The organism is Lacrimispora sanguinis, assembly GCF_044987295.1.
In the GTDB taxonomy this organism is placed as follows: Bacteria; Bacillota; Clostridia; order Lachnospirales; family Lachnospiraceae; genus Lacrimispora; species Lacrimispora celerecrescens_B.
Genome location: NZ_CP173277.1, coordinates 2,515,515 through 2,573,185 on the forward strand (window position 1 = coordinate 2,515,515; position 57,671 = coordinate 2,573,185).

Here is a 57,671-nt window from a genome sequence, read left to right on the forward strand (position 1 = left end):
ATAAGACTTTCCTTAAGCGGGTTTCTTATGCTGATATTCCGGCATTATCTGCGGCTTAATAGAATTTCATCAATTAAGCCATATTCCTTTGCCTCCTCAGCTGACATATAACGATCCCGTTCCATATCTTCCTCAATTTTCTTCAACGGCTGACCTGTCAATTCGCTGTATATCCCATTAAGCTTTGCCTTTGTTTTTTCTAGCCAATCACTATGGATTTTAATATCTGTAGCCTGCCCCTGCAGCCCACCGGATATTGATGGCTGGTGAATCAGTATTTCACTGTTTTTAAGGGCAAAGCGCTTTCCCTTCTTCCCTGATGCCAGAAGTAAGGAGGCCGCACTTCCCGATTGACCTATACTAATGGTGGAAACATCACATTTAATGTTATTCATAGTATCCATAATAGCGAACCCATCTGTTACAGATCCCCCGGGGCTGTTGATATATAAGTGAATATCCTTATTCGGATCGGTGGATTCCAGAAAAAGCATCTGTGCTATAATCAGACTTGCTGTATCATTGGTCACTGTGCCGTTAAGCATGACAATACGGTCATTTAGCAGCCTGGAAAATATGTCATACGACCGCTCTCCGCGAGCTGTCTGTTCAATTACCATTGGAATAAGATTGTTCATAGAAACCTCCCAATTATTATGCAGCCATATTCATGGTCGTATTGAAACGGCTGCTTAAATCAATCACATGATTGGAATTGCCGCTATACCTTTTCCGGTATCTTCCCGGCGTCAATCCATAAATCTTTAAAAAAGCTCTTGAAAAGGATTCCTGAGAAGCATATTGATATTCCAGGGCGATATCGATAATCGGCCTGTTTGTCTGGGCTAGCTCACCCGCCGCCTTCTCCATCCGCCTTCTGGTGATGTATCTGGTGACGGATTCTCCTGATACCTTGTGAAAAATCCGATGATAGTGGTATTTTGACAGATAAGCTCTTTTTGCAAGATCATCAAGATCTATCTTACCATTTAAGTTTTCCTCGATATATTTAAGCGAATCCCCTACTTTTGAACGATAATCCATATACCTGCTCCTTTCCAAAAATATATTATCATTATATCCTCTTTCGGAAATTATTTCTTGATAATTTTTGCTTAAATCCGGGATTGCCTTTTCACCATATCGCGGGATTGTTTCTGCCAAGGCCTGATATGGACTGTGGAATTGTGCTGAGGGATATGATATGATAATTTTAACTGAAAACTCATATAAGCCAACAAGGAGAAACGATTAAAATGAACTTTGAAATAACTGACAAAATTAAAGAACAAGATGAGAAAATCATTTACCAGGGCTTATTGGAATATAATTTAGCCAGAATTGAGGACAAGAATCCAAGAGATTTAGGAATCTATCTGCAGGATGAGACAGGAGAAAAAGTTGGAGGACTGATTGGAAATACACACGGTAACTGGTTGTTTGTGAAATATTTATGGGTCAGAGAAGATCAACGAGGGCAAAAAATCGGCAGTGCGCTTTTAAAACAGGCTGAAGAAACAGCAAAGGAACGCGGGTGCAGGTACGCATTTCTGGATACTTTTAGTTTTCAGGCGCCTGCCTTTTATGAAAAGCACGGATACATGAGCGTGTTTACACTAGAAGAATATCCTGTGACAGGAAAACGTTACTATTTTACTAAAACTTTGTAAATATATAATCGGGAAAGGGAGGAAAAATCATTGAAGAACGTTCATAGAATAGAATTTCATACGGGGAGTAAAGAAGAATTATTCCCTGATTTTGCACCAGATTTTCCATATACTGCTTCCTGCTCCCAATTGGATAAATTTATGGGACGTTTTGTTCCATGGCATTGGCACAAGAACGTGGAGCTGTTTTATATGGAAAGCGGAAAAATGGAGTACTGCACACCAAAAGGAAGAACAATATTCCCCGCAGGTTCTGGCGGCATGGTCAATTCCAATGTGCTTCACATGGCAAGGCCTCAGGCAGAATCAGAAAAAAATATCCAGTTCCTTCACATTTTTGATCCTTCCTTCATAGCCGGTCAACATGGAAGCCGGATCGAGCAAAAATACGTTACGCCGATTACCGCCGCCCCACAGGCTGAAATCATTGCCTTATATCCTGAGGATCCGGTACAGGCGAAAATTTTAAATACCATTCGTGAATCTTTTCACCTGTCCGAACATGATTTTGGATATGAAATTAAATTGAGAGAGGCATTATCAGATATATGGCTCCAACTTTTCTCCATATCTCGTCCCCTGTTGGAAGAAAAAGGACTTTCCAACAAAACGAATGACAAGATAAAAACGATGATGGTATATGTCCATGAGCATTATGCAGATAAAATATCAATTGCAGAGATTGCCGCCGCCGCTTATTCCAGCGAGCGGGAGTGTTTCCGGGTATTCCACGACTGTCTGCACATGACACCAGTGGAATATATCAAAACCTATCGTTTACAAACAGCCTGTCATATGCTTGCAAACAGCAGGGAAGCAATTACGTATATAAGCCACGCCTGCGGATTGGGAAGCAGCAGCTACTTTGGGAAGGTCTTTCGGGAGCATGCCGGCTGCACGCCCTTGGAATACCGCCGCAAATGGCAGGAAAATGATATATAAAGGCAGAAATAATATATTTATTCAAAAAAGATTGCACTATAATGATACCTGTAAAGGTAATAGGGCAATCTTTTTATTATAAAATTATTGCTGTCACCAAATAATCACTGTTTTTCATAATGGAGGGTTTGTAATGATAAAACTGAATATCTTGAATATGGATAACTTTTTACAAACAGTAAATGCGTGCAGTGATGCGGTCAATTTACTGTACCCGGACGGAAGAAAAGAAAATATCAACAAACACTATGGACTCCAGAACGAGCTGCTGCATCAGTACAGGGAAAATAAGAACCTCCTGTGTCTTTCACTGGATATTCCGGCTCCAAAGGATTATATGAGCATTATCTCCTACTATACTGGAGATTGCTGACCAATTGCTTGCAACTAATTCATCATAGAGGGGTCTGACCGCTATTTGGGTCAGGCCCTTTCCCCATTCACCGGCGGGTACATTTCAGTTCCCATTTTTCTGCATTTCCCGGAACCGTTACCTCTCTCATCAGGAAAATGATTGCAATAATATTAGGAAGCGCCATCAATCCATTCCAGATATCAGAAAACTCCCACACTGTCTCAAGCTTTGCCAGACACCCAAGGAACACGGCCCCCAGATAAAGCAGGGTATAGACCTTTCCTCTTAATATACGCTGAAGTATGTAAAGGGATCTGCGTTCTTTTAAACTCTCCGCCAGATATATGGCGGCTTGACGCCCCAGATAGTACCATGCAATGATGGTCGCAAATGCGAAAATCAGCATGGCTCCTGACACCACATATTCTCCAAGTATTCCTAAGCGTTTTGAGAAACAAAAGGCTGTAAGAGCCGCTCCGTCATAGCCTGCCCCGGCAGCATCTCCATCTGTCATGCACAGGATTACAAAGGCGGTCATGGTGCAGATCAAAATAGTATCAAAAAACACCTCAAACATGGCCCACATCCCCTGCTGCTCAGGAGTCGTATCCTCTGCCGCACCGTGAAGAACTGCCATGCTCCCAAGTCCAGCCTCATTGGAAAATACACCCCTGGATACGCCGTATTGCAGGCTTTTACTGATTTGATAGCCTGCGGCTCCTGAAAAAACAGAAACCGGGCGAAAAGCATCCTGAAAAATGCATTGAAAAATATATGGGATCTTATCGTAACAGGACATGATCACAACCATGGAAAACAGCATATAGGCACCGGCCGAGATAGGAATGAGCCGTTCGGAAACAAAGGCGATTCTAGCAATTCCTCCCAGTACCACCAATAATACAGTTCCAGTCAGCAAGATCCCAATGGGAATCGGGGGTATGCCAAAGGAAAATTCAAGAGTTTCCGCAATGGAATTGGACTGCACCATGCTTCCCATTCCAAGAGAAACCATGATGCAAAGAAAGCTGTATAACATGCCAAGTCCGGGGAGCTTAAGCCCCCTCTCCAAATAAACCATAGGCCCGCAGATCCATGCACCGTTTCTGTCCCGGTAGCGGTAACGGATCCCCAGCATGGTCTCCGCATAGCCTGTCATCATACCGATTCCGGCAGAGACCCACATCCAGAATATCGCCCCAGGTCCGCCGGCTGTTAATGCGGTAGCCACACCAGCGATATTTCCGGTCCCAATGGTAGCTGCTAAAGCCGTACAGGCCGTCTGGAATTTAGTCACTTCCCCTTTTTCTTCTCCCTCATCCTCCTGTATGCTTCCAATGGTATGCTTCCACCAAAATGGGAATTTTCTAATCTGAAAAAAACCCGACTTCACCGTAAAAAAGATCCCGGTTCCCAGAAACAGAACCAGAAGCCACGGCCCCCACACCATTTCATGTATGCGATGTATCATAGGATCAGCTCCTGAACGCTCTCTTTAACACATATTCGACCCAGCCAGTTAGTATGAAAATTTCCAATGTTTTTTATACAAAATAACTTTCGGTATGGTATAATCTCCATATAAGCAAAGAGCAGTGCGAATTAGGACACAGAAAAATTTTCGTCGTGCCCGCGCACGTAAGAAAATTTTTCTGTGTCCTAATTCATAGGGCGAATGCCCGTGAGCGAACGAATCCACAGGATTCGCGAGCTCCACTGCGGATGCAAACCACCCAAAAAATGCGAGGTGAACAATATGCCTGGTTTTACCACTCACTATCTGCTTGGAGTCAGGGTTTTCAACGACATGCCCAACACTCCTTTAAAACGTATAATCTCAAAATACCGCTGGCTATATCAACTAGGCCTTCAAGGACCAGATATATTTTTTTACAACATCCCCATCCTCCGTCACCGAGATTACCGCAATGTAGGCTCCTATATGCACGAAAACCATGTACATGATTTTTTCGCTACTTGCCTAAACCATTTATCCCAGATCGAGTCCAAGCAGCAGAGAGAACAAGCCATCTCATATATGAGCGGCTACTTCTGCCATTACATCGGGGATTCCATCTGCCACCCTTACGTATACGGAAGAATCGAATATGATGTAAAAAACTCCGGCAACTATCATCATGGGCTTCATGCCATGCTGGAAAATGATATAGATGCATTGCTATTGATGAAATACAAAAAGAAAAAACCATCTCAGTTCAACCAGGCGGCCACAATCTGCTTAAACGGCCAGGAATTGCAGTTTATCTCCGGTTTTTTGTCAATATGCATCAATGAAGCCTATTATCCCTTAAATTACAGGAACAACTTCCGGGTAACATCCCAGATGGTATCCCGCTCCATTCTTGCTATGCGCTTAGGATGCAGGACTCTTGCCGATCCTTCCAGCCGCAAGAAAAACAGCATAGAATTTGTCGAATCTCTTTTTTCACGTACGCACCTAGCCTCCCAGAAGCTGGTTACAGACATACCGCCAGATCCTGTGGTAACCATGAATTTAAACCATGAAACCTGGTGTAATCCCTGGAACCGCCGCCTTGCATCCCAGGCCTCATTTCCAGAGCTCTTTTATCAGTCCATGGCAAAATGCAGTGATGTATTCTATCTGCTGAACGAGGAGCTGATCTCTCCAGTTCCCTTAAAAAGCCTGGATCACAATAAGCTTTTAAAAGAGCTTGGCAATTATTCCTACCACAGTGGACTGTCAGTTGATCCATAACGAACAAAAAAAATACAATAAAAAATGGATGAGAAATTATTTACAAACTAATTCCTCATCCATATTACATTTATATCTATTGGTCTGATTCAGTACTTTCAGTATCCTCCTCTTGATCCTCAGAGGTAGCTTCCGTAATAACTGCGCCTTCCTTTGGAACAATCTTTTCATCAGATCCCTTGGGTATGTCCATATCTACCAGCCAATACTGCTCTTCTTTCATTCTATAATCCGGCATCACAATAACATGCAAATCATAATCCTTGAAAAATCCACCATAAGAGGTATCGCTTGATTTTTCATAGGAAAAATCCTGCATTGCAGCTTCGTCGCCTATATACCGAACTGCTGCATTTGCAAATACAACCGCCTCATCAGGGGTGGTTCCATCCTTTACAATCAATGTCAAATCAATCTTTTTATTCTTCTGATCTACACTGTAATTAACGCTTAACGCCATAGGATATTCTTCATTGTTCACGAACTCTTCGTCCATATCATTTCCGATCTGATCCCAATCCAGAACAATCCCCTGCTGTGTTTCAAAAACAGGTTCTGCCGGCCCTGTGGAATTAAGAATGTGTTTTTCCGTGCATCCAGTCAGCAACAACACTGACATCGCACATATCATTAGAGCTTTGTTTCTCATCATAATCTCCTCCTTATCGAACATCTAACATTATATAGGATGTAATCCTTTTTTTGTAGTGGTTTTAGTAAAATGTCAGAAAATCTTCACAAATACGTTAGTGTTTTTTCTGGAATGAAGATCTTCGCATTTAATTCTTGCATTTTCTGGTTATACATGGTATTATGTTCAATATCAATATTAAATTTAAATTTTTGAACACTTTAGGAGGCTACGTGCATGGACCACAATGAGAAAAAGGCTTTATTTAAAAAGCTGGACTGGGTAACAACCCTGATTCCTTTTATGAGCATTATTTTATTATGCCTTGTTTTCACCATATATCCCGGCAGATCTGCGGATACCCTGGCTGCTATCCGGTCATTTTTAGGAGACGAACTGGGCAGCTACTACCTTATCATCGGACTTTTTACCTTCCTGTGCTCCTTGTATATCGCTTTTTCCAAATACGGTACTATCAAGCTTGGGAACTTAGAAAAGCCTCAATATTCAAATTTTAAATGGGGTACCATGATGTTTACAGCCGGCCTGGCTGCCGATATCCTCTTCTATTCCCTTTGTGAATGGATCCTCTACGCAGGGGAACCCCATATTGCGGATCTGGGAGCCATGCAGGACTGGGCCTCCACCTACCCGCTGTTTCACTGGGGGCCTATCCCCTGGAGCTTTTATATGATATTAGCTGCAGCATTCGGTTTCATGCTCCATGTAAAAAAACGGACAAAGCAAAAATACTCGGAAGCCTGCCGCCCTCTTTTGGGAAAGCATGTAGATGGCATTTGGGGAAAACTCATTGACTTAATCGCCGTATTCGCCTTACTGGCCGGTACTGCAACCACATTTTCCCTGGCGACACCCCTTCTTTCCATGGCGGTCAGCAGGGTAACCGGTCTTCCGGAATCCAGATTACTGACTATTGCAATCCTGGTTATTATATGTATTGTTTACACCATTACGGTTTTTTTCGGCATGAAGGGCATAGCAAAGCTGGCTGCTTCCTGTACATACCTGTTCTTCGCCCTGCTTCTCTATGTACTGATCGGCGGAAAGGAAGCCAGATATACCATTGAAACAGGAATCACAGCAGTCGGGAACCTGACCCAGAACTTTATCAGCCTGTCTACCTGGACCGATGCCCTGCGGACCTCCTCCTTCCCTCAGAACTGGACTATCTTTTATTGGGCTTACTGGATGGTATGGTGTGTGGCTACTCCTTTCTTTATTGGAACCATAAGTAAGGGGCGCACCATAAAGCAGACCATCCTCGGAGGATATGTTTTTGGAATCTCCGGAACCTTTACTTCTTTTATTATATTGGGGAATTACAGCCTTGCCCTACAGACAAAGGGAGTGCTGGATGTGATGGGTATTTATTCATCCACAGGAGACTTGTACCAGACGATCATGGCAATCCTTGAGACCTTGCCGTTTGCAAAGCTGGGCCTGATCCTTTTGGCTGTTACCATGATAGCTTTTTACGCTACCAGCTTTGATGCCCTGGCCCTGGTCGCTTCTACCTACTCTTATAAAGAGCTCCCTGAGGACGCCGAGCCGGATAAACACGTGAAGCTGTTTTGGTCCGTGCTTTTAATGATGTTTCCCATTGCTCTTATATTTTCCGAGAATTCCATGGCCAATCTGCAAACGGTTTCCATTATTGCAGCATTTCCTATCGGAATTATCATACTCCTGATTATTTTCAGCTTCTTTAAAGACGCGAAGGAATATTTAGATCAACAAAAAACAAAGGATCAATAAAGGCAAGAAAATCCGCATTGAAATGGCTATTAAATAGCCGTTTCAATGCGGATCTTTTATATACAACATCTTCTTATTACAATGTCCTAATGATATATTTTAATTTCCATGCTGGAATGAGAGGGCACCCGTTGCTCCTTAGGCGGAAGCTTCTTATAATCACCGTATATCCAGGTAAGAACCTCATGCCAGCCTTTAGGTGCCATCAGTTTGGTATCTTCGAATTCCAGATCCACCGTTTCTTCACACCATTCCTTCTTAAGCGTTACATAAAGATAATCCGGCTGGTAGTTGCTGTAATACCTAAGGCTGCTCTTCCCCTTCTGATCTTTGACCGCTGCCATATGCTGCAGCTTATTCAAGGTTTTCATTGGAATCAATTTTCCAAAAGAAGCCAGCGTACCAATGACCATTTTATTGACCAGGCTGTACTTCTTAAAATCCAACCGGTAACGGTGCCCCATGGACATGCCGTAGATTACGGTATGAAGAAGGCGGGTACAGGCAGAAGCTGCCTTGCCTTCCGGAAGCTCATCAATGGTGAATAAGTCCACCCACAGATGATTTAATCTTCCTTCATAAAACCGCATCTCTTCTGAGTCCTCATGAGTCCGGCTGTTTTTATAGATGATCCTGGTTGTAAAATCATAAAAAGCGGTTCCGCCTCTTAAATCTTTTGGTTCAAGAAGCTCCATCTCTTCCGGAAGCTCACGGCGTACTACCTTTAAAAAAGCATCATAATTGGAACGGGTAAATGCCACATCTGCATCATCATCCCAGGGAATGAAGCCTTTGTGCCTCACTGCTCCTAAAAGCGTTCCTGCATCCAGAAGATATTTAATCTTGTATTTCCGGCAGATACGATCAATTTCCTTTAAAATAGCCAGGTTTGCCTGGTGTACCTCCGTTAAATCGTATTCCTTCATGTTTCCTCTTTCCTGCCCGCCCATTACAGGCTCAAAGCCTCCTTAATGGTCTTTGCCATATAGTCGATCATCTCATCCGTCATTCCCGGATATACTCCTACCCAGAAGGTATCCTCCATGATCCGGTCAGTATTGGTCAGCTGCCCAACGATCCGGTAGCCTTCCCCAGACTCCCTCATCTGATCAAAGCATGGATGTTTCGTCAAATTACCGGCAAACAGCATCCTTGTCTGAACGCCTTTGGATTCCACATACTGTACTACCTGATTCCGGCTTACACCTTCCTTGCAGGTTATTAAAAAGCCGAACCAGCTTGGCTTGGAGTCTTGACATGCCTCCGGAAGGATCAGCTTGTCGGAAACCTCTTCCAGACCTTTATGAAGACGGTCGAAATTATGGCGCCGCCTCTCAACAAAGGATGGAAACTTATCTAGCTGGGCACAACCAATTGCCGCCTGCATGTCAGTGGCCTTTAAATTGTAGCCGAAATGGGAGTAAACATATTTATGGTCATAGCCAACGGGAAGCTCTCCGTACTGGCGGTCAAACCGGTGTCCGCACAAATTATCTCGTCCGGAAGGGCATACACAGTCCCTTCCCCAGTCACGGAATGAGCGGATAATTTTGTTCAGCAGAGAATTATTCGTATAAACTGCGCCTCCCTCTCCCATTGTCATATGGTGAGGCGGATAAAAACTGGAAGTTCCTATATCCCCGATGGTCCCGGAGAAACGCTCTTCCCCGTTTATGGTGTAAGTTGTTCCAAGAGCATCGCAATTATCCTCTACAAGCCATAGCTGATGCTTATCACAAAATGCCTTAACGGCAGAAAGGTCAAAGGGATTTCCCAGGGTATGGGCAATCATGACTGCCTTGGTCTTTTCTGAGAGTGCAGCTTCAAGCATGTTCACATCAATGTTATACTGGGGGATGGTTACATCCACAAATACAGGAACCGCCCCAAACTGGATCATCGGGGTCACCGTAGTGGGGAATCCTGCTGCTACTGTGATTATTTCATCACCGCGCTTGATTTGACGCTCTTTTAAAAGCGGCGATGTAAGAGTCATAAATGCCACCAGATTCGCGGATGAGCCGGAATTAACAAGAGAGCAGAACCTTACATTTAAATATTTAGCCAGCTTCTTCTCAAATTCATCGGTATACCGTCCGGACGTAAGCCAAAACTCCAGGGAGCTGTCCACCAGGTTTACCATCTCCTGATGGTCGTATACACGGGAGGCGTAGGAAATACGTTCTCCTTCTTTAAACGGATCTTTCTGATTGTGATAGGTGCTGCAGTATTCCTTTACCAAGGAAAGGATCTCCTCCCGCGCCTCTTTTTCTGTCTTGTTTTCAAACATTCTATTTTTTCCTCTCATGCTCATTTCAATTGAAAAATTCTTTAATCTGCAGATCCATGAATGCAGGCATATCCGCCCCTTCCAAGTAGGCCTTGGTCCATTCCACGGTCTTTTCTACTGCTTCCTTCACCCCATACCTGGGATACCAGCCAAAGACCTTTTTGGTCTTGGAGCAGTCCAGTTTTAAGAAGTTAGCCTCATGAGGGCCTCCTTCAAACTTATCAATCCACTTGATTCCCTGGCCCCAGGCCTCACAGAATAAATCCGCCAGCACTCCGGTGGTCACGCAGTCTCTGTCGTCAGGACCTACATTATAATATCCTTGGAACGTTGAATCCTCGTACTGTTTCATGGCAATGGTCATGTAAATAACCAAAGGTTCCAGTACATGCTGATACGGCCTTGTAGAATGAGGATTTCTTACGATAATATCCTGTCCTGCTGCTGCCGCCCGTATGCAGTCCGGTATAATCCTGTCATTGGCAAAATCTCCTCCTCCGATTACATTTCCTGCACGGGATGTAGAAACTGCCACACGTCCGTCAGAGAAAAAGGATTTTGCATAGCTGTGAGTCACCAGCTCGGAACAGGATTTGCTGTTGGAATATGGATCATAGCCATCTAACGGATCTGTTTCCCGGTATCCGTATTCCCATTCCCTGTTTTCATATACCTTATCCGTTGTAACATTTAAAAAGGATCTGACGGAAGGGGTCAGACGTATGCATTCCAGTACGTTGACCGTCCCCATGACATTAGTCTCATAGGTATAGACCGGATCCTTATAAGAGTCCCGTACAATGGGCTGGGCAGCCAGGTGAAACACGATTTCCGGCTCCTCCCGGGCAAACACCTTTTTTAAATGTTCCAAATCCCGGACATCCCCGATGATAGAATTCACATTGCGGGAAAGTCCTGCTGCTTCAAACAGGTTTGGGTCTGTGAAGGGTGCAAGGGAATATCCCGTTACGGATGCTCCGGCCTTAACAAGGAGATGGCTGAGCCAGGTCCCCTTAAAGCCTGTATGTCCTGTAACCAGGACTTTCTTTCCTTTATAAAAATCACTAAATTCGTTCCATTTGATACTAGCCCAACTTGTCATATCATTTCTCCCAAATCTTCCATGGCGCCTCTCCGGACTGCCACAAATCTTCCAGCTTCTTCATTTCTCTCTGCGTATCCATGCACTGCCAGAAGCCGTTATGATGGAAGCTCATAAGCTGACCCTCTGCCGCCAGGCTCTGCAATGGTTCCTTTTCAAATATGGTGCTGTCATCTTTTAAATAGGAGAAAATCTCCGGATTTAAGACCATGAAGCCTCCATTGATCAAGCTGGTATCCGCCTCGTCCTTTTCTCTGAAGGAACGGACCACATCGCCTTCGTCAATATCCAGAACTCCCTTTAGCTGGGCGATATTAACGGTGGTCATGGTAGCGGTCTTTCCATGATCCTGATGAAATTTTAACAAAGCCTTTAAATCCACATCGCAAACACCGTCTCCATAGGTCATCATAAAGGGCTCATCGCCGATATAGGGCTGGATGCGCTTAATACGTCCGCCGGTCATGGTATTTAACCCCGTATCTACCAGGGTCACCTTCCACGGCTCCGAATAATTGTTATGTACCTCCATCTTATTGTTGGCAAGATCAAAGGTCACATCGGATGTATGAAGAAAATAATCCGCAAAGAATTCCTTTACTACATACTGCTTATATCCAAGGCAAATGACAAAGTCATGAAAGCCATACTGGGAATAGTATTTCATAATATGCCACAAAATAGGCTTCTCCCCGATTTCAATCATTGGCTTTGGTTTTAAATGGCTCTGCTCACTGATTCTGGTGCCAAAGCCTCCTGCTAATAATACTACCTTCATTGGTTCTTCCTCCAAATCTTTATTTTAATCGTACTCTTTATAAGCCTTCCTGTAAAAATGCATCAATACCTTTACCACCGGTCTTGGCCACATCTTTGAAAACATATCGGCTTCCTCTCTGACACGGCTGTTATCCGCAATACAAGCCTTTGTGGTGGCCTCCCCGTGAACTCTGTAATACAAAATCGTCTTTTCCACGCAAATAAAACGCCCCGGCCGCCCGGATAACTGGTAAAGCGTGTCCCAATCCAAAGCAAACCGGTAAGGAGAGGTGAAAAGTGATTCTCCTAATTCTTCCTTATTATATGCGCATGCAGGGCAGCAGATGGAGTTACCAAACAGCAAAGCGCTTTTCTTGACCAAGGACAAATGACTGATAGAATGGAAACGAAGCGGGATCCTTAGAAAACGCTTGATAAATTCCACCATCTCAAAGACAGCCGGCCGGTCCCCCCGGATCACGGTATAACCTCCCGTAAATAATGTCATATCCGGGTATTTCTTATAGTTTTCCAGAAGCCTCTTTACATAATCCTTCTGGTATAGATCATCCTGATGGGCAATGGTAACAAAACGGGATTCTGCCATATCATAGGCAAAATTCCAGTCTTCCCGTATATTACTTTTCCCTTGCCGGATGAACAATGGAATCTGATACTTGTCCGCCATTTTTTCAATAAAAGGGCTGGGTGTTGATGTGCATATGATGATCTCCGACCTGACGCTTTGTTTCAGGAGAGAACGGATGCAGGCTTCAAGATAGGGCGAGTCCTTATATGCGCAGACCGCAAATGCATGTGGTTTCATATTTCTCCTTAAATGAGCTTGTTATTATCTGGCTATGATTATACCATAAATACCTTAAAACATTCCACCATATTCATTATTTTGAAAGAATTCTGAAAATATATGCTTTGCATGTATTAAGAATTATATGTCCCCTCTTCATTGACGAACCGGTTAAATTAGGATAAGCTAAGTATAACGACAAAATACATTACCAGATAAAGGAGATTACTTGCTATGAGCATCCGACTGATCGCCTCCGATATGGACGGCACCCTTTTAAACCCTCAGACCAATATCTCAAAAGCCAATGTAGAAGCAATCCGCAGACTTGAGCGCGCGGGCATAGAATTTTTAATCTGCAGCGGACGGGATTATCAAGAAGCAAAAGCCGTTATGGATGCCTGTGATATCACATGCAGCTACATCTGCTTAAGTGGGGCTGCCGTATATAGTCAGGATGGGGAACTACTGAGCGAGATTCCTCTTACCTCTAAAAACCTTGTAGATATTGATCGGATTCTTACAGAGCAGCAAGCGGATATGGATATTCTATCCTCCCATGGGCGGTATACTACTGCCACAAAAGAGAGAAAGCTAAACGAGCTATACTCTTTCTTAAAGAAGAAATTCACCTCTGCTGCCAGCATTTCTAAAGATCTGGAAGCCGCTGTGCAAAAGCGAATGGAATCCACGACCTTTATTTCTTCTCTTAAAGAGCTGCCTGAGGATAGCGATGTATTTAAAATATGCAGCAACGGAATTCCGGTTCAAAAGGCTTCAGATTTAAAAGAAATCTTCGCAGACTATCCAGATCTGGCTGCGGCCTCCTCTTTCCCCGACAATATTGAGCTGACCAACCAGGCTGCTCAGAAAGGAACGGCTTTAAAAGCTTATGCAGAGCGCAAGGGAATCTCTCTTAAGGATGTGATGGTTCTTGGAGACAGCGACAATGATCTGTCCATGTTCACACCGGAATTCGGTTGGACCGTTGCCATGGAAAATGCCATGACCTGCATCCGGGAGGCGGCGAAATACCATACCAAATCCAATGCAGAGGATGGGGTTGCCTGGGCCATTCGCAGACTTGTGTTTCAGGAAAATATATAAGAACATATAGGAAAAGCCGGAAGAGATCGATGGGTATCTGTCTCTTCCGGCTTTTAAAAGTTAATCGGATATTCGCAATTACACTTCTGTAAAACCAAACATTTTCCAGGGCTTAATGTAATCAAGCAACACCAGTTCATAATCTGGTATATGGCCAATCACATTCTTTCTACCATCATTCGGCATATCTTTTAAAACAACATGCAGCTCTCCCTTATAACGAGAATAACCGTCATTTAGAATTACAACATCCCCCCGTTTTAAATCCCGGGTATTGTCAGGAAGCACTGACTTGTCAGCAAAGACTACTCTTGGCCAGGTGGAACGTATCATGTATTCGCTGATATCCCCTCTGATCACATGCTGCTGGTCAAAGTAAAGAATCTCCCGCTCTGTTTCCGTCAGTTCTTTCTCCAGTCGAAGGCCAAACATCAGCTTTCCAGGAGTCACTGATGCACAGGCCTTTAATTCTTCTTCAGAAGCATAGGCATTGGCGATAATCACATCGTCTACCATGCGGGTTGCAAGCAAATGCCGTACCTGGGCATCCACTGGCAGACCACGGTGCATCTCCAGTGTACACAATCCTTCATTCACAGGCCATGGTCCATAAGTATTCTCATTGTTGCTGGATACAAAGGCCGCAACCTTAAGGCCGTGCTTTTTCATTTCCCGGTTGCAGTAATCAAAATGCTCCAAACTGATCCCAGTATATTTCTGAGGATAAAAGTTGTGGCAGGTGATGATCCTTTCCGGCACCGGATGATGATTCATGATATTTGCCACATAGCTTGGATCGGTGCTGGCGTTTAGCTCGATCTTCAGTCCCTCGCTGTTATAGCTCATTGCAGCTTCCTTCATGCCGTCAAAGCCTTCATCCAGCCGGATCCCATCTGCATGCATCTCCTTAAAGGGGGCCAGATTATCATAAGAAGCCCCAAGCATTTCAAAAACAGGAGGCGCCACGTCCAGAATTACTTCCATACCGGATTCATGGGCCGTATCAATCATATCCTTAAATTCATTGATTATCTCAGATATGTCTTTATTCCCCACGCTCAACAAGCAGGTAAAAATCCGTCGAAACCCGTATTTACCGGCCAGACGTATATATTCCTTATCCCGTTCCGGAGTGGAATGCTCCGGATACAAGGAGATACCAAGTCTTCCCATAATTAATTTCCTCTCCACTTTCCTGCCCAGTTATATGGGCATAAAGGTATACCTGCAAGGTATTTCCGTTTATGTGGTTATCTCAATTACTTTTTCAGTCGGGTTGTTAAATTCTCTGATATACACGACCGGGCTGCCGCTTTTGCTTACAATGGTGCTCTCAACCATAATAATCGGAGTATTCAGCTTTACGTGAAGCAGATTAATATATTTTACAGGCACTATAATAGGAAGAAACTTCTGTGTAACCGATCCCTCGTCAATGTATCCTTTCAGATCTAATAGTTTATTTAAGTTGTTGTAATCATTGTCATTAATCAGGCTTTGGATCAAATAAATTTCCTCAACACTTACAGGCTTTCCATTCTTCCGGTTCAGACGAACGATCCGGATCATCCAGTCCTCAGACTCGATTTCCAGACAGGCAGCGATCTTTTCATCGCAAAAGCAGGAACTGAAATAGATTACATTGTAATCATAAGTATCATCCATTGGCTTATTTAAAGTCTCTGCGGACGTGTTTTTTTTCATCAGCCTTTGGTCTGCAACAAAAGTCCCTTTATTTTTATCTCTATATAATACTCCCTCTTCCACCAGTTCATTTATAGCATTGCGCACGGTCATACGGCTGGCATTATACCGACCGGCCAGTTCCCGTTCTGATGCAATAGGGGTATTGACAGACGCGTCCTTAATTTCTTCCATAAGGTCCTGTTTTATTTTCTGATATTTCGGAGCCCCCATTGTATCACCTCTTATCACCTTTAATTCTCTTTTGTCCTCTGTCCCTTAATGAAGCTTTCCATGGATGAAAGCATCCTGGAAACCCTCTTTTTGGATCCTTTTTGATAAAACCAAGAGACAATTTTATAGTTTAAGGAGTAGGAAGTACTCTCCCCTTCAAATCCCTCCCTGTAGTGTACCATAATGTTTCCGTCTTTGCTATCTTCGACCTCATAAAATATGACATTTGTCCCATGGGAGGTGCGGAAGCTTGCCTCATAACAGCTGGGAGAGACAAACTGCTTAATCACCACATCTACATGGTTTTCCTGCCCCATTTTATTTTTCATCTTCTTTTTATAGCGATAACCGGAATAAATCTGGTCAGGATTTACCTTTTTCCCTGTGGCCTGGCTGATATCATAGGCAACCGAGGACGCCAGGGCATTGAAAAATTCCTTTGCCTCTACATTCAGTTTTTGACTTACTTCCATATGTCTCTCCTATTTAGCCGTTTCAAAACCATTGTTTTTAAGCAGCTCCTGATACCAATAGCCTGACTTTTTTATGGTCCGCTTTTGGTTTTCCAAATCCAGCTCCACAAGCCCGTAACGGTTCTTATAAGCATTGAGCCATGACCAGCAATCCACAAAGGTCCAAACATGATATCCGATGCAATTGCTTCCTTCTTCTATCCCTTTATGAAGCCAGGTCAAATGCTCCTTATAGAACTCAATGCGGTAATCATCCTGTATCATGCCTTCTATCTTAAAACGTCCCTCATTTTCCACACCCATGCCATTTTCTGTAACCATCCATTCAATGTTTCCATAGTTGTCTCGGATATTGACAGCAATGTCATATAAACCTCTGGGATAGATTTCCCAGCCCCTGTATGGATTCATCCGTTTGCCAGGCATATCATAGATGTCAAAATAATATTCCGGCATAAATGGCGCTGCCGGGTTGGGAATATTGGCCTTTGCACAGACACGGAACGGATGATAGTAGTTTACTCCCAGAAAATCCACCGTGTTCTGACGGATGACTTCTAAGTCCTCCTTAGAAACCGTCGGAAGCAATCCATGCTTTTCTATGAGAGCAACCAGTTCCGGATCATAAGTTCCCTTAACGGCAGGATCCAGGAAGCTTTTATTCTGGAACAGCTCTGCAATCTTTGCCGCCTTCTCGTCCTCCGGATGGGAACTTCTGGGATAAGCCGGGGTCAGGTTTAATACAATCCCGATCTTTCCTTCCTGCTTCATGCTATGATATTCCTTCACTGCTAAAGCGCTGGCCAGTGCTGTATGATAAGCCACCGAAACCGCCGCTTTGGGATCCACCTTGCAGGGATAGTGATAACCTTGAAGATATCCGCATTCCACATGGACGATAGGCTCATTAAAGGTAAACCAGTGTTTCACCAGATCACCGAATAAATTAAAACAGGTCCAGGCATATTCCTTATAATAATCCACGACCTTTCTGTTTTCCCAGCCTCCCAGCTCCTGCAGCTTAACGGGCATATCAAAATGATACAAGTTTACAAATGGTTCGATCCCGTTTTCCTTTAATTCCAGAAACAGGCTGCGGTAATAATCGGCCGCTTTTTCATTCACCTCCCCGAACCCCTCCGGAAACATACGGGACCAGCTGATGGATGTCCGAAAAGAATTATGGCCTGTCTGCTTCATCAGTTGAATATCCTCTTTATAATTCTGGTAAAAAGCAGAGGTAATGCCTGGGCCAATGGCTCCATGAAATTTATAGCCTTCTTCCTCATACCACAAATCCCAGATATTTTTCCCTCTACCGTCATTTTCCTCGCCTCCCTCACACTGGGTGGCGCTGGTTGCACTTCCAAAGTAAAACCCTTCCGGAAACTCAAGTTTCATATCTTATACCCCCTTATTTCCTTTTCTTTATCAGCATGACTGCACCCAACAGTACAAATACCAGACCAACGGTCATATACATGGCAGAGGTTGGAAGCTGGGGTGATACAGTAATGAACAGGCAGCCTATGGCGATTAAAAATATGGTCCAGCTTTTCATGGCGCGCTCTCCCCTTCTTTCTCTGCTAAACTTAAGAACTGCCAAATCAGTTCTGTCAGGACATCCCCTGTGAACTGGTCTGGCAGCTCCTACTTAATCTATGTTACTATTCGTTTTTCATCTTATTTGCCATCATTACAAATGGTGTCCAGATAGCAAAAGATATAAACAGATTAAACAATGATACAATTGCTGCCATAAAGCTTCCGCCTGTTGCAAGGAAGGCGTAGATGCCTGCTGGCATTACCCAGGGTACCGCTACGAAAACCGGAGGAATCAGGCCAATGGCAGTTGCGCCATATGCGATGGTCGCACATACCGGAGGAACGATCAGCCATGGAATCAAATACACCGGGTTCAATACGATAGGCATACCGAAAATGATCGGTTCATTGATATTAAATACACCCATGGGCCAGGACAGCTTGGCAATGGCCTTTTGGTCATCCCTCTTAGAAAACAGGAAGATTGCGATAATAAGTCCTAAGGTAATTCCGGAACCGCCCATCTGGCAGTAGGCATCAAAGGAACCGCGGGTCCATAAGTATGGAAGATTCGCAGTGCTCTGGCTGGTGGTAAATGCCTCAATGTTCTGGTTTAATGCCGTTAAATAGATACCGTCCATGATAGGAGCCAGTACGTTGTGCCCATGGAGACCAAAGAACCATAACAACTGGATCAGGAATACCATGAAGATTACGCTGAAGAAGCCCTGTGACAAGCTGAGGAGCGGCCTCTGGATATATTTGAGAACCATATCATTAATGGTAGAACCTGTTGCGGTTATACAGATCTGGGTTAAGATACCTGCAGCATAAATGGCGATTACACCTGGAACAATGGCCGCAAATGCCTTGCTTACTGCTGGCGGTACAGAATCCGGAAGGTTGATGGTAACCTTTTTCTGCATCAGCTTTATGTAAATCATGGTACAGATAAAGCCCATAATCAGTGCGGTAAACAGACCACCGGAACCGGTGTATCCGGAACCTAAGTATCCCCAGCCACTGACTCCATTTAATGCAACACCGCCGCCTGCTGTGGCAGTTACATCAAGTCCGAGACCTTTCAGCTGATCAGCAGCCGTCGCTGCAACACCTGGAAGTTCATAGTTGAAGGTAGCGCTTTGGCCCATACAGGTGACTAAGCTTGCAAATGCAATAACTCCGCCTGCAATGGCGTTTACATCATAGGTTTTAGAAAGATTATAGCCCAGGGCAAAAACAAATGCCAGAGCAAGAATTACAATAGAACCAAAGTATACGTTGCCGTTAACACTGATGATTGGAGACATGGCCTGAACAAAACCGGTCATGCCTGCCTGGTTTGGAAGATCCCTTAAAAATACATTAAGTAAAACTGCTATGGAACCAACCATGGTTATTGGCATGATGGCTATGAAGGCATCACGAATGGCAACCAGATGTTTCTGGGAGCCAATTTTAGCTGCGATTGGCATAAATTTTGCTTCCATGAATGAATTAAATGCACCCATACTTTTTCTCCCTCTTTTATCCTCCCCTAAACGATTGAAACGGGGAGTTACTTTTTCATACTTACCCGTTTAATTTCCCCAGCGCCTGATCCAGTACTTTGGCGCCATTCATCGTGCCGTAAGCCATCATATCGATGACAAGCACAGGTTTCTCATTTTTCACTCTCTCGTTCATCTTTTTCTCAAGATAACGAACCTGAGGCCCTAATAAAACAATATCTGCCTTTTTCACTTCCTCAACAGATTCAGAATCTCCCACTGCCCAAATGGTGGCCTCCACGCCTTTTTCTGATGCTGCATCCTGCATTTTCTTTACAAGCATGCTTGTAGACATTCCTGCTGAGCAAACTAATAAAATATGATACATCCTCGCACCCCTTTCTGTGGTCTAGACCACTTCTTCTTACCCATATAATACTATAACATATGCAAAAACACAAGCAAATTCTAAAATAAAAATAAACTTTTTATTTAATAATTAATATTTTCCCTATCAACCAGGTATTTTATCCGTTATAACGCCATAAAAAATGCTGTGAAGCAGACTTTTTCAGTCATTTTCACAGCATTTTTCCTATTCTGGTATTCTGTCAGTCAATCAGATACTCGCAATCCGCGCCCCTACTTGATGAAGTTAAAAAATTGCGGAAGGTGTTTTTTATGGGCTTCCAGCAATTCATCAATGACCGCATTGGCATCGTGATCGCTTGCACAAAGAGGATTCATGTTAAGAGCCGTCACTGCCAGATCCCGGTTTCCGGTGACAGCTGCTTCGCAGACCAGGCGCTCAAAGGTCTTAATGGTTTGTATGGTCCCATTAATCTGAGGCTTTAACTCACCTACGGCAATGGGCTTTGGTCCTCCGCTGGTGATGATACAGGCGACTTCCACGGCACTGTCTGCCGGGAGATTTGAGATCGTCCCATTATTGCGAACGTCTACATACTGGATATCACCCGTATTGTTGTGCAGGGAGCAGATCAGGTTGCAGGCAGCATCACTGTACCTGGCACCCCCTCTCATCTCCAGCTGTTTGGGCTTAACATCCAGGTTCTCATCCTTGTAAAGCTCAAACAGTTCCTCCTCTACCTTTTTCACCACTTCGCCCCGGACCCGGCCTTCCTCGAATTCCTTTAACTCCTCTTCCAGCTGTTCTTTGGTAAAGAAATAATAGTTGTGATAGGGGCAGGGGATGCAGTGAAGTCCCCGGATAAACTCCGGTGAAAACGGCAGGGTGGAAAAGTTCTTCATGGAAATAGCATCCTCAGCGCTGATGTGCTGATAGATTTCCAGGATTTCTTCCAGCCTTGACTGTCCATCCACAAATACATCGGTTGCAAAAATATGGTGATTTAAACCGGAAAGCTCCATCGTCACCCGCTCCGGCTCCACATCTAACAATCTTGCAAAGCCATTCACCATATTAATAGGCACATTGCAAAGGCCGATCACCTTTTTATAATCCGTATATCTTAACACTGCCTCTGTGATCATTCCTGCAGGATTAGTGAAGTTGATCATCCACGCTTCCGGGCAAAGCTCTTTCATGTCCTTTACAATATCCAGAATCACCGGAATGGTCCGGAATGCCTTGAACATGCCGGCCGCCCCGTTTGTCTCCTGACCAATCATGCCGTGGCTTAAAGGAATCCGTTCATCTTTGATTCTGGCCTCTAACAGTCCCACTCTCATCTGTGTTGTCACATAATCCGCATCCTTTAAGGCCTCCCGCCTGTCATAAGACAGAATCACCTTCATGGGAAGTCCCGCTTTTTTAACCATGCGCTGTGCAAGGGCGCCTACGGTCTCCAGCTTCTCCCTTCCTTCTTCAATATCCACCAGCCAAAGCTCTCTTACGGGCAGTTTTTCATAACGTTTGATAAACCCTTCCACCAGCTCCGGTGTATAAGAGGAGCCGCCCCCAATGGTAACGATTTTGATCCCTTCCATAATGTCTCTCCTTTTCCTGGATTGTAATAAGCCTTCTTGCTCCTGAGATTATGTCAGTGTGCAAGAAGGCTGTTATGGGTAAATGCTTATTTACTTTTCAATGGCATCCTTTAAATCCTTGATCATCCGGTAAAGGTTTAAAACCTCCGCTGCCTGATCTTTTGCCATCATAGCCATGGTCAGGTGATCCTGGGCATGTACCAGAATAATATTTACTTCAACAGGATTCCCCTGAGCTTCCTGCTGGATCAAATCAATCTGGGATTGGTGGGCGGACCTCATCTCAAGCTCCGCCTCTTTTAAGTATTTTTCCGCTTCCTCAAAGTTAAATTCTCTGGCAGACTCCATCGCCATCATGGAAAGCGATTTTGAATTTCCTGCGTTCATAATGAGCTGAAATGCTACAGCATAATTCTCATCCATGGTATACTCCTCCCCTATGTCAAATTTTTCTATATACTAGCACAAGCAACTTTTTTTTGCAAGGGAAAGTAAAAAGAGAAGAGCAAATAAATTTTTAAAGTCTGCCGGAAAATGGAAGGCCAATATACCCTTCAATCAGCTTTAATGTCTGTTCTAAGCCTTTTTCATGGGTCCGTTCGGTCCCATGGGAAGCGTGAACTCCCGGGCCGATCAAAGCTCCCCTGATGTCATGTCCGCCACGGATGGCGCTTCCTACATCAGAACCGTAGTGAGGGAATACATCCACCGCAAAATCCAGGTTCCTCTCCTTTGCAACGGCAATGAGACGGTTTGTCATTTCGTAGTCATACGGTCCGGTGGAATCCTGGGCGCAGATGGATACCTTTTTTTCATCCCCAGTTAAATCATCCCCCAAAGCTCCCATGTCCACGGCAATAAACTCCTCTATATCTTCCGGAATCCAGCTTGCGCCATATCCCACTTCTTCGTAATTGCTGATCACTAATTTAAGAGTCCTTTCCGGCTTATGCCCGGACTCCCATAAATCCTTTAATACTCCCATAAGGACTGCCACAGAAGCTTTATCATCCAAATGGCGGGATTTGATAAATCCGCTTCCTGTATGGACGAACATGGGATCGAAGCTGATGTAATCCCCAGGGGATATTTCAAGCTTCTTTACATCATCGATGTTCTCTACCAACTCATCCAGGCGTATCTCCATATTTTTCACCTTTCTCTCCAGAGTTCTGGCATTGTCATAGGTGTGGACGGATGGCTCTTTTGTGAGAATGGTCCCTGTGTAGGTCTTTCCGGTTCTGGTGTGTACTTTGCAGTACATACCTTCGATGGTCTCCATCATGAAACCTCCCACAGGCACAATGGTGAGCATCCCTGTTTTGGTGATGGAACGGACCATAGCTCCCAGAGTGTCCACATGAGCGGATAGGCCTAAAACCTCCTGTTTCTGCCCGGGAACCTTAATGATGAGGCCGCCTTTCTTGTTATAAACAGAGGAAAAGCCAAATTTTGTAGCCTCTTCCTGGATTGCATTCATGACTTCCCTGGTGTAGCCGCTGGGGCTTGGGATATTTACAATTTTTTCTAGCATTGATATTACGTATGACATAGTTTCCATGGTAAATTACCTTCTTCTTTCTTTGTTTTTTGTATTCTTTCGACCATCTTTTTTCTCCCGCAGGCAAGAGGGGCTGTCTTTCCTCTGTCCGTCTCCGCTTAGATCGTGAAAATGAATCGATTCTATATGACTGTAATGTTATATGGAACAAGAAAAATAGGGGTGGACAAGTCGGTTTCAGCGCATTATCATTATATCATAGAAATGAGGAACCGGTTAAAAAGGTTAAAAAATATCAGAATAAAGTAAGTAGGAAGGAAGAAGTCATGCTGTCAGATTATCATGTACACACCTATTTCAGCGATGATTCGGAGTGTTCCATGGAAGAAATAATCCAAAGGGCCATTCTTTTGGGATTTGATGAAATTGCATTTACAGAGCACGTGGATTATGGGGTGAAAACAGATTTAAATTGTAAATATGAAAATTATTTTAAAGAACTGGAAGAAATGAAAGAAAAATACAGGGGGAAATTATCAATAAAAGCCGGGATTGAATTCGGGGTGCAGTCTCACACCATTTCCCTTTTCCAAAAGGATTATGAAGCATATCCCTTTGATTTTATCATTCTGAGCAACCATCAGGTGGATAACAAGGAATTCTGGAATTACCATTACCAGGAGGGAAAAAGCCAGGAAGAATTTCAAATGGCTTATTATGAGGCCATTTATGAGGTTGTTCAAAAATACAAAAATTATTCCGTCCTTGGCCACCTGGACATGATCAAACGATATGATACATATGGAGAATTTCCAGACAGCAAAATTATGGATGTGGTGGACAAAATACTCCGCTGCGTGATTGATGACGGAAAAGGGATTGAGGTTAATACTTCAAGTTTTCGATATGGTTTGAAGGACTTAACGCCATCCAGAGAGATCCTGAAACGGTATCTTCAGTTAGGCGGACGCATCCTTACCATTGGATCGGATTCCCATAAGGCAGAGCATCTGGGGAACCATATTGGGGAAGTAAGGGGAATTTTAAGAAGTCTTGGGTTTAAGCAGTTTTGCACCTTTGAGAGCATGAAGCCTATTTATTGGGATCTATGATATAGTGATATCCTGCCTGGGGTTAACAGCCGATGGCAGGACATCACCGTAGGCATTTTCCAGACCATAAACAGCGGTCTTCTCCTCCGTCACAAAACGGCTGACCTTTCTCGTCAGCTTAGAAAATTCCGATGGCTTATTTTCAAAGGTTATTTCTCCTAATTTCCGATTCCAGCAATCAAGCATGACTGCCGTATGAGTTTCCTTATGCAGGTCGATTCCCACATAAATGATATTTTCTTTTCTCAGATGTCATCCTTCCTTTTTTCCTGTCTCCATCCTGAAATGATAAAACCGCCGGCAACCTTAGCTGATAAGCGTTATTCACCGATTTACACACAAAGGCCACGGTGACCGCAAGGGGGATTAAGCCTATTCACTTCCAAAACCCAGGATTTTACAGGGTAATCCTTTTTCAAGGTTGGTGTATGTTACCTCTGGTTTGTAGTGATTGCAAGTCGTTTTGGATGGGTTTTTCCGATTTGTAAGGTATGATACAAAAGCTGAGGATGGGTTTGTTACATAGTGGTATCGACTTCCAGGATCTGGTACGGTATCCTTTGGCTCAAAGGAGGTGACAAAAATCATGAACGAGCGGGAACTCATAGATCTTGTAATTGTGGAAAGAATTGATATGCTGCTGCATCACAAAGAAGAGGAAAAAGAAAGCGGTGAATCAGAATCGCTATTTTTTGAAGAAGCAGTGTCCATTCTCAAGAAGCTCCCAAAAAAGGAGGAGGATATCCTAAACAAATACATAGAACTTCAAGGGCTTCAGATAGCTGAAAATGAATCCTATCTGTACTCCTGCGGCATCGCAGATGGCATCCGCATGATGAAGTACATTGAAAAGCTGTAAATCAGAAAAAGAACAGCCACTGAATCCTGTCATCAGAGTCAGTGGCTGGCTTTTTCTGGTTTGTTTAAAGAAGTACTCAGAGAGATGCGGAATTATCCCGTCCCCCCCTGTAACCCCCTCCTGCCCAGTTTACCATAGCTGGATTTTTTTGAAAAGAGGGGTTCAGCTTGTGTAAGCAGGATTTTTCCTTACTTTTTTGTGACAATTTTAAATGTCCCTCCTAGTAAATTTCTACCCTAATCACATCTCTTATCAGCAATTCATTCTCCTTAGCCCGTGTACGCTCGTGTTGCCCCAGTGTGCCATTAAAAAGATAGAGGTGGCATAGTTGCCCATATATGGGGTCAAAAGCAAATGTGAGCCGATTTAGGGAAAAGATTGACAACTTTTTGCTGATGTGTTTTTCTCCAAAGAACATCAGGCGTCATTCACAAATCATCTTTAAAGCTCACTTTTCAGGCAAGTTTTAGCCCATACTTACTAGGTCGAAAATAGAACAGGAGAAAGCCGGGTGGTCAAAAGCCCCACCCAGCAGTCCACTTCGTCCAGCAGTGCTGGGCGTTTTAAGCCATTTCACGCTAGGTGGTCAGATTCGAAAACTTGGTACGGTCAAGGTGGTCGGAATGCCATGAATTTGGCAAATATAAAGGCTTTTCTAATAATACCTGAACCGCCACCTATGCCGTCTAACACTTATCTTTGCTGTTTAAAAGCCTCAGTATTAAGTCCATTTTAACTATTACTCAACGAACAAAATACTCAACATATAAACATTTAATCAATATCTAATTCTGATATTATTTTTTTTAATTCATTTATAACATCAAATCGATAATCATTGTCAATATCTACATCTTCAGGGAATGTTATATTATAGATTTCAACAAATGCTTTATCTTTTTGCATATTATATAAATCTTCATCAACAGTAAGGTATTTAAAGTTTTTCTTAAGGAGCTGAACTTCACCTTTAAATGTTGCCGTAACAATTTCTTTTGGGAAAAGGTTACCATCAACGCAAAAGATTAAAACGCCATTACAAAATGCGTCATCTATATTCCATTCTTTTATAGTATCAATAATAATCGAAAATTTATATGGATCTCCTAATATCATAATCACCATCCTTTTTTCGGTGAACCAAATATATTCTTTATATCATTTTGTATACCACTAAACCAGCCACAATCTCTGATTAATTGTTCAACTCCCATTACTAATAACCTTTAAAATTAATTATTTGAAAAAACTAGCAAATCATAATTATCAGCTGTTTCTTGTATAACATATCCAAAAGAAAAATCATCTAATTTTTCTCCATCTTTTAAAGAAATACAAGAAAATAAAGGAGTCCTTTTCAAAACATTAATATATTCTTCCTCATTTAGAGGTCTATACCAAATGGCGCCACCTGCATTCTGAAGTTTTCCATGTTCATCAAGAATCCATGGACTCGTTCCATACATTCTTTCAGATACAAAGTTATAAACTTGGTCATCTACATTATATTTTATTAATTTTGTAATTACCACGTTTTTAATATCTTCCATTGCCTCTTCCGAAATTCCTGTGCAATCACCCTCTTTCATTTTAATAAATAACTCTTCTGCTGTCTTTTTCTTCTCTTGGATTGCTTTCATTGAGCACTTTGCATCTTCTCGTAATATATCCAATACCTCTTGATTAATTTCTTGCTTTAAATGCGGACTATAATAATGAATTACATCATCACAATAATCTTCAAAGTATTCAGCACAATCATTTTTTCCATCTCTAACACCCTCATTAGGTTGATAATATTGAAATAGCAATATTTCCTGACTTTTCAAGTAACCTAGAAGGGTGTTCAGTTTTTGATCAATAGTTAAATTTCCAAAATTAGAAATACGTCTCACACTTACTCCTCTCATTAATCATTAAATCAGTGGTGAACATTTCCTATATCTGTATTAAGGTGTGCGTGATCTGGAACAACTTTTCCATCAACTCTGTAATTCCTATCAAGTCTTCCTATAATATTACCATTTTTAATATCGACTTCCAGCAAACGTTACGGTATTGTATGTTACTAAGAAAGGGGGTGCAATTTTATGACCGAACAGGAATTACTGGACATGTTTATTCAGGAACGTGTTGATATGCTACTTAATAATCTCAGCAAAACCACACCAAGAAAGTCACCAGAAGAAAATAAGCGTATGATTCGAGCAGAACAGATCATTGATCATCTTTCTGATGATGAACGAGAACTGGTACAGAACTACATCGATAATTTCTCGGATTTATTTGCTTCAAACGAACCGTATTTGTATCGGCAAGGCTTTATTGATGGCATCCGGGTAACAAGTTATTTAGCTAAGTTATAATAAGGTCATGCCCGCCAGCTCAAACTGGTGGGCATGACCTATAAACCTAAAATTGATTGCTTATTTCATCCCATATATCCAGTATTGCTTTGTCATTAATTTTAGCCTGATTAAAAAGTTCCTCTGTGGTCATGAAATCTTGTGAATAGCCATCAGATACTCTGGTAAGATAATGCCCCTTTGCATTTTGGCTAATCCAATAATCTTCTCCTTGATATCGAAAAAGAAATTCTTCTCCCCATCCTACTCTTTTGAGTAATTCTTCATACTTCATGTTTATCTTCTCCTATCTACCAGTTGGCAATCCATCTGGTCCATATTTCCAAAAATGTTCATGTGGCCATTCAGGGTGCTCTTTAGGGTTCCCATGGTTTGTATAATCTATATCTCTTACAGCATTTCCGTTTTCATCATACTATCTTCTTGTTTTAACATTCCCATCTTGATCCACAATATCAACACTAGAATTAGGCTCACCTTTGTAACCAGGATTTTTGGTCGTTGTGGAGTGATTGTCTGATGGCTTATTGTCATACTCATTTCCTTTATTTGAGGTTACAGTATCTTTGTCTGAATCAGCATCCCCCTTGCCATTGTGCTGGGGTGTAAACGGCTTGATCAACTCATGCTTTATCGAAAAACTGTAATCCAGAAAAAAAGAGCCACCACTTCATCACAGAATCAGTGGTGGCTTTATTTCTGGTTGATCTGATGCCAGAAGGTTGTAATCACTGGGATTCTTCATCATTAGGACATTTGCAGGTTCTATCACCGATGCACTATAAAAACTAAGCAACACATCTTCTCGTCTTTCAGTTAAACTAGGTTACTCTATTAAATTCCTTGAAATCTTATAGAAATCACATATTCCTTTTTTAGGATCATAATATTCCCAATTCAAGAAATAGTTGATAGCCAATGCAGTTTCTTCCCACGTATTTCTAGCACATCCTAAGAGCAATGTATTAATCTCATTAGTAACATAAGTCATATTTTCTTCCATGGATGCTCCATTCACAATAAAGACTGCCCTTAATAACATAGGACCTATTTCTTTAGATATTTTCTCTAATCGCTTTGGAGTCATCATTCTAAAGGAAAAACAATCTGCACCTTTATCACCTTCAGTGTTTATACACGCTTCTAAATGCATAACAAAATCATTTATATCCTCCGGTTCGTTAGCATCTAAAATGCAATTCAAAATTGGTACAACCATTTAAACCTCCTCATAAAAATATTAATTTTCAATAATACCTACATGATAATTAGTCAATTTATTTCCTATCTTATCAAACATCTCAAAGTTTGCTTCATAAACCCCTTTCATTTTTTTAGTCATAATTCTAAAAGATTTAGTACCATCCTTACTTGTGTATTTGATCATGCCATTTTCCATTGTTGTCTTATAACCCTTTCCGACAAACTTCTGCCCCGCTTCCATCGCCGTATTTACATCTACATTTCTTCCCTCTAACCCATCAATTTTTGCAGAATTGTTTGCCAATTCAGCTAATTCATCTGATGTTGGTGCCTTTTTAGAGTTAGAATCCCCCTTGGCATTGAGGCTGACACCTTATAACTTTTGCACCTTTTTCTTTCTTTTGGAAAAGATGGTAAACCAAGGTCTGTCTGTCTTTTGATTCCATCTTACTACAAAGTGTTTGGGATTAAAAGCCATTATTGCTCTGGCTCTCGGTATTCGGTATGGTTTTTCAGCATTCCATACACGATATTCACCAAGCGTCTGGCAATACAAATCAACGCTTGTTGCTTATTCTTCCCGCTCTCCACTTTTTTCAAGTAATACTCTCGGAATATCTTATTTCTGGGCACTCCGTTTGTCGATATCTGAATCATCTGGATTGCCATGAAGTAAAAGATAGCTTGCAACCGCCGATTTCCCTGCTTCGGACACATATCCTTCCCTTTTCCTGCCGATGAAAAATTGACTGGGGCTATTCCTGCAAACTTCGCCAGCTTGTTGGCAATGGGAAAACGGTTGATATCTCCGATTTCTGACAGCATATTGGCAGCCGTTATTACATCAATTCCAGGCATGGTCATTAAAGTGCAACGGAATTGTGGCAGCATCATTTCAATTGCTTTTTCCACTTCCTCTAGCTGCACACGGTAATGCTCAAGATCATTGACAAGACTTCTGGTAATGGAATCCCTGGTTTCTTGATGCTCTCTTTTGGTTTCTCCGTCTGACTGGATTAAATCCAGTATCTTTTTTGCTCGTTTGATGGAGCAGTTATTGTGACTTATTGGTCTTAACTCATCTGCCAGTTCCTCTGCTAACTTTCCTTGCAAATGCTCCGGTGATGGATATTTATTGAAAAAATACAAAGCCGTTGCTCGGCTGATATCATTGAAAAACTGCTTATAGCTTGGATATGCTGCACATAATTGCTCGTGAAGCTGGTTTTTAAGTCGGCTTTGATGAGTGCAGATATTATCCCTTCGATTCACCAGCTGGCTCAATGTCCAGTATTTATCATCGGGGATTGCATCTGGTAATCTATCCAACATATTAATTAATACCAAGGCAACCGCTTCGGCATCGTAGCTATCACTTTTCTGGTACATTGGTACGCTTTTTCTCTGGGCATAGGACAGGGATGTATTCACATCCTTTACCAGATTCCCTTTTTCAATAAGCCACACAGCTAACGTCCGTCCATAGCCATAGGCATTTTCCAGACCATAAACAGCGGTCTTTTCCTCTGTCACAAAACGGCTGACCTTTCTTGTCAGCTTGGTAAATTCCGATGGCTTGTTATCAAAGGTTATCTCACCTAATTTCCGATTCCAGCAATCCAGCATGACTGCCGTATGGGTTTCCTTGTGAAGGTCGATTCTCACATAAATGATATTTTCTTTTCTCAGATGTCATCCTTCCTTTTCTGCCTGTCTCCATCTTGAAATAATAAAACTGCCGGCAACCTCAGCTGATAAGCGTTATTTACCGATTTACGCACAAAGCTACGATAATCGCAAGGGGGGTTAAGTCTATCCAATCCCAAAACCCAAGACTTTACAGGGTAATCCTTTTTCAAGGTTGGTGTATGTTACCTCTGGTTTGCGAGGATTACAAGTCATTTCCGATTGATTTTTTCGATTTGGTAGGTATGATACAAAAGCTAGAGCTGGGTTTGTTACATAGTTGTATCGACTTCCAAGAGCCATTAGGATATCGTTTGGCACAAAGGAGGTGAGAGCGAATATGAATGAGCAAGAGCTTATAGATCTGGTGATTGTTGAGAGAATTGATATGCTGCTACACCAGAAAGAAGAGGAAAGGGAAAACTGCGAATCAGAATCGCTATTTTTTGAAGAGGCAGAGTCTATTCTCAAGAAACTCCCAAAAAAGGAGTGGGATATCCTAAACAGATACATAGAGCTTCAAGGACTTCAGATGGCTGAAAATGAATCCTATCTGTACTCCTGCGGCATCGCTGACGGAATCCGAATCATGAAATACATTGAAAAGCTATAATGCAGAAAAAAAGAACAGCCACTGCGTCCTATCACGGAATTTCAGTGGCTGGCCTTTTCTGGTTTGTTAGCGAATCACGCAGAGAGATATGGAATTATCCCGTCTCCCCCTGTAACCCCCGTCCTGCCCATTTTACCATGGATGGATTTTTTGAAAAGAGGGGTTCAGCTTGTGTCAGCAGGATTTTTCCTTACTTTTTTATGACAATTTTAAATGTCCCTCTAAGTGAATTTCTACCCTAATCACATCTCCTATCAACAATTCATTCTCCTTAGCCCGTGTACGCTCGTGTTGCCCCAGTGTGCCCTCAAAAAGACAGAGGTGGCATAGTTGCCCATATATGGGGGCAAAAGCAAATGTAAGCCAATTTGGAGAAAGGATTGGTAACTGTTTTGCTGATATATTTTCCGCCAAAGAACATAAGATACCCCATGTGCATCATTTTCAAGATCCATTTTTCAGGAAAATTCCAAGCATATTGACTGGGTCGAAAATAGAGCAGGATAAAGCAAGGGGCTGTGAATTGCCCCTTGCGACCACAGCGGACAGCAGTGACGCCCGCATACTACGAAGAATTTAAGGTTTTATAAAACTGCCTTGCTCCTGCTCCAAAGGTGCTGTAAATAGGTTTTTGTGCTGTTCAAGATGCTGTAGTTGCCAATAATCCTTTTTATTGAGACATCTGTAAGGTGATGTCATAGGTGCACAATTCAACATCCTACGTTAACTGGTTTTATTTACTAGACACTTCACTGATTCTTTTTCGATTGGGGCATAAAATAAATCATAGCTCAGTTTTAGATACACTTTCTTTCATATTCCACATAATAGCATGACTGCCAACGTTTTTAATTACTATTTCTCTATTGTTTGATTGCACTAATGTAATAAATCGTTCACCAAATAATATTCGTCTTCTAGCATTCAAATCTAAACATTCTAATAACTCATGTGCAAAATCTCTGCTATTTTCGTAATACTCATCAAAATTTACAAAGATAATCGCTACACCTCCACCTTCTGGTATTATCAAATCACTCAAAAGACAATCGCTGAAAGCATCTAGATTTTCTCCATAATAATCAGGGAATTCAAGTTTTTCTTTCACTATTCTATGAAATTCTTCTTCTGTTTTAATCATACTAAAATCTAGTATATTGAGCTGATATCCTATCGCTTGAAGCCGTTCCATGTCATGTTTTAAAATGGCTTTAGAATGGTATAGGGCAATAGATCCATTCATCAAAATACGCCAATCTAATTTTGCACAGTTATTTATTCTTTTATCAAAAATTGACATAATAATCACTCCCTGAACCTGCATCCTAAATGGACGCAGGTTCTAAAATAGACGCAATCAGACATTATCTAATCTGTTGCCATGTTTTATAGTGGTCTGGAGTGTACCAAGCACTTCCATCTGATCCTGTTACGACCCTTTCTGTCCCTCTTGACTTACCATATTTATACGGATTAATATCGTACTCTGTGTATGTAGCAGTGTTATCATTAGGGATTGGAGTTTCTCCTGCTTTTGTATTAGGTTTATTTTTGAATTCAATACCTCCATAATAATCTTCAAGATATTCCTCAGGATTTTTATCAATTTTATCTAAAGCATCTTTAGCTTTTTGAGGTACTTTATCCTTAGAACCCCCCTTACCTCCAGTCATTCCCAGTATTGCTACTCCAGCTCCCAATTCTCCTGAAATACCGCCCTCAATCACTGCCTGCGGAACCATCACGGAATAGGTGTTTCCATATTGATCCATTACTAAGACACTTTTGTAATCTCCGCCACTAACAGCTTGTTCTCCTATAGAACTGATAAATGACAGGAGAGTTGTAACCCCCATCATATATCCCACGTCAATCCCAGTTTCATATATCTTACGGAGTTTTTTTAGTTCACTTGCATCTTGAGTTCCTAGCCCATATGTTTTTTCTATTATGTTCTTCCAAATTATATCGATGTCTTCCCAAAATTGTTTATCCGTATAATTATGACGGGAGGTATCTCCGAACAATGCATATATTTTCCCTACCGTCCTTCTATCCAGGAACTTCCAAAAAGATGACATCCCTAATTGCTTTCCTGCGTTAAATATCTGACAATTTTTTGCCATACTGGAATTCTTTGCAAGATTCATTAATCGGGTAAGATTATCTACTGCCTCCTCTTGCATACGGTCTATATCATTCGAAGTCGCATATTTTACACCTACTGCTGCGTATTCACTCCCTATCTTTTGGTTTCCATATGTATCTTCTTCCCTCGGATCATAGGCAGCTGCTGATTTTGGCACCGAATACATTCCGCTTGGGTCTACATAATTAGGCGCACTGCCCTTTACATAATTGTATCGGTTTAAGGACAGTGGATCTGTGATCTGTCCCAGGTATGTATCCTCCGTTAAGAAGTCTCCTCGTTCCACATCATAATAACGTGCTCTTAAATACTGGGTTTCCAGGTTCGGATTGTAACTTTCCGCGTTATAGCTGTATACATTGTTGTTCTGCGGTTTTCCAAAAGCAATGTCTCCGGTCGGGCTGTAGCGGTAAGACTGCCAAATCATTCCCTTACTATCCGTCACTCCGCTAACACTACCCCTTGGATCATAGGTGTAATACCCTGTCCTTCCGGTAAATCTTTCATTAGTCAAGCGTTCGTTTCCATAGGAGTAGGCGGTGTCCATCTCGCCATTGATGTTCAGTTCCATCAGAACCTCTGCATATTCCCGATTCACATCATTGACGTATTCCACCAATTCATAATCCTTAGCTTTTCCGGAGGTCTTAACAAGATCAATCAGCTCCTTTTCTAAATCGCTGACTTCTCCTTCGATGGGGAATAAGATTCCGCTCTGGTTCTGGCTTCCTCCTGTGTTGTTGGTATTACCGCTTCCATTGCCGTTATTATTTCCATTTCCATTATTGGAACCGCCATTACCGTTGTTGCCATTCCCGTTGTTGCCATTTCCATTTCCATTGTTACCATTCCAATTGCCGTTATTGCTATTTCCATTACCGTTGTTGCCATTCCCATTATTACCATTTCCATTCCCGTTGTTGCCATTTCCGTTCCCGTTGTTGCCATTTCCATTCCCAGGATTATCCTTCCCGTTGCCGTTTCCTTTCCCATTATTTTTATCATTCCCGTCATTGCCTTTGTCCTTATCTTTGTTTCCATTTGATAATGCCTGGAGTTTTGGTTCTGTTGTGGGGTCTCCTTCTGTTAAGAAGGCGGCGTTGGTCGTAAATCCGTCATTTCTTCCAGTTACGGCAATCGTTCTGCCAGCTTCACTCGTCTCGCTGCTTCCGCTTCCGGAAGTTACCTTCCCACTGTCCACGGCATCCCCGTCATTGCCTTCGTCCTTATTTTCGTTCCCATATGACGGTGCCTGGAGTATTGGTACTTCCGTGGTGCTTGTTTCTGCTGTGGGTTTTTGTTCTGTTGTGGATTTCCCTCTTGCAGCGGTGGAAGTAAATAAGTTCCTAATTCCAGCTACAACACTCTTAAAGAAGCTAACGATAGAAGTAAATACGCCCTTGATTCCAGCCACGATACTCTTAAAGAAGGTGGCAATGGAAGTAAATATGTCCTTGTTTTCAGATCCGACACTGTTTTTGCCAGCATCACTCGCTTCACTGCTTCCGCTTCCTTTGTTATCTTGATTGTTGTCAGTTTCGTCTTCGGACGTTCCTTTCCCACTGTTCACTGCATTCCCGTCATTGTCTTTATCTGTATTTTTGTTTCCATCTGACGGTATCTGGGACTTTGAATCTGCTGTTGGGTTTGGTTCTGTTGCGGGATTTGGTTCCGCTGCAGGGTATGGTTCTGCTGTGAGTTCTCCTCCTGCAAAGAAGGTAGCAACGGAAGTAAATACGTCTTTGATTCCAGCTACTATATTCTTTCCACTACTTCCGCTGCCTCCACTACTTCCGCTTCCTTTGTTGTCCTTGTTGTTTCCATTTCCGCCTCCGGAATTCCCTTTCCAGTCATCATCCGTATGGAGGTTGTAGTTTAACTGGAAGATCCGGTTTCCATCTCCGTCATAGGCCATGGCGGTCAACAGTCCATCTTTATTATAAACTGCTTTTAAGCGGTTCTCAACTGTGTAATCATATGAGAGCTCTACCTTTCGGTCGCCATCGGGCTTAATTTCTTCCTGCAAGATACGGTTTCCATCACCGTCATAGGTGTATTCCACGTTTTTATAATGCTTGCCGTCATACTCCCTTGCCTTTACCATCTGATTGGAAACATTGTAGGTATACTCTGCACTTTCCTGCACCTTTCCATTACGGCTCTTGCCGTAGAAGGTGCGGTTTCCCATGTCATCGTACTTGTAATCATACACATAGGTTCCCTGGCGGTCTTCGGTTTCGGTGGCTTTGATTAGCTTGCCATCATCATCATACGCAAAGGTCCTCTTTGTCCCAATGATCTGGAAGTTATAAATTCCATCTTTATCGTGCTTGTTCCTGTGCTTGTCTCCATGAGGATAGTTCTCATCATGCCAGTTCTCATGCTTTCCGTCATGCTTGTCATCCCAGGCATAACCATAAAGAGATTCCACTACATCTTCGCCTATGATAAAGCCCCGGTCGTCGTAGGTATAATCATACTGGCTGACGACCCAGCCGCAGGTGTCGCAGATGTTCTTCATGGATACGATCTGGTTTCTTGCATTGTAGGTATTATACGTGCCTACGTCATTTGGACGGTGGATTTCCGTTACCCGGTTGATGGCATCGTACACATAGGTGGTCACGGCTCCGGTACGATCCGTAACCTTGATTAAGTTGTCATTTTTATCATACCCATACCTTACTTTCTTTCCATCCGGGTAGGTAATGGATTCTAACCGGTCGCTTCCGTCATAGGCATAACTGGTCACTTCTCCGGAACCGGTGGTAACCTTTGTAATCCGCCCTAATCCATCGTACTTATAGGAACTTTCTCCGGAGCAGTCCATCATAGAGACTCGCTGGCCTAAGGCGTCGTAAGCATAAATCACACCTTCCTCTACAGCTTTTCCTTCCCCATCTTCATAGGATTTCTCCACCAGTGCATTCAGCTTGTCGTAATCATAAGAAACTTTATTTCCGCCATTGCTGGTGTGGCTGGTGAATCTGCCTCCTATATCGTAAGTCATACGCTCGGTTCTTCCAGCCTGATCCGTTAGGGAAGTCATGTTGCCTTCTAAGTCGTAAGTATAGGTGGTGGTTCGTTTCATGGTATCCGTAGCGCTGGTGACATTTCCCATCACATCGTAAGTATAAGTACTGGTGAGACCGCTTGGCAGAGTTACTTTTATTAAGTTATCCAGGATGTCATAAGCAAACTGAGTCGTCAGACCGTTCGTTGCACGGACACTTAAGACATTGCCATGAGGGTCATAGGCATACCGTTCCGTCAGCCCCATCTTGTCCTTTACTGATGTGACACGGCTTCCGGCATCGTAGGTGAACTGTTCAGACTGGGAAAGCGGATCCTTGGTTCCAGTCAGGCGGTTATCCTTATCATAGGTATTTTCATAGATATAACCTTTTGGATCGATAACGGCAGTCCGGTTGTAATTCTTATCATAGGTAAAGCGGATTGTTCTATCTCCGGGCTTTGTCACGGAAGAAATTTCCCCTACCAGATTATAAACCACTTCTGTTGCTTTTCCTTCCGGGTCCACGCTGGCAGTTAACTGATCCAGCTTATCATACCGGTAATTCCAGGTGTAGCCCAGGGGATTGGCGACTGCGTTTTTATTTCCCCGGACATCGTAGCCAAATACCGTTTCCCCGCCTTTGGCATCCACGGCTTTTGTCATGCGGTGCATGATGTCATAAGTGTAGGTGCTGTTACGGCCTAAAGTATCCGTGTCGGTGATCACGTTATCAGCCACATCATAGGTAAAGCTACGGGATAAGCCTAATGGAGTCTTCACTCCGGTCAACCGGTGGACGGCATCGTAGCTGTAGTGGTACGTTCCTCCGTTCTTTTCCTGTCTGGAAAGCACCTGGCGATTTAAGTCCACCTCATAGGCCGTCTCATTTCCAGCAGGGTCTGTGATTCTGGTTACCTCGTCATGCTTATCATAGGCATAGGCGGTCACTGCCCCCTTGGGAGAAATGACTTTTACCAGATTTCCCATGACATCATACTGGTATTCTGTGATCAGGCCATTGGCATCCTTGGCCTTTGTTAAATTATTGTCAGCATCGTAGCGGTATTCCTGTCTGCTTCCTTCCGGTGTGGTATAGGAAAGGAGTCTTGAGAGGGCATCGTACTCATAGACTGTAGCATTTCCTCTTCCATCGGTAAACGAGGTTAAGCGGTCTATGGCATCATAAACGTAAGCCTGTTTTGCCCCCTCCCCATCTACGGTGTTTGTTAAGTTCCCTTTCCTATCGTACTGGAAGGCGGTGGCCGCTCCTAAGGGATTTACCTTCCCCGTCAGGCGGTTGATGGCGTCGTAGGCATAAGTGTAAACAGCCTCGCCCGGCTCTGTGGTTTTTACCAGATTTCCCACCTTATCATACTCATAGAGGGTCTGTTTTCCTTCCGGATCCGTCACCTTTGTGAGCCGGTCTAAGGCATCGTAGCCGTACCGGGTGGTTGCTAAGTCCGTACCGGTTACGGATACCAGGTGGTTGAATTTGTCATATTCATAAATGGCGCTTCTTCCGATGGTATCGATCTGTTTTATCAGATTTCCGCTTTCATCGTAGGCATAGGTCATGGTGTTTCCGATATTGTCTTTTGCCTCTGTGATCCGGCCCATGGAATCATAGGTGTAGGAGGTGATGACATCTGCCTCATCAATACTCTTTATCATCCGGTCATTTACGTCATAAACCATGACCACACTGTCTCCGTCCGGGTAAAGAATGCGGATCACATTGCCGTTTGCATCATAGGTGTATTCATACTCATGGCCCATGGCGTCAAGCATCTTTGTGGTTTGGCTTAAGGCATCCACCTGGATGGTTGTCTCACCCTTTAAGGCATCTGTTACCTTTTCCACATTGCCCAGGGAATCGTATTCCATGGCGGTGACAAAGCCTGCGGCATTAACCTCTGCAAGCATCTGGCCGATGGCGTCATAATGGTAGCTGGTGGTGTTTCCGTTCTGGTCCGTAGTTGTTAAGGGATTACCGCTTAAGTTATACGCTACCTTCACTGTGCCATTTAAAGCATCTGTGACTTCTTTTAAGCGTCCTACTGCATCATAAGAATACCCTGTAGTATTTGATTCGGCATCGGTTACTTTCTTTTGATTCCCTGCCCCATCGTAAGTGTAGAGAGTGATTCCGCCTAAGGGATCTTCTGCTCTTATGATTCGGTTATTGGGGTCGTATTTAAACCGGTACACCCTGGTCTCATCGTCGGTAATTCTGATGATATTTCCATTTCCGTCATAGGACAGCCTTGTTACCAAACCGTTCTGGGCTGTAGTGGACACCATTCTTCCGGCACGGTCATACGTGTAGGATATGGATGTTCCATCTGGATTAGTGACCTTTTTCAGATTCCCATTGCGGTCATAGCTGTAGTATGTTTCATTGCCAAGGGCATCCTTTTTGAGCACAGGTAAATTTAGAATCTTATGGTATAGAGTTGACCTTGTATTTCCCCGGCGATCCGTGGTTTTTAAAATGTTCCCCTTCCCGTCCAGCTCATAAGCAATATCCTGTCCCAAGGCATCGGTAGTCTTTATCAGCCGGTTCCTGCTGTCGTAGGTGTAATGGTTTTCCCCTCCTTTGGCATCTCTTTCCTTAATCTTATTATAATTTTCATCGTATACATAATCCAGAGTATTTCCCAGAGCGTCGCGGCCAGAAAGGATGTTGTACATCTTATCATAGGTAAAGGTGGTCTCCTCACCCATGGCATCCGTGATGGATAAAACCATTCCTGCGGCATCAAACTCATATTTTGTGGTTCCGCCGTCTTTCTCCGTTTCAGAAATTTTCCAGCCCTTTAAGTTATACTCATAGGACTTGGTATTTCTCAGTGGGTCGGTGACTTCCAGGACGTTATTCATGTCATCATAAGCAAACGTCCAAATGTAGCCCCCGCCGTCAGTCATGGAAGTAACCACGGCTCCATCATAGGCAAACTTATGTGTTCCCCCATTGGCATCTTTCATGGATACCATGCGGTTTAACTCATCATAGTTATAATGAACGGTATTGCCCTCACCATCTGTCATAGACAGCAGGTTTCCTATTTTGTCATATGTGAAGGTGGTACTGTTTACCTCATAATCTGTTGCCGTCAGGGGCAGGTTTAAGTCGTTGTAAGTATAAGAGGCCTGACTTCCATCACCTCTGGTTTCCGTCAGGAGATTGCCGTTCATATCATAAGTATAAGAGGTGGTTGCACCCCGTTCATCTGTCCTTTTCGCAACACGGTTATCCTCTGTATATGTCGTGCTCTCACTGCTTCCATCCGGATATTCGATTCTGGATATCCGCCTCCTGCTGTCCATATAATATTTGGTAACATTGCCCCGGTTATCTGTTGATACCGTACAGCCGTTCTCATACGCTAGGCTGACGGCATTTCCCAAAGCATCTGTCTGGTTGGTAACCCGTCCATCCTTATCGTAGCGGTTCTCTACGATGCGGCTTCCGTTCTCATCATACCATGCAGTCATATGGTGAGCGTCATCATACTCGTACCGGCGTACCCCACCTTCCGGATCTGTTACGGAAATCAGGTTGTGGCTGTCATCATATCCATAGGAGATTGTACCGCCGTTTGGCAGGGTGACTGAGGTGATGCGGTGGTATTCATCTGCTGTCAAGTCAAAGAGCTTCCCAGAAGGTGTCCTTATCTGGCGTACATCATCATTTTCGTCATAGAGCAGGACTGTCCGGTACCCTTTCCTGTCTGTGACATAACGAAGGAGGCCTCTGGCATCAAAGGTCAGCACGGTACCATCTGATTTCTTAAGCTCCCAGGCCGTTGCTTCCGGAACTTTGCTGTCTTCTTCTACTTCTTCGTCCTCTTCTGTCATACCATCCGGATCAACTTCTGAAAAGGCGAAATTGCGGACATACGTTTTGTTACTTGCTTCTGACGGTGATCCCTCTTCCTCATCATCACTTGGAGTATCTGCCGTTTCTAAGTCAATGGAATCTGTTGCCGCAAGAACCATATCATAACCATCGGGCGCCTGATAGCTGCCATTGGATTTCTTTGCAAAGTTAATGGCTCCGCCGTCATCCTTCCGGTACAGGATATCTCCGTTATATCTTACCGTCAGCCTCTGGCCAAAGGGGCTGCTCCAGCCGATTCCAAACTCGGAAAGGAAGTGGGCTGCAATTGAATTATAGCTTCTCTGGAATGCAAAGATTCCGCCCAGCTCTTCAAGTTCTGTGTCCGTCTGCTGCATAAAGAAATCACCGGTATTCATGTTAATGGGTTCGTGACCGAATACGCAATCTTTTCCCATACCGTTTAATAGCATGTCGATCATCATCTGTTCTGCATCTGTAAGTGGCTTTGGTGTATAAGGTGCATTTTGCTTCGGATTACGAATAAACAGGAGATCTCCGGAGAAAGTCAGGCCATTGCTTAAACGGTTGTCCTTCTGGATGATTTTCTCCTCCACCCCGTAATGATCGGCAATCCGGGTTAATAGATCCAGACCCTGCACCTCATAGAGCAGGAATTCATCGCTGGGCTTCTCCCCACTGGTGGCTGTTTCCACACCAGGCACCATTTCTCCGGTTTCTGGATCCTCTTCCAGTACCACGCCTTCTGCCACAGCCATTATTTGATAAATGGTATCAGTTTTTAAAATCAACCCTTTTTCCAGAGCCTTACTCTGCCAGTTCCCTGTCTTTGGCTGGCTGTTAATGGCCTCAGTAAATACTACTTCCTTTGAAAAATCAGGAGATGTATAGGAATCTTCCGCCGTTACTTCATCTTTCGCCACTTCATGATCCATCTCCCGGAGTTCCCACGTTACCTTTGATCCGGCCTGAGAGATACCGTGAGCCAGAACACCCATGGATGTCCTGCCGCCGGATTCGCTTTCCTTAACAGCCGGATTCACTAGTACCGTCAGGGCGTCCACGTCTAATAAAGCCAAATCTCCTAATAGTTCTCCTTCCCAGGAGATGTCGATTCTCGGTCCCATAGCCGCATTATCCCGGTTGTAAAAGCTCTCCGCTGGCATCCGGAGAGGTGCCTGGGCTTCAGACTTAGGCTCGTTAGCCGCCTGAAGCTCTAACCCGGCTTGCAGTCTGCTTCCCGTCATCCATGACCGCATCATGGCTGTTATATCATATTCCAGGGTCTGATCAGGCCCGGGAGAATCCAGAACATCAATCAGTTCCGGAAGGGGTTCTTTTAACTGATTCCATGTGAGTGTGGTTGCATTCCATTCCTTCCCCGGTGCGCGCAGTTCAATCCGGGTATTCCCTACTCCGTTTCCGGTCTGTGTACCGATACGGAACGTTGCTTTGGTACAGACTGCCTGACCCATGACCTGAGTCCAGTCTCCGTTAATGGCAACATAGGTTCTCATATTGCCAAAGCCTTCCCTATATCCAGCATACATTGGTCCCATATTTCCCAGGAACTTTGAGGGCTGGCCGTCAGCCACATTTACCAGCACAAACTCGCTGGGAACCATGTTCACTGCGGAAGGGTCGATACGTACCGGGTAGCTTCGGTCTTCATCCTGAAGCCATTTTTTATCTGCTGTAACGGTGGCACGGTAGCTGCCTTCCACTCCGCTTAGTTTCATCACCAGATCTTCGCTGGTATTCCCATCTGAATCAATCATTAGAGGTGCTTCCAGAATAAATTCCGGGTGCCTTCTATTATCGCTGTAAAGGATGATTGTATTTTTCTCCTGGACCGCATTTAGCCCCCCTGCTTTTATGGAAAAAGAGAATTGATTTCTTTCCGTCTTTTCCAGCAGGATAATATCTTCCTTTAAGGTGTTTCCTACCAGGCTGTACTGGTAATCCACGCCAGGGTACACGTCACTGTAGCGAATGGTGTTGTCTGATACAGCACTCTTCTTAAAGCTTCCCCCTGACGGGATGAGCTCAACCCGGTGTTCCTCCCTTTCGATGGAGACTCCCTGACTTGTGGAGAATTTTTCTGGAAATAATACTCTGCTTCTTCCTGCGCTGTTCCCATAACCAGCAACGGTTTTGGTCCTGGAGCGCAAAAGGGCACTAGAGGGCGTACCTATTGTGTACTCCTCTTCCGCTTCGGTCAGGCTGTTATCTATCTGCCCGATCACCCCGTTCTCAGCCTGGTACAAGCCGGAATACCCCCCTGCAACGGTCACATACTGGTCCTCTCCAGTGCGGTAGGTACGGTACGACTCATTAAACTGTACCAGTTGTCCCTCCGGTTCGTCGATGTACTGATCGTAGTCGTAGTACAATTCTGGCTCTCTGGCCTCGTCCTGCTCTTCTTCCTTGATCCCTTCCGTCCCGGAATTTGATTTGCCGGTTTCTTCTGTACCGCTTTCTTTCCCAACGGTTTCTGACGGACTGGTCTCCTCTGCATCGGTTTCTGACGGGCTGGTCTCCTCTGCATTGGTTTCTGACGGATTGATTTCTTCCTCGTGGCTCTCTTCCACTTCGGGCGTTTCTACCGTGTTGGTTTCGTCAGAAGAATCTGTAGAAGCGGTCTCACCGGTACCGTCTTCCGTCTCCTCCGTTTCTGTCTCCTTCGGGTCAAGCCCCAGTTCTTCCAGTGTCAATGCATCCGGGCTTGTGAAATCCACATACCTGGGCATATTGTTAATGTACTCCGCTCCGTATGAAACAATCGGTGTCATGTTAGGCGCTATCATGCTGATACACAGCAGGTAGCTGATAATCTGTTTCGTTAATCGTTTTCTTTTGTTGATCATACTCATGTTTTCCCCTTCTGAGACTATAATTGTATAAATAGAGCATACATTTATATATCGTCAGAAAAACTGTATCAATTAATTGACTATAGTATTAAATTTCGTTAATCTTATACTATTTATCAAAAAATACTAAAAGGATATCGAATATAAAAAGGGTGCCGACCTGCACACAGGACGACACCCTTTTCATATCCACAATCATTACACCTCAAAAATCAAATCTCCGTAGCTTGGCATTGGCCAAAATTCTTTATCTACGATCATTTCCAGCTTATCAGCAGGATCGCGGAGAGCTTCCATGGCAGGTACTACCTCATTCCGGAAAGCATTTGCCCGTTCTTTGTTCCCTTCGATTGCCGAACATTTCGCATCAGCATCTGATAGAGCGGCAAGGGCTACCTTCATATCGGAAAGATAAGCGCTTACCTCTATGAGAAGCTCTTCCTGAACGCTGGTATCGGCTACCGGACACGCTGCTTTTACTTTTCCCAGGGAATCAGCCAGCAGAGATGCATACTTCACTGCAGAAGGTATGATCTGTTTTCCGGCCATGTCGATCATGGTTCTGGCCTCAATGTTAATGGCTTTGCTGTAAGCCTCATATTCGATCTCAACCCGGGATTCCAGCTCAGCCTTTGTGAATACCTTAAATTCCTCGAACATCTTTACCGAAGCATCTGTGGTAAGAGCAGGGATCGCCTCAACCATTGACTTAAGGTTTGGAAGACCTCTTCTTTCTGCCTCATCCACCCAGGCCTGAGAGTAGCCGTTGCCGTTGAAGATAATCCTTCTATGAGCAGCCAGCTGTTCTTTGATCATATCATGGACTGCCGTATCAAAATCAGCCGCCTTCTCAAGAACATCTGCCGCTTCTTTTAATGCCTCAGCAGCAATGGTATTTAAAACCACATTGGGAGAAGAAATGGAATCAGAGGAACCAACCATTCGGAACTCGAACTTATTGCCGGTAAATGCAAATGGGGAGGTTCTGTTTCTGTCCGTAGCATCCTTGAATAAATCAGGCAAGGTTCTAACTCCTGTTTTCAAGGTGCCGCCCGCCTTAGAACGGGTGGCCTCTCCGGTGCTGCATAGCTGATCTACTACATCCTCCAGCTGTTCACCAATGAATATGGAGATAATGGCCGGCGGTGCTTCATTTGCCCCAAGCCTGTGGTCATTTCCAACATCGGCAGCAGATTCCCGGAGCAGATCCGCATGGCGGTCAACCGCCTTTAAGATACAGGACAGTACCAGCAGGAACTGGATATTCTCATGGGGTGTTTCCCCTGGATTTAACAGGTTGATTCCATCGTCAGTGGTTAAGGACCAGTTGTTATGCTTACCGGAACCATTGACCCCTGCAAACGGTTTTTCATGAAGCAGGCAATTCAATCCATGACGACCAGCCACCTTTTTTAAGGTTTCCATTACTAATTGGTTATGATCAACTGCCACGTTTGCCTGTTCATAGATGGGGGCCAGTTCATGCTGGGCGGGAGCAACTTCATTATGCTGGGTTTTTGCAGGCACACCCAACTTCCATAGTTCTTCATTCACTTCTTTCATAAAAGCCGCGATCCTCTCGCGGATGGAACCAAAGTAATGATCCTCCAGCTCCTGTCCCTTTGGGGGCATTGCTCCAAACAGGGTGCGTCCGGCATAGATTAAATCTTTTCTCTGCAAATACTTTTCATGATCAACCAGGAAATATTCCTGCTCGGCTCCAACGGAAGGAGTAACCCTTTTTGAAGTGGTATTTCCGAATAACCTTAAGATTCTTAAAGCCTGCTCGTCGACGGCTTCCATGGATCTTAAGAGAGGTGTTTTTTTGTCAAGAGCTTCTCCTGTATAAGAACAGAAAGCGGTGGGAATGCAGAGGGTAACACCGATGGCATCTTCTCTTAAAAATGCTGGGGAAGTGCAATCCCAGGCTGTATAGCCTCTTGCTTCAAAAGTCGCCCTTAAGCCTCCGGACGGGAAAGAAGAAGCATCCGGCTCTCCCTTTACCAGTTCCTTCCCGGAAAACTCCATAATTACCTTTCCTTCCGATGTAGGGGCGGAGATGAAGGAATCATGTTTTTCGGCAGTAATTCCGGTAAGAGGCTGAAACCAATGGGTGTAGTGAGTTGCACCTCTTTCAATGGCCCAGTCTTTCATGGCATGTGAAACGACGTCTGCAATCGATGGATCCAGTACTGCGCCATCCTCAATGGTTTTCTTTAACTTTTTGAAAACAGATTTTGGTAAGCGCTCTCTCATTACGGTTTCGTTAAATACATTCCTGCCAAACAGCTCAGCTACGTTTACAACTTCGCTCATAAATTTTCCATCCTCCCATATTTTGATAAGTCAAATTGCCTTTATAGTCTCCTCGCGATCTGAATATGCGCATAAATCAGAAAAGGCGTCCTCCCGGTATAAGGAGAACGCCATCGTTCTTAAATTAAATTAAACCATTTTTCCCAAAAAATCAAGTACTTTTTTGAAAAATATTTTCCTTAAGCTTTACCAACGGAGCCAAATAATTCCATCTTCTCTTTTACAGTTGCTTTAATTGCCTCTGTACCTGGAGAGAGAAGCTTACGAGGATCAAAGCCCTTGCCTTCTAAATCCTTGCCTGCCTCAATGTACTTACGGGTTGCTTCTGCAAAGGTAAGCTGGCACTCTGTATTCACATTGATCTTTGCAACGCCAAGGCTGATGGCCTTCTTGATCTGGTCTTCCGGGATGCCTGTCCCACCGTGAAGAACTAAAGGCATGTCGCCTACTTTCTCCTTGATGGCTGCCAGGGTCTCAAAACTTAAACCAGCCCAGTTTGCCGGATATTTTCCGTGAATGTTACCGATACCTGCTGCCAGCATGGTCACGCCTAAGTCTGCAACCTGCTTGCACTCATCAGGATCTGCACATTCGCCCATACCTACAACGCCATCTTCCTCGCCGCCGATAGAACCAACCTCTGCTTCAATGGAAAGTCCTTTTTCTGCACAGACTTTCACAAGCTCAGTGGTCTTTTCTACGTTCTCAGCGATAGGATAATGGGAACCGTCAAACATAATGGAAGAAAATCCTGCTTCAATGCACTTATAGCATCCGTCATAAGAACCATGATCCAGATGAAGTGCTACAGGAACTGTAATGTTTAATTCTTCGATCATGGCTTTCACCATAGCTGCTACGGTCTTATAGCCTGTCATGTATTTACCAGCGCCTTCGGATACACCCAGGATAACCGGGGATTTCAGTTCTTCGGCTGTCTGTAAAACAGCTTTCGTCCACTCAAGGTTGTTGATGTTGAACTGTCCAACTGCGTACTTTCCGTCTCTTGCTTTTTCAAGCATATCTTTTGCTGAAACTAACATATCACAAACCTCCATTTGTTATTTTTCTCTTGCTCTATATTATTATATACCATCTTAACATATTTGGAAAGAATAATTTTTCCAGATTGTCTTTTTTATAACAAAGTTACATTTTGCTTTTATGATCGCTATGCCTTATAATGGGGACAGGTTCTAAATACATAATAGGAGAATTTTTATGAAACGAAAGATATGGCAAGGCATTTTCCGCCGACAGAACTCTGAAACCACAGAAATGCAGGAACGCCAGGAAGGGATGGATCTATTCTCAGGCAAACAGCTGCGCCAGTTGATTTTCCCCTTAGTTATAGAGCAGATCCTGGCTGTATTTATGGGAATGGCTGATATCATCATGGTAGCCTCCTGCGGCGAGGAAGCCGTATCGGGCATATCCATCGTGGATACCATAAATGTCCTCCTGATTGGATTATTCGGGGCGATGGCTGCGGGAGGTTCCGTAGTGACGGCCCAGTACATTGGACGGAAGGATGATAAAAATGTTGCCAAGGCTTCCGGTCAGCTATTCCTGGCCGTCGGCGGACTTTCCATGGCTATTATGGCAATTACCATTATCTTTAACGGGCCGCTTCTAAGGCTTATATACGGAGACATCGGCCAGGAGGTCATGCACAATGGAAGGATTTATTTCTACATATCCTCTCTCTCCTATCCGTTTCTGGCATTTTATAACAGCAGTGCAGCCCTTTTCAGGACAGCCGGAAACTCCAAGGTATCCATGCAGGTCTCCCTGGGTGCCAACCTCTGCAACATCGCAGGAAATTTCCTGTTAATTTACGTATTTCAAATGGGCGTGGCTGGAGCCGGGCTTTCCACCCTGTTTTCCAGGATCCTGTCCGCAGTGGTGATGCTGGTTCTTCTTAAAAAACAGAGTCATTTCCCTGTTGAATTCCGTCTTCGCGTGGACAAGAGGATGCTGCGTCAGATCCTCTACATCGGCATACCAAACGGCTTAGAAAACAGCATTTTCCAGCTTGGTAAATTATTGCTTTCCAGTCTGACCGCAAGCTTCGGTACCATGGCCATTGCTGCTAATGCGGTAGCAAGCACCATCTGTGGCCTGGAAACCATCCCCGCCAGTGCCATAGGCATTGCCCTGGTAACCGTTGTGGGGCAGTGCGTGGGGGCAGGGGAACTGAAACAGGCCCGCAAATATATGGGAAAGCTTTTAAAAACGGCATACATCTGTCTATGGATTTTAAACCTTTCCATCATACCGTTTTTAAATCCCATATGCAGCCTGTTTCATCTGTCGGGTGAGACCAGCGCCCTTGCGTATAAGCTGATGCTTTACCACAGCATCTGCTGCATGATAATCCATCCCCTGTCCTTCTGTCTGACCAACGGCCTGCGCGCCGCCAATGATGTCCGTTTTACCATGACAGTTTCCATCTGTTCCATGTGGATCTGCCGGATTGTCATGGCCTACGTATTAAGCCTTTATTTCGGCCTTGGACTTATGGGGATCTGGATCGCCATGACCATCGACTGGCTGGTACGCGCCATCTTCTTCTCCACCCGCGTCTTAAGCGGAAAATGGTGCCGGTATGCCAACCGGAACATCCGTTAGCTTAAAAAGCTAACAACTGCTTCCTTCATCTTATCCGCATCGCACACTGTATCATGACGTACAGGTGCGGTGCGGATTTCTTCAACTGCCTGAGGAACCGGGACTCTGGATACCTTTTCCAGATGATCGATGATCCGGAATTCATCCGGCTCCTCCTGTTCTCCTTCAATAGCTTCCAGAACGCTTCCTGCAAACTTATATGGGCTTGCCGTGGAGGCAATGATATTTTTTGTCTGATCCCTTGTCTCAGCCTTGTATTGGTCATATACGCATGCGGCCACACCGGTATGGGGATCGATCAGATATCCGGTATCTTCAAAAACCTTCCTAATGGCTGCCCTGGTTTCCTCTTCTCCTGCAAAACCTCCCATGAAATCTTCCATAAAGTGCTTCATACCGGCGGTTACCGTATAGCTGCCTTTATCACCAAGTTCTTTCATAAGAGCACCATTTGCTTCTGCATCACAACCGGCGCTTAAATAAACCAAGCGCTCTAAGTTGCTGGATATTAAAATATCCATGGACGGAGAACTGGTGAGAATAAAATCCCGGTTCCTGTCATAAGTTCCGGTCTGGAAGAAATCATACAGAACCTTATTTTCATTGGAGGCGCAGATAAGGGTCTTAATGGGAACACCCATCTGCTTTGCCAAATAGGCGGCCAGAATGTTTCCAAAGTTTCCCGTAGGTACGGTAACATTAATTTCTTCTCCGTCAGAAATCTCTTCACAAGAAAGGAGTTTTGCATAGGCATAGACATAATATACCACTTGGGGAACCAATCTACCGATGTTAATGGAGTTTGCTGAAGACAGCTGGAATCCCTTTTCATCAAGCATGCGGGCAAATTCCTTATCTCCAAATATCTTTTTGACCCCTGTTTGAGCATCGTCAAAGTTTCCATGAATGGCGGCCACATGGGTATTTTCCCCTTTCTGAGTAACCATCTGAAGTTCCTGGACGCGGCTCACGCCATCCTTAGGATAAAATACAATGATTTCCGTTCCCTCCACATCGGCAAAACCAGCCATAGCAGCCTTACCTGTATCGCCGGAGGTAGCGGTAAGAATCACAATTTTATTTTTCACCTGATTCTTTTTTGCCGCAACGGTCATCAGATGAGGAAGAATGGAAAGCGCCATATCCTTAAATGCAATGGTGCTTCCATGGTATAATTCCAGATAATAAGCTCCGTCAGCCTTGGCAAGGGGAGCGATTTCCTCTGTATCGAATTTGCTGTCATAAGCCTGCTCAATACAGCTCTTTAACTCCTGGGAACTGTAATCCGTAAGGTACAGTTTCATAACCTCATAGGCTGTTTCCTGGTATGTCATCGCCGACAACTCTTTCATGGATTTGTCAAGCTTTGGGATAAAACTTGGCATAAACAGCCCGCCGTCTGCTGCCAGGCCCTTTAAGATCGCCTGGGAAGCCGTCACACCGGCCTCGCCGCCTCTGGTACTTTGATAGGATATTTCCATGGTATTTTTTTCCTTTCCTGCTCTCTCATAATGTCAATGGATCAAAAACCTTGCCAGCATTGTAGCACAATTTCTTTGACGGTGCAAGAAAAAAGCTCAAAAAAGTTTTCACATAACGGACAGATGTGTCCGTCACAGAGACACAAGGGTTCCATTTTTATGCTCAATATGGTAAGATACAATCATAGATACAGAAAGGAGAGACAGCTTCATTGAGATACGAACACATGCTGACAGGGACCTTTGTAAGCCGCCCCAACCGTTTTATTGCCCACGTCCTGATTTCAAAAGAGGGGCATGGGGAAGTGGAAGTGATCTGTCACGTTAAAAATACAGGACGCTGCCGGGAGTTACTAATCCCCGGCGTCAAGGTGCTGGTGCAGTTTCATCCGGAGTCCGCGGCTCTTGGCAGAAAAACAGAATATTCTTTGATCGGCGTATATAAAGAACGGGAAAGGGGTGGGCCGCTCCTTATCAATATGGATTCCCAGGCCCCCAACCAGGTGGCTTACGAATGGCTGCAATCCATCCGGGAAAATCCTCCCCTGCCTTTTCCTCAGACCGTGGATACGCCTTCCCATCTCACACCGGTCATAAAAGACATCAAACGGGAAGTCACCTACGACCAGTCACGGTTCGATCTGGCTTTTCAGGCGGTGCTGCCGGGAGGACGGGAAAAGAACGGAGAGAAACTGCCTGCATTCATGGAGGTTAAAGGTGTCACCCTGGAAGAAAACGGTCTTGCCATGTTTCCTGATGCGCCGACGATACGGGGTGTAAAACACATGGAGGAGCTAATCAATGCTCACAAGGAGGGATATGAGGCTTACATCCTGTTTGTCATCCAGATGAAAGAGATGGAAGCATTTACGCCAAATAGAAAGACGCATCCGGAATTTGCAGAAGCGTTAAAAAGGGCGAAGGAAGCCGGGGTCCATATTTTAGCATATGACTGTGTCGTTAAGGAGGATTCCCTTTCCTTGGACATGCCCATCCCGGTTTATCTGACGTGATAAGTGAGGAAGCTTCATAGTTCTCCTGATTTAAACAAATTCCGCTGGAAATTTATTTTACAATATAATAAACATGCTGTTGAAACCTTCCAGCGGAAGGGAGGTGCAGCTTTGAAATATTTAACCAACTTGATAATTTCGGTTATGGCGAATGTAATTAGCCATTACATACGCAAATGGCTAGACCGAAATGAAAGCAACAGCTAACCAAAAAGAACCCCTGGAGATGGCCGTCTCCAGGGGTTCGCTCTTTTGGTGCAAACTGTATATTTAACCAACTTTAGCTACTATCATAATATACTTTTTACAGTAAAATGTCAAGTCTAATAGCAATCAATTCGACCATATTCTTGTGTGGAATTTACATATAATCATGAAGCTTTCATTTTATATACGGCATACAGTATCCTTTGTGTATATTTTTCAGTAAAATTATTAATTTAAAACTTCCGCCCTCCGCCTCCCATGGTGCGTCCAGAGGAGGTATGGGTAGTACTCCTGCCGCCGGAGGAAAAACCTCCGCCACCGCCCCCGCCTACATTCCCCTGATTCCGCGGAATGATCATATAGGTCACGGTTTTGTTCACCAGATGGTCAAACTGGTCCGAATACCGGAACTGACTGTTAGCACGATAGGCCATCAGTGAGCTCCTGGCCCAGCCTCTCTCCTTTTTCATGGAATACCGGCTGGTTACTCCTCCACAGGCTGCTGCCGCTGCTATAAGCCCAATGAGAGCAGCCAGCGCTGCCTCATACCACCGGATGCTGCGGTATACACTTATTTTTCCTGTCTCTTTATCATAATTATACTGCCCTCCGGGAATTCCGGCCCTGTAATATTGGGTTACACCGTCCAGAAAGCTATAAGCGCAGGCACTGTAATTCTGAGTGCTAACTTTGTCATAGGCAGAATCTAAAATGGAATTCCAACGTTTATCGGTTAAAAAGCGGTTCATCTTTCCTACAGGAAGGATGTAAAGCTCCCGGTTATCCATGTCTATCAGGAACAATACGCCGCTGTAATCTTTTCCAACTCCATAGGCTCCTCTTATGTAGAAATCCTCCGCATATTGTCCGGCCGACTTTCCACCTGCATGGTCTGTGGTTGTAATCACCACATCCATATTCATTTCTTTTCTCATCGTCTGGATCTGAGTTTCTAATGCTTCTATTTCTTCCTGGGAAAATAACCCCGCTTCATCAAATACCCGCTCTTCCCCTGATACGTCTGCCGTGCTTTTGTATTCGGCATAAGCTTTCATACCACTGGAAGAAACGATCAGAAACAGAAGAATCATGGGCAATAAAACGGTTACCCGGCATATCCGAAGGAATAGTCCCTTTGTTTTCATCATATCAGATACCCCACAATCAGCATGGCAAGAAATACAGGCAGGAATATTTCCACAAACAGAAGCATCAGTTTGTTCCGGTCCACAGGAAGCTTGCCGCATACCTTTCCGGTCTGCCCGTTCACTGTAAAATAATACATCTGGTCCTTTGCCCCGTCGTGGTAGGTAAGGGTCCACACAGGCAAAAGAGCATACTCCCATCTTTCTTCCTCCAGGCGGATGGACTGATTCTGAACTCTTACAGAATCATAGGAGGTAATACTGTTTTTTAAGGACTCCTCGGCAAACTTGCGCACCTCTGACTTTACATCCTCAGAGAACTCCTGCTCTCCCATGTCCCGCCGTTCTGCCACAAAGCCAGAAAGATAGCCCATGGAAAAGGGCTTCATTTTCTCTGTTTCAAAAGGCAGCACGCCCTCCACCAGTTCCCGGTTGGACTTTTTGAGGGCATTGCGGGGCACGAATTTTACAGGCATAGCTCCTTCCCTGCGAACATCATAGGTCTGGGTTTCCGTATAGCGGCGGTCGCCGCTTACCCAGACCCGCAAACGGTCCGCCTTTGCATTTAGGCTTCCCTCCGCAAGACAGCTGTAAAGCATATAAGGAAAATATACGCCGGAAATCTTCTCGATCTGGTCTTCACTGTAAAAAGCCTTTGGGACAAACCGCTTCTTTTTCATCCATTGCTCAAAGATTTCCACGGCCTTCTTCTTTTCCATTGCAAACGGAATTACATAATCCGGATGGAATTCCCCGGAAAGCCTTCCCGATAAGATCACCGGGTTATGGCAATAGTAGCAGAAGGTCGCTGCAGTGGTCCCATCGGTTACGATCTCGGCACCGCAGCTTGGGCAGGTATAAAGTACAGGCTCTCCGCCCTGTTTTTTGGCCTTTGACGCTTTAGGTTCTTCCGGCTTCCCGCTCTCTGTTTCTTTCTGGTTAAACTCTGATAAGCAGTATTCACAGGCATATTTCTGCTTTTTCGGATCAAAGATAAGCGGCCCGCCGCAATTTGGACATTTATAGCTTATGATCTCACTCATGGTCTTGGTTTTCCACACTCCGAACAAAATCTGCCATTGTTTACAGTTTTACATTCACAGGTCCATGTTCCTGCCGGCTTTGGATTTCCGCATTCCGGGCAGAACTTTCCTGTATTCACACTTCCGCAGGTGCAGGTCCATGGGCTTTCAGCTGCCATGGTCTGTTCCATGGAATTTTGCTGCTGGGCCCGGTTCATCTGCATCTGCTGATAATTAGCATTGGAAGCAGCTCCCATAAAGCCGCCGCCAGTATTCATTCCCATGTTCATGCCCATAAATCCTGCCATGGAGCCATTGGCATTGCTTCCTGCCGATTCAAGGCCTCTGGCCACCGCTCCCTGCACATAACCTTCCCTGACACCAGGATCGCTCAGCATGGCACCCTGGTTGCGCATCTGGATCAGCTTCTTTGATTCCTCATCATAGGATATGCTGGCGATTCCGACAGACTGAATCTCAATTCCCCTCTGATCCTTCCACTGGTCGTCAAGGACACCCGCCATATACTGTCCCAGCTCTCTTCCTTTTGAAGCTACGTAAGAGATTCGGATGCCATCTGCGGACATCTGGTTGATGGATGACTGTAGAGCCTCTAAAAATTCAGATAAATACTGGGCGTTGATATCATCTACCTCAACCCTGGAAGCATTCTTCGGTATGGCTTCCCCATAGAACAACAGAGGATCTGTTACCTTGATGGAATACGTTCCGTGGGCACGCAAAAACAATTCCGCATTATAAAACTGGTCAAAATAGTTAATAGGATTGGGGGTACCAAACTTTATCCCTTTAATCTCCTGTAAGTTGATGAAATACACCTTCTGGGAAGTGGGTGTCTGGCCACCGAATCGAATCCGGTCAAAGGATTCCTTTATGGCCTCATCAAACTGACCATTAAAGAGGGAGGGAAGGGAAGAATTTTTCACGGTGAAATAGCCCGGTTCTCCTGTATAATCGATCACCTTTCCGCCATCGACCAAAATCATGAACTGATTAGGGTAAACATGAATGACGGAACCATCAGATACCGTATATTCTGTGCTCTTGGTATTGGACCCTTTTCGGATCTTCACTCCGCTGGTGAATACGGTCTGGTCTCCCATACTGCCTGCTTCTATTACCTCAAGCCACTGGTCTGCCAGTGAGCCTCCTACTGCGGTAGTAAGTGCCTTAACAATTCCCATATCATTTCCTCCTTAACGGTTTTTATTCGAAGAGTGAACTCATCTTCACTCTCTTTCGCTCATTATATCAGGAACCTGCGGTTCCTGATCGTCATTCGCCGTTCGTGCCGATGAGTGAACTCATCTTCACTCTCTTTCGCTCATTATACTATACCATTATTCGGCTGGCTATACAATTTCTCTCATCATCGCAATTTCTTTGGCATACCCAGAAAGGTCATTGGGCGTCTCCAGATAAAATGGAAGGTCCCTTAAAGCCGGGTGAACCGTGATCCGCTTTAAAGCATCAAATCCGATATAGCCTTCTCCGATCTTTGCATGGCGGTCCTTATGGGCCCCCAGAGGATTCTGGCTGTCATTTAAATGGATTGCCTTCAATTTATCCAGCCCGATAATCCGGTCAAACCGGTTTAAAACTCCGTCCAGATCACCAGCAATATCGTAGCCGGCATCCCATACGTGGCACGTATCCAGGCAGATTCCCATATGGTCCTTTTGCTCTACCCGATCCAGAATCTCCCGTAACTCTTCAAATTCCCGTCCTACCTCACTGCCCTTGCCGGACATGGTTTCTAAAAGAACGGTGGTATGAAGCTCCGGTGTCAGAACCTGATTTAACATATCTGAAATATAACGGATTCCATCCTCTGCCCCCTGCCCCACATGGCTTCCTGGGTGGAAATTGTAGCAGTTTCCGGGAGTGTATTCCATCCGTTCTAAATCATCCTTCATGGTATCTCTGGCGAGGGTCCGAAGCCCTTCATCCGCAGAACATGCATTTAAGGTGTAGGGCGCATGTGCCAGAATCTGTTTAATCCCATGCTCCCTGGCAAAGTCCAGATAGCGGTTCACATCCTCAGGGTTCATAGCCTTAGCCTTGGTTCCCCTGGGGTTTCTTGTAAAAAACTGAAAGGTGTTGGCATCAATCTTTACAGCCTCCTTCCCCATGGCAAAATAGCCTTTTGAGGAAGAGAGGTGACATCCGATTGTAAGCATAAAATTCTCCTGTTATTTTATTTTTCTTATCTTTTTCCCTTTTGACGGGCTGATGGCCTTTACGGCGATGAACATGAATATGGCAGCCATGGCCAGCTGGATAAAGATGCTTAAGACCACCCAGTTTTCCATGATAAAGTTATCCGGATGAGGACCGAACCAGCTGTTCAAACTCCTTATCACCTGACTATCCCCTGTCTGTCCATTGATCATAGCATAAAAGGTCGCCACCGGGTTTAGCAGAAGCAGATACAAGCATGCGCCGGAATTGGTCTGGTCAGCCATGCCTCCCACGGACATGACATAAGTGCTTTTTATGTTCATCCGGGCCATGGAAAGGGCAAAGACATTGATCGCATAGGTGCCAGCGCCAATGAGGACCAGCACTCCATAGCTTACTACTGTGGCGATGGTAGACCGCTTAAACAGGGTGGAAAAACAAATTCCCATACTTCCGCAGAGAAGGGCCACGGCCAGATAGCACAAAAGCAGAATAAATACATCGTGAATCATCACGCCCCCATATACAAAGGATACGGACAGAAGGGGAAAGCTGGACATGATCATAAGGAACATGGTTCCAAAGGAAGAGGTAAACTTCCCCCATATAATCTCCCATGGCTTCAAGGTCGTGGTAAGAAGAATGTCAAGGGTTTGCCGTTCCCTCTCTCCGCTGATGCTTCCCGCGGTCAGCGCCGGCATGATGAACATCAGCATCACAAATTCCACTGCAGCCACGAATACATACAAATTGGTAAATGAAGAATACTGGATCTCCGCCGTCAGCTTTACCCTTTCTACAACGGAATACATATTAAGCAGAACTACCAAAGCCAGAATCGTATTAAAAATCGCCAGGATCAGCGCCAGACGGAAGCTTCTGGAGCTGACCGTTGTCTCCCGTTTATAAACCGGATTCAATTTCATGTACAAGCACCGCCTTTTCTTTATCATGATCCGTAATCTGCATAAACAGGGACTCTAAACTTCCCTGCTCCCTGTAGAATCCATGTACCAGCACCTCGGCATCCACCAGCTGCTGCAAAAGAAGCGCCTCATCCTGATTATCTCCGATGAAATTCACCCGGATGTCCTCGTCTTTCACCGCTATGGTCTGGACGCAGGGCTGGCTTTTCAAGATGGTCAGCGCCTTATCCTTATTTCCAAGAACAGAGATGATCAGAGGATTGGTAGCATTGACCCTGCGAAGAATCTCCTCCATGCTGCCGCTTAAGATCATTTTTCCCTGGTCAATAACCCCAATGTCCGTACACAGCTCGGAAAGCTCGGAAAGCACATGGGAACTGATGAATATGGTCTTTCCCTGCTCCTTTAATTCCTTTAGGATCTCCTTAAATTCAAACCTGGTTCTTGGATCCAGCCCTGAGGTCGGTTCATCAAGGACCAGCAAAAGGGGATCGTGGATCAGAGCCCTTGCCAGACAGAGGCGCTGCTTCATTCCTCTTGATAAGCTGTCAACGTAAAAGTTCACCTTATCCTCCAGCCCTACCTGCTCCAAAAGAGTCATATACCGGGTCCTGCCTTTAAGCCCGTCGATCCCGTAGCAGGAAGCAAAAAACTCCATGTATTCATTGACTTTTAAATTATCATATACTCCGAAAAAATCCGGCACATATCCAATCTTCATCTTTAATTCATTTAAGCCCCCGGACACATCCGTGCCGTCGATCATCACCTTGCCGCTGTCGGCGAAAAGTAGCCCTGTCATAATCTTTATGGTGGTGGTCTTTCCTGCTCCGTTAGGTCCTACGAAGCCATAAAGAGATCCCTGGGGGATATGTAGGTCCAGGCCGTTTAAGGCATGGAATTTTCCAAACTTTTTCCGTAAATCCTTAATCTCTAACATCATTTATCCCTTCCTGCCACAGTTAACATTGGCAGAGTGACATACCAGTTATTCTCAGACGTATTATCACATACATATTTTACAGTCAGCGTGTTGCCGGGAGACAGATAAGAGGTTAGCTCCCAGGCTCTATAAACCGACTTATTGGGGTCCATGGCATCGTAATTTCCTGTATCGTGATTATAGAAATAAATATTTCCTTTAAAGAGGGTGGCGTAGTAAAAGCTTTCGCTGTTTAAAAACTCGTCAGAGGGGTTTTCAAAAGTCAGCGTTTCCACCTCCAGATCATTTCCAAGAAAATACTCCAAAGCCACCGGATCCACACCATAAATGGCGTTGGAATCCGCATAATACTGCCCGCTTACCACAGTAGGAGTTTTCATGAGAGCAGACCGTGAAGTCTCACCATTTTTCTTTGTCTTTACATTAATCGTCGATGTAAACATAGACATGCCGTAAGTTTCATAATCTCCCCCGGCAAGAAACTGGCTATCCGACTGGTCCTTGCTGAAAGCCACGATCCTGGCCTCCGGATTATAGAATGAGGAATATTTATCAAGATAAAAGCTTAGAATGTTGGTTCTTGATAAAGCCAGCATGTAAGCCGGATCCTCTATATCTGCTTTGGGATATTGATAGCCTCCCGTTACCCGGGCGGATACCAGAAAGGAATTGTTAATGGGATAATTGATGACAGGAAGCCCGTTAAGATTCATGGTCTCTCCTGGCTGCAGTTCTTCAATAACCACCATTTTCCCGTACATCAGGATCCCCACCTTTTCTACCTGGAAGGGATATTCATTGGTTACAGTACCATATACGTTTCCATCAAACAGAGTAATGTCCCCGATAAGGCCCTTATGTTCTGTGTTGGGGGTCCTTTTCCTTAGGGAGTAATATTTGGGGGTAAAAGCGGCTGCATTCTGGACCGAAACCCTGGTGTCCTTTTCCCCATAGGATATATTCACCTTATAGTCT

51 protein-coding genes (1 of these 51 only partly in view) are annotated in these 57,671 nt (G+C 44.2%); 12 read left to right on the forward strand and 39 right to left on the reverse strand.

All coding sequences use genetic code 11. From position 1 onward, the window contains the following. Positions 1-44: 44 nt before the first annotated feature. Positions 45-638: an ATP-dependent Clp protease proteolytic subunit gene (locus ACHZES_RS11750; protein ID WP_038278297.1), complete on the reverse strand. Its 594-nt coding sequence runs from the start codon at positions 636-638 to the stop codon at positions 45-47. A gap of 16 nt (positions 639-654) precedes the next feature. Beyond that, positions 655-1,044 (reverse strand): helix-turn-helix transcriptional regulator, encoded by a 390-nt coding sequence (locus ACHZES_RS11755; RefSeq protein ID WP_051835031.1) that lies wholly within the window; start codon positions 1,042-1,044, stop codon positions 655-657. 212 nt (positions 1,045-1,256) lie between these two features. On the opposite strand from ACHZES_RS11755, the gene ACHZES_RS11760 reads away from it, so the two are divergent. From ACHZES_RS11760 to ACHZES_RS11770, 3 genes are all read left to right on the forward strand, one after another. After that, positions 1,257-1,670: a GNAT family N-acetyltransferase gene (locus tag ACHZES_RS11760; protein ID WP_038278295.1), complete on the forward strand. Its 414-nt coding sequence runs from the start codon at positions 1,257-1,259 to the stop codon at positions 1,668-1,670. A gap of 30 nt (positions 1,671-1,700) precedes the next feature. Next, entirely contained in the window at positions 1,701-2,612 is a 912-nt protein-coding gene (locus tag ACHZES_RS11765) for a helix-turn-helix domain-containing protein (RefSeq protein WP_395548955.1), read from the forward strand. A 133-nt stretch (positions 2,613-2,745) separates the two neighbouring features. Then, the gene (locus ACHZES_RS11770) at positions 2,746-2,985 is read left to right on the forward strand and encodes a hypothetical protein (protein WP_038278290.1); all 240 of its coding nucleotides are present in this window, start codon (positions 2,746-2,748) and stop codon (positions 2,983-2,985) included. A gap of 67 nt (positions 2,986-3,052) precedes the next feature. On the opposite strand, the gene ACHZES_RS11775 is transcribed toward ACHZES_RS11770, so the two are convergent. Then, entirely contained in the window at positions 3,053-4,438 is a 1,386-nt protein-coding gene (locus ACHZES_RS11775; protein WP_038278288.1) for a sodium:alanine symporter family protein, read from the reverse strand. A 285-nt stretch (positions 4,439-4,723) separates the two neighbouring features. Here ACHZES_RS11775 and ACHZES_RS11780 point away from each other — a divergent pair, with 285 nt between their 5' ends. Continuing rightward, the gene (locus ACHZES_RS11780) at positions 4,724-5,704 is read left to right on the forward strand and encodes a zinc dependent phospholipase C family protein (RefSeq protein WP_038278287.1); all 981 of its coding nucleotides are present in this window, start codon (positions 4,724-4,726) and stop codon (positions 5,702-5,704) included. A gap of 76 nt (positions 5,705-5,780) precedes the next feature. On the opposite strand, the gene ACHZES_RS11785 is transcribed toward ACHZES_RS11780, so the two are convergent. Beyond that, positions 5,781-6,356, reverse strand: coding sequence for a hypothetical protein (locus tag ACHZES_RS11785; protein WP_395548956.1), 576 nt, complete (start codon positions 6,354-6,356; stop codon positions 5,781-5,783). Between the two features lie 216 nt (positions 6,357-6,572). Between ACHZES_RS11785 and ACHZES_RS11790 the strand changes: the two genes are divergently transcribed. Further along, positions 6,573-8,111, forward strand: coding sequence for a BCCT family transporter (locus tag ACHZES_RS11790; RefSeq protein ID WP_395548957.1), 1,539 nt, complete (start codon positions 6,573-6,575; stop codon positions 8,109-8,111). A gap of 86 nt (positions 8,112-8,197) precedes the next feature. Here the strand turns inward: ACHZES_RS11790 and ACHZES_RS11795 are convergent, their stop codons facing one another. The 5 genes from ACHZES_RS11795 to ACHZES_RS11815 are packed head-to-tail and all read right to left on the reverse strand — an operon-like array spanning position 8,198 to position 13,088. Then, positions 8,198-9,037 carry a phosphorylcholine transferase LicD gene (locus ACHZES_RS11795; protein WP_154524949.1) on the reverse strand — a complete coding sequence of 280 codons (840 nt, stop codon included), beginning with the start codon at positions 9,035-9,037 and terminating at the stop codon, positions 8,198-8,200. Between the two features lie 23 nt (positions 9,038-9,060). Continuing rightward, positions 9,061-10,401 (reverse strand): lipopolysaccharide biosynthesis protein RfbH, encoded by a 1,341-nt coding sequence (gene rfbH / locus ACHZES_RS11800; protein ID WP_395548958.1) that lies wholly within the window; start codon positions 10,399-10,401, stop codon positions 9,061-9,063. A 25-nt stretch (positions 10,402-10,426) separates the two neighbouring features. After that, entirely contained in the window at positions 10,427-11,503 is a 1,077-nt protein-coding gene (rfbG, locus tag ACHZES_RS11805) for a CDP-glucose 4,6-dehydratase (RefSeq protein ID WP_395548959.1), read from the reverse strand. A gap of 1 nt (position 11,504) precedes the next feature. Beyond that, positions 11,505-12,281 carry a glucose-1-phosphate cytidylyltransferase gene (gene rfbF / locus ACHZES_RS11810; protein ID WP_089988169.1) on the reverse strand — a complete coding sequence of 259 codons (777 nt, stop codon included), beginning with the start codon at positions 12,279-12,281 and terminating at the stop codon, positions 11,505-11,507. A 24-nt stretch (positions 12,282-12,305) separates the two neighbouring features. Then, the gene (locus tag ACHZES_RS11815) at positions 12,306-13,088 is read right to left on the reverse strand and encodes a glycosyltransferase family A protein (RefSeq protein WP_154524769.1); all 783 of its coding nucleotides are present in this window, start codon (positions 13,086-13,088) and stop codon (positions 12,306-12,308) included. A gap of 216 nt (positions 13,089-13,304) precedes the next feature. Here ACHZES_RS11815 and ACHZES_RS11820 point away from each other — a divergent pair, with 216 nt between their 5' ends. After that, on the forward strand, positions 13,305-14,177 hold the full coding sequence (locus tag ACHZES_RS11820) for a Cof-type HAD-IIB family hydrolase (protein ID WP_154524771.1): 873 nt from the start codon (positions 13,305-13,307) through the stop codon (positions 14,175-14,177). Between the two features lie 78 nt (positions 14,178-14,255). On the opposite strand, the gene ACHZES_RS11825 is transcribed toward ACHZES_RS11820, so the two are convergent. From ACHZES_RS11825 to ACHZES_RS11870, 10 genes are all read right to left on the reverse strand, one after another. Beyond that, on the reverse strand, positions 14,256-15,350 hold the full coding sequence (locus ACHZES_RS11825; protein WP_395548960.1) for a DUF871 domain-containing protein: 1,095 nt from the start codon (positions 15,348-15,350) through the stop codon (positions 14,256-14,258). A 69-nt stretch (positions 15,351-15,419) separates the two neighbouring features. Continuing rightward, positions 15,420-16,055: a GntR family transcriptional regulator gene (locus ACHZES_RS11830; protein ID WP_404820372.1), complete on the reverse strand. Its 636-nt coding sequence runs from the start codon at positions 16,053-16,055 to the stop codon at positions 15,420-15,422. A gap of 59 nt (positions 16,056-16,114) precedes the next feature. Beyond that, the gene (locus tag ACHZES_RS11835; protein ID WP_038278250.1) at positions 16,115-16,567 is read right to left on the reverse strand and encodes a DUF3284 domain-containing protein; all 453 of its coding nucleotides are present in this window, start codon (positions 16,565-16,567) and stop codon (positions 16,115-16,117) included. 9 nt (positions 16,568-16,576) lie between these two features. Further along, positions 16,577-17,968 (reverse strand): glycoside hydrolase family 1 protein, encoded by a 1,392-nt coding sequence (locus tag ACHZES_RS11840; RefSeq protein ID WP_154524777.1) that lies wholly within the window; start codon positions 17,966-17,968, stop codon positions 16,577-16,579. 13 nt (positions 17,969-17,981) lie between these two features. Continuing rightward, complete coding sequence (locus ACHZES_RS11845; RefSeq protein ID WP_154524779.1) at positions 17,982-18,128, reverse strand: glycosyl transferase family 1; 147 nt, start codon at positions 18,126-18,128, stop codon at positions 17,982-17,984. Positions 18,129-18,234: 106 nt separating this feature from the next. Continuing rightward, a complete protein-coding gene (locus tag ACHZES_RS11850; protein ID WP_038278245.1) occupies positions 18,235-19,623 on the reverse strand; it encodes a PTS sugar transporter subunit IIC in 1,389 nt (462 codons plus the stop codon). Positions 19,624-19,684: 61 nt separating this feature from the next. After that, positions 19,685-19,990 (reverse strand): PTS sugar transporter subunit IIB, encoded by a 306-nt coding sequence (locus ACHZES_RS11855; protein WP_038278243.1) that lies wholly within the window; start codon positions 19,988-19,990, stop codon positions 19,685-19,687. Positions 19,991-20,244: 254 nt separating this feature from the next. Continuing rightward, positions 20,245-21,573: a 6-phospho-beta-glucosidase gene (locus ACHZES_RS11860; protein ID WP_154524781.1), complete on the reverse strand. Its 1,329-nt coding sequence runs from the start codon at positions 21,571-21,573 to the stop codon at positions 20,245-20,247. A 90-nt stretch (positions 21,574-21,663) separates the two neighbouring features. Further along, entirely contained in the window at positions 21,664-21,996 is a 333-nt protein-coding gene (locus tag ACHZES_RS11865; RefSeq protein WP_038278238.1) for a PTS lactose/cellobiose transporter subunit IIA, read from the reverse strand. Between the two features lie 94 nt (positions 21,997-22,090). Further along, positions 22,091-23,134, reverse strand: coding sequence for a M42 family metallopeptidase (locus ACHZES_RS11870; RefSeq protein ID WP_154524783.1), 1,044 nt, complete (start codon positions 23,132-23,134; stop codon positions 22,091-22,093). 266 nt (positions 23,135-23,400) lie between these two features. Here ACHZES_RS11870 and ACHZES_RS11875 point away from each other — a divergent pair, with 266 nt between their 5' ends. After that, positions 23,401-24,186 (forward strand): histidinol-phosphatase HisJ family protein, encoded by a 786-nt coding sequence (locus ACHZES_RS11875; protein ID WP_395548963.1) that lies wholly within the window; start codon positions 23,401-23,403, stop codon positions 24,184-24,186. On the opposite strand, the gene ACHZES_RS11880 is transcribed toward ACHZES_RS11875, so the two are convergent. Further along, a complete protein-coding gene (locus ACHZES_RS11880) occupies positions 24,181-24,411 on the reverse strand; it encodes a hypothetical protein (RefSeq protein WP_395548964.1) in 231 nt (76 codons plus the stop codon). The genes ACHZES_RS11875 and ACHZES_RS11880 overlap by 6 nt on opposite strands. A gap of 361 nt (positions 24,412-24,772) precedes the next feature. On the opposite strand from ACHZES_RS11880, the gene ACHZES_RS11885 reads away from it, so the two are divergent. Continuing rightward, positions 24,773-25,045: a hypothetical protein gene (locus tag ACHZES_RS11885; protein ID WP_154524787.1), complete on the forward strand. Its 273-nt coding sequence runs from the start codon at positions 24,773-24,775 to the stop codon at positions 25,043-25,045. Between the two features lie 774 nt (positions 25,046-25,819). Here ACHZES_RS11885 and ACHZES_RS11890 read toward each other — a convergent pair. After that, entirely contained in the window at positions 25,820-26,161 is a 342-nt protein-coding gene (locus ACHZES_RS11890) for an Imm42 family immunity protein (RefSeq protein WP_395548965.1), read from the reverse strand. Between the two features lie 116 nt (positions 26,162-26,277). Continuing rightward, positions 26,278-26,940, reverse strand: coding sequence for a hypothetical protein (locus ACHZES_RS11895; protein ID WP_154524791.1), 663 nt, complete (start codon positions 26,938-26,940; stop codon positions 26,278-26,280). Positions 26,941-27,135: 195 nt separating this feature from the next. Between ACHZES_RS11895 and ACHZES_RS11900 the strand changes: the two genes are divergently transcribed. Beyond that, positions 27,136-27,411: a hypothetical protein gene (locus tag ACHZES_RS11900; RefSeq protein WP_154524793.1), complete on the forward strand. Its 276-nt coding sequence runs from the start codon at positions 27,136-27,138 to the stop codon at positions 27,409-27,411. Between the two features lie 46 nt (positions 27,412-27,457). Here ACHZES_RS11900 and ACHZES_RS11905 read toward each other — a convergent pair whose 3' ends face one another. The 5 genes from ACHZES_RS11905 to ACHZES_RS11925 form a co-directional block, all read right to left on the reverse strand. Continuing rightward, a complete protein-coding gene (locus ACHZES_RS11905) occupies positions 27,458-27,685 on the reverse strand; it encodes a hypothetical protein (protein ID WP_154524795.1) in 228 nt (75 codons plus the stop codon). 141 nt (positions 27,686-27,826) lie between these two features. Further along, the gene (locus tag ACHZES_RS11910; RefSeq protein WP_395548966.1) at positions 27,827-28,033 is read right to left on the reverse strand and encodes a hypothetical protein; all 207 of its coding nucleotides are present in this window, start codon (positions 28,031-28,033) and stop codon (positions 27,827-27,829) included. 204 nt (positions 28,034-28,237) lie between these two features. After that, positions 28,238-28,630: an Imm8 family immunity protein gene (locus ACHZES_RS11915; RefSeq protein WP_154524797.1), complete on the reverse strand. Its 393-nt coding sequence runs from the start codon at positions 28,628-28,630 to the stop codon at positions 28,238-28,240. 21 nt (positions 28,631-28,651) lie between these two features. Further along, positions 28,652-28,918, reverse strand: coding sequence for a hypothetical protein (locus ACHZES_RS11920; RefSeq protein ID WP_154524799.1), 267 nt, complete (start codon positions 28,916-28,918; stop codon positions 28,652-28,654). A gap of 173 nt (positions 28,919-29,091) precedes the next feature. Continuing rightward, positions 29,092-30,279, reverse strand: a complete 1,188-nt coding sequence (locus ACHZES_RS11925; RefSeq protein WP_395548967.1) for an IS110 family transposase — start codon at positions 30,277-30,279, stop codon at positions 29,092-29,094. Positions 30,280-30,640: 361 nt separating this feature from the next. On the opposite strand from ACHZES_RS11925, the gene ACHZES_RS11930 reads away from it, so the two are divergent. Next, on the forward strand, positions 30,641-30,913 hold the full coding sequence (locus ACHZES_RS11930) for a hypothetical protein (protein ID WP_154524803.1): 273 nt from the start codon (positions 30,641-30,643) through the stop codon (positions 30,911-30,913). Positions 30,914-31,697: 784 nt separating this feature from the next. Here the strand turns inward: ACHZES_RS11930 and ACHZES_RS11935 are convergent. The 4 genes from ACHZES_RS11935 to fba all read right to left on the reverse strand — a co-directional run bounded on the left by ACHZES_RS11935 (position 31,698) and on the right by fba (position 46,169). Then, a complete protein-coding gene (locus ACHZES_RS11935) occupies positions 31,698-32,213 on the reverse strand; it encodes a barstar family protein (protein ID WP_195841151.1) in 516 nt (171 codons plus the stop codon). A 64-nt stretch (positions 32,214-32,277) separates the two neighbouring features. After that, entirely contained in the window at positions 32,278-42,804 is a 10,527-nt protein-coding gene (locus tag ACHZES_RS11940) for a DUF6531 domain-containing protein (protein WP_395548968.1), read from the reverse strand. Between the two features lie 204 nt (positions 42,805-43,008). After that, positions 43,009-45,126, reverse strand: a complete 2,118-nt coding sequence (locus ACHZES_RS11945; protein ID WP_038278226.1) for a glutamine synthetase III — start codon at positions 45,124-45,126, stop codon at positions 43,009-43,011. 179 nt (positions 45,127-45,305) lie between these two features. Next, positions 45,306-46,169, reverse strand: a complete 864-nt coding sequence (fba, locus tag ACHZES_RS11950) for a class II fructose-1,6-bisphosphate aldolase (RefSeq protein ID WP_395548969.1) — start codon at positions 46,167-46,169, stop codon at positions 45,306-45,308. A 178-nt stretch (positions 46,170-46,347) separates the two neighbouring features. On the opposite strand from fba, the gene ACHZES_RS11955 reads away from it, so the two are divergent. Next, complete coding sequence (locus tag ACHZES_RS11955; RefSeq protein ID WP_084719483.1) at positions 46,348-47,757, forward strand: MATE family efflux transporter; 1,410 nt, start codon at positions 46,348-46,350, stop codon at positions 47,755-47,757. Here ACHZES_RS11955 and thrC read toward each other — a convergent pair. Then, complete coding sequence (gene thrC / locus ACHZES_RS11960) at positions 47,754-49,238, reverse strand: threonine synthase (protein ID WP_038278222.1); 1,485 nt, start codon at positions 49,236-49,238, stop codon at positions 47,754-47,756. The genes ACHZES_RS11955 and thrC overlap by 4 nt on opposite strands. Before the next feature lie 212 nt (positions 49,239-49,450). On the opposite strand from thrC, the gene sfsA reads away from it, so the two are divergent. After that, entirely contained in the window at positions 49,451-50,251 is an 801-nt protein-coding gene (gene sfsA / locus ACHZES_RS11965; protein WP_395548970.1) for a DNA/RNA nuclease SfsA, read from the forward strand. Between the two features lie 440 nt (positions 50,252-50,691). On the opposite strand, the gene ACHZES_RS11970 is transcribed toward sfsA, so the two are convergent. The 7 genes from ACHZES_RS11970 to ACHZES_RS12000 all read right to left on the reverse strand — a co-directional run. Next, complete coding sequence (locus ACHZES_RS11970) at positions 50,692-51,606, reverse strand: TPM domain-containing protein (protein WP_395548971.1); 915 nt, start codon at positions 51,604-51,606, stop codon at positions 50,692-50,694. Then, complete coding sequence (locus ACHZES_RS11975; RefSeq protein ID WP_395548972.1) at positions 51,603-52,646, reverse strand: TFIIB-type zinc ribbon-containing protein; 1,044 nt, start codon at positions 52,644-52,646, stop codon at positions 51,603-51,605. Before ACHZES_RS11975 ends, ACHZES_RS11970 begins: the two co-directional genes overlap by 4 nt. Next, a complete protein-coding gene (locus ACHZES_RS11980) occupies positions 52,643-53,830 on the reverse strand; it encodes an SPFH domain-containing protein (protein ID WP_038278216.1) in 1,188 nt (395 codons plus the stop codon). Before ACHZES_RS11980 ends, ACHZES_RS11975 begins: the two co-directional genes overlap by 4 nt. Positions 53,831-53,998: 168 nt before the next feature. Next, on the reverse strand, positions 53,999-54,826 hold the full coding sequence (locus ACHZES_RS11985; protein ID WP_395548973.1) for a deoxyribonuclease IV: 828 nt from the start codon (positions 54,824-54,826) through the stop codon (positions 53,999-54,001). Between the two features lie 12 nt (positions 54,827-54,838). Beyond that, on the reverse strand, positions 54,839-55,753 hold the full coding sequence (locus ACHZES_RS11990) for an ABC transporter permease (RefSeq protein ID WP_395548974.1): 915 nt from the start codon (positions 55,751-55,753) through the stop codon (positions 54,839-54,841). Continuing rightward, positions 55,731-56,693, reverse strand: coding sequence for an ABC transporter ATP-binding protein (locus tag ACHZES_RS11995; RefSeq protein ID WP_038278342.1), 963 nt, complete (start codon positions 56,691-56,693; stop codon positions 55,731-55,733). Before ACHZES_RS11995 ends, ACHZES_RS11990 begins: the two co-directional genes overlap by 23 nt. Next, positions 56,693-57,671 carry the end of a hypothetical protein gene (locus tag ACHZES_RS12000; protein ID WP_038278211.1) on the reverse strand. The gene runs 1,511 nt beyond the window's last position, so 979 of the gene's 2,490 nt are visible here — the last part of the coding sequence; its start codon lies off the right edge, out of view; its stop codon occupies positions 56,693-56,695. The genes ACHZES_RS11995 and ACHZES_RS12000 overlap by 1 nt, the downstream gene beginning before the upstream one ends.

Bases quoted from the DNA above. Each gene is read 5' to 3' on its own strand.
- ACHZES_RS11850 (WP_038278245.1), bottom strand. From the start codon at position 19,623: ATGGGTGCATTTAATTCATTCATGGAAGCAAAATTTATGCCAATCGCA.
- ACHZES_RS11905 (WP_154524795.1), bottom strand. From the start codon at position 27,685: ATGAAGTATGAAGAATTACTCAAAAGAGTAGGATGGGGAGAAGAATTT.
- ACHZES_RS11790 (WP_395548957.1), top strand. From the start codon at position 6,573: ATGGACCACAATGAGAAAAAGGCTTTATTTAAAAAGCTGGACTGGGTA.
- ACHZES_RS11985 (WP_395548973.1), bottom strand. From the start codon at position 54,826: ATGCTTACAATCGGATGTCACCTCTCTTCCTCAAAAGGCTATTTTGCC.
- ACHZES_RS11830 (WP_404820372.1), bottom strand. From the start codon at position 16,055: ATGGAAGAAATTAAGGACGCGTCTGTCAATACCCCTATTGCATCAGAA.
- ACHZES_RS11900 (WP_154524793.1), top strand. From the start codon at position 27,136: ATGACCGAACAGGAATTACTGGACATGTTTATTCAGGAACGTGTTGAT.
- rfbF (WP_089988169.1), bottom strand. From the start codon at position 12,281: ATGAAGGTAGTATTATTAGCAGGAGGCTTTGGCACCAGAATCAGTGAG.
- ACHZES_RS11855 (WP_038278243.1), bottom strand. From the start codon at position 19,990: ATGTATCATATTTTATTAGTTTGCTCAGCAGGAATGTCTACAAGCATG.
- ACHZES_RS11870 (WP_154524783.1), bottom strand. From the start codon at position 23,134: ATGGAAACTATGTCATACGTAATATCAATGCTAGAAAAAATTGTAAAT.
- ACHZES_RS11825 (WP_395548960.1), bottom strand. From the start codon at position 15,350: ATGGGAAGACTTGGTATCTCCTTGTATCCGGAGCATTCCACTCCGGAA.
- thrC (WP_038278222.1), bottom strand. From the start codon at position 49,238: ATGGAAATATCCTATCAAAGTACCAGAGGCGGCGAGGCCGGTGTGACG.
- ACHZES_RS11980 (WP_038278216.1), bottom strand. From the start codon at position 53,830: ATGGGAATTGTTAAGGCACTTACTACCGCAGTAGGAGGCTCACTGGCA.
- rfbG (WP_395548959.1), bottom strand. From the start codon at position 11,503: ATGACAAGTTGGGCTAGTATCAAATGGAACGAATTTAGTGATTTTTAT.
- ACHZES_RS11890 (WP_395548965.1), bottom strand. From the start codon at position 26,161: ATGATATTAGGAGATCCATATAAATTTTCGATTATTATTGATACTATA.
- ACHZES_RS11875 (WP_395548963.1), top strand. From the start codon at position 23,401: ATGCTGTCAGATTATCATGTACACACCTATTTCAGCGATGATTCGGAG.
- ACHZES_RS11775 (WP_038278288.1), bottom strand. From the start codon at position 4,438: ATGATACATCGCATACATGAAATGGTGTGGGGGCCGTGGCTTCTGGTT.
- ACHZES_RS11995 (WP_038278342.1), bottom strand. From the start codon at position 56,693: ATGTTAGAGATTAAGGATTTACGGAAAAAGTTTGGAAAATTCCATGCC.
- ACHZES_RS11860 (WP_154524781.1), bottom strand. From the start codon at position 21,573: ATGGAAGGGATCAAAATCGTTACCATTGGGGGCGGCTCCTCTTATACA.
- ACHZES_RS11755 (WP_051835031.1), bottom strand. From the start codon at position 1,044: ATGGATTATCGTTCAAAAGTAGGGGATTCGCTTAAATATATCGAGGAA.
- ACHZES_RS11975 (WP_395548972.1), bottom strand. From the start codon at position 52,646: ATGAGTGAGATCATAAGCTATAAATGTCCAAATTGCGGCGGGCCGCTT.
- ACHZES_RS11945 (WP_038278226.1), bottom strand. From the start codon at position 45,126: ATGAGCGAAGTTGTAAACGTAGCTGAGCTGTTTGGCAGGAATGTATTT.
- ACHZES_RS11760 (WP_038278295.1), top strand. From the start codon at position 1,257: ATGAACTTTGAAATAACTGACAAAATTAAAGAACAAGATGAGAAAATC.
- ACHZES_RS11780 (WP_038278287.1), top strand. From the start codon at position 4,724: ATGCCTGGTTTTACCACTCACTATCTGCTTGGAGTCAGGGTTTTCAAC.
- ACHZES_RS11930 (WP_154524803.1), top strand. From the start codon at position 30,641: ATGAATGAGCAAGAGCTTATAGATCTGGTGATTGTTGAGAGAATTGAT.
- ACHZES_RS11785 (WP_395548956.1), bottom strand. From the start codon at position 6,356: ATGATGAGAAACAAAGCTCTAATGATATGTGCGATGTCAGTGTTGTTG.
- ACHZES_RS11940 (WP_395548968.1), bottom strand. From the start codon at position 42,804: ATGATCAACAAAAGAAAACGATTAACGAAACAGATTATCAGCTACCTG.
- ACHZES_RS11865 (WP_038278238.1), bottom strand. From the start codon at position 21,996: ATGGATGAGAATTATGCTGTAGCATTTCAGCTCATTATGAACGCAGGA.
- ACHZES_RS11990 (WP_395548974.1), bottom strand. From the start codon at position 55,753: ATGAAATTGAATCCGGTTTATAAACGGGAGACAACGGTCAGCTCCAGA.
- ACHZES_RS11815 (WP_154524769.1), bottom strand. From the start codon at position 13,088: ATGAAACCACATGCATTTGCGGTCTGCGCATATAAGGACTCGCCCTAT.
- ACHZES_RS11835 (WP_038278250.1), bottom strand. From the start codon at position 16,567: ATGGAAGTAAGTCAAAAACTGAATGTAGAGGCAAAGGAATTTTTCAAT.
- ACHZES_RS11970 (WP_395548971.1), bottom strand. From the start codon at position 51,606: ATGATGAAAACAAAGGGACTATTCCTTCGGATATGCCGGGTAACCGTT.
- ACHZES_RS11795 (WP_154524949.1), bottom strand. From the start codon at position 9,037: ATGAAGGAATACGATTTAACGGAGGTACACCAGGCAAACCTGGCTATT.
- ACHZES_RS11750 (WP_038278297.1), bottom strand. From the start codon at position 638: ATGAACAATCTTATTCCAATGGTAATTGAACAGACAGCTCGCGGAGAG.
- ACHZES_RS11935 (WP_195841151.1), bottom strand. From the start codon at position 32,213: ATGTCAATTTTTGATAAAAGAATAAATAACTGTGCAAAATTAGATTGG.
- ACHZES_RS11770 (WP_038278290.1), top strand. From the start codon at position 2,746: ATGATAAAACTGAATATCTTGAATATGGATAACTTTTTACAAACAGTA.
- ACHZES_RS11845 (WP_154524779.1), bottom strand. From the start codon at position 18,128: ATGAAAAGCTGGACCATATTTTTAATCGCCATAGGCTGCCTGTTCATT.
- rfbH (WP_395548958.1), bottom strand. From the start codon at position 10,401: ATGTTTGAAAACAAGACAGAAAAAGAGGCGCGGGAGGAGATCCTTTCC.
- ACHZES_RS11820 (WP_154524771.1), top strand. From the start codon at position 13,305: ATGAGCATCCGACTGATCGCCTCCGATATGGACGGCACCCTTTTAAAC.
- ACHZES_RS11915 (WP_154524797.1), bottom strand. From the start codon at position 28,630: ATGGTTGTACCAATTTTGAATTGCATTTTAGATGCTAACGAACCGGAG.
- ACHZES_RS11885 (WP_154524787.1), top strand. From the start codon at position 24,773: ATGAACGAGCGGGAACTCATAGATCTTGTAATTGTGGAAAGAATTGAT.
- ACHZES_RS11840 (WP_154524777.1), bottom strand. From the start codon at position 17,968: ATGAAACTTGAGTTTCCGGAAGGGTTTTACTTTGGAAGTGCAACCAGC.
- fba (WP_395548969.1), bottom strand. From the start codon at position 46,169: ATGTTAGTTTCAGCAAAAGATATGCTTGAAAAAGCAAGAGACGGAAAG.
- ACHZES_RS11955 (WP_084719483.1), top strand. From the start codon at position 46,348: ATGAAACGAAAGATATGGCAAGGCATTTTCCGCCGACAGAACTCTGAA.